A 57671-nucleotide genomic window follows, 5' to 3' on the forward strand; every position below is an offset into this window, starting at 1 on the left:
CCCAACCTTGCAAAGAATTTAATGGATGGTATCAGAGGCCGGACTTGAATCGTCACACCCTCGCTAGCAACGGATTTTGAATCCGATGTATTTACTACCGATAAAACATCAAGAACAAAAAAGCCCTCACATCTCTGCAAGGGCTTGAATGATGGTGCCTCGACCCGGGATCGAACCAGGGACACGCGGATTTTCAATGCAAATCACTAATTTAAGTCTTTGAAAATAAGTTACTTTTAATTTCTTTGCAAATTCTTTGCAAAAAGAACTCTTTTCTGTTTTACTGGCGCTATGGCAAAACAGACTGAAAGACACGACATAAACGATGAGCTGTATATCTTTAAACAAGATAACAGTGAACGCTGGTACGCGCGATTTATACTAACCAACCACAAAAAATGGCTCTGTAAATCAACTAAGAAGAAAGATAAAGACGAAGCTATCGCCATGGCACATCGAATCTTCTTAGACCACCAAATTAGACACGAAAATAACACACTAGTCCAAAGTAAGCGATTCAAAGACGTAGCTGACCGCGTCATCGAAAAGCTTGAAGAGCAACTAGAACACGGGGGCGGTAAACGCACCTATAAAGACTATATTCGAGCTTTAGAAAACTACCACATACCTTACTTTTCACGGACATTTATTACTTCAATTGACCAAGAAGAAATATCTAAATTTGATGAGTGGCGTAAAGGGCGGATGAAGAAGTCTCCAGCCTCCTCTACATTATTAACTCACAATGCTGCTCTTCAGCTCGTTTTTAAAGAAGCTATTGAGCAAAAATGGATGATCGCCGCTCAAGTACCTGTTCTTTCATCTAAAGGTGAAGCAGGCAAACGCCGCTCTGCATTTTCGGAAGAGGAATACGAAGCTGTATTGGACGCAATACTAGAAAGAGAATTTAATGCCCATAGTGAAAAAACTCGTCAGATCTGTGAGTTACTTTATGATTATTGTGAAATAACAATAAATACTGGTATTAGGCACGGAACGGAAATGGACGCCTTAACGTGGAAGGACATCGAAATAAAAACGCAAGGGTCTAAAGCTCAATTCTTCATTCACATCACCAAAGGTAAAACAACAAAATATACAGGCCCTCGTAAAGTAGTTTGTAAACGTGATGTGATTGGTGCTTTAACTAGACTCAGAGAACGTTTTCCACTGCGTACACCTAACCAAAAACTATTTTTGCTAGCAAATGGTGAACCCACAAAGCAATTAGGTAAGGCATTTGAGAAAGCTCTCCAAAGTTCGGGATTAAAAGAGTCACCCAGAGGACCGCGAACGCTATACTCTCTTCGACATACCTACATTACGTGGCAGCTTCTCAACGGAACCAGCATGGACGTAATTGCGCGCCAATGTGGAACCAGTACAGCAATGATCGAGCAGCACTATAGTCACGTAAAGCCGGAAATGTTTGCCGATGCTTTGTCTGGAGTAACATTTGACAAAGAAGAGCCCAAAGCATTGTCTAAGAAAACATTGAACAGACGTGCAAAGACCGCAGAGCGCGACGAAAAACGCTTTAAAGAATGGGCTGAGGAGTTGAGAAAGCGTGGGTGTATTTAGTGCAAAATATAGTGAGATAATATTATTAATAAGTTCCGCCTAACGATGAAGTGAAAAAAAACTGAGATAAAAACCGATTGCCGGTCGGTACTCTCTATGTATAATACCTATCGTTAATCGGTTTTTTAAAAGGGTGCGGCGAATATGAATCTTGGTGAACTTGAAAAGCTAGTTCTACATTATTTATGGAAGCACAAAGATGTTGATGTAAAGCAACTTTATTCGCATTTCATAAATGTGAGGGGAGGAAGCTTAAATACCTACCAGAGTACACTTGATCGCCTTTTCAAAAAGGGACTTCTAGCCAGAAAAAAAGAGGGGCATGCATATATCTATAACACAAAAGTCGAGAGATACGAGTTGATCGGACAGCTTATAAAGTCAGTTGCTAGTGACTTTATTGCTGGCGACGATAGCAGCCTTATCGCAGCTTTTTCTTCCATCTCAAGTGAATTTAGTGTCGACCAACTAACTAAACTAGAGCAACTTATAGAAGAGCAAAAAAAGCTCAAGTCAGTGAACAAGGATTAAGTAAAATAATGACAATATTCTTCAACCTGCTAGCAATTTTTACTATTGCATTCGCAATAACTAATTTGGTTGTGTCTATTGGCGTATCTTTACTAGGACAAAAGTTAACATCTGTTCAGTTAAAACCAAGGAAAGCTCTGCTTTGGTTTTGTGTTTCAATGCCATGGATAATGAGCATTTTAGTCTGTCTTTACTTACTTGATATATATGTCTACTCAAGCATATTTGAAACTAAACAATATGCTCATTGGCATCATATATCAGATTTCAACTGGTTTAGTTGGCATGCAGTTACAATAATACTCCTGCTCTCTTACATGATGTTTGTATTGACTTCAAAGACGAGACAGCTATGGCTTCATAGACAGGAGGTGAGCTTGCTAACTTGCCTCTCAAAAAACTTAAGCCGGGGGGTATATGAAGTTGAGATACCTAAATTTGCAGCGTTTACCTCTGGAATACGGAGCAAGAAATGCTTCATAACTACAGGGCTTTTGAATGAGGTTACTCCCGAAGAACTTGATGTCATTTTAAAGCACGAAAGAGCGCATGTTGTAAATAATGATCCCCTGAAAAAGTGGCTTTTTAGTATTTTGGTCTCATTTTATTTTGCACCAGTAGCAAGATTACTAACTCTACAGATGGTGTTGGCTATGGAACAAGATGCAGACAATGCTGTATTAGAAGAAGGAATTGACCGGATATTCGTTGCAAGCACTTTAATTAAAGTTGCAAAGCTGAATGCGCAAGAGGACATACTTAAATCAAGCGCGTTAGTTGTAAATTTCGGAGCAGATGTCCTTGAGCAACGCATCTATTTCCTCTTGGGTAGGTTGCAGTTGTCACCTATCAATAAGACTGTAGCGTTCTCTTTTGCCATTGCATTATTTTTTCTATGTATGACTTCTTTAGACGGTGTTCATCATCTTATTGAAACGGTGTTTAGCCATTAAAATTTATTCTAAAAACCGATCGGTGAACGGTTTTTATTTTCAAACTTAGTCGAAGGCTTTTAAAAAGCTTTCATAAGGATTTTATTTATGTTTTTTGGAAAAAAATTAAGCAAAAAACCGATCATCAATCGGTATTTTGTGAGTGGTATGCTTATAAGCATGTCCATCAGTGGGATGTCTGTTGGTGTTAATGCACAAGAAATACTCACATTGAATGATGCAATTAGTCTATCCCTGCAACAACATCCTGAATTACATGTATTCACACATAAATCAGAGGCTGCAAAAGCTCTTATTACTCAAGCTGAGGTTGGCACGCCTAAAGTAGTTAATGCGCAACTCGAGGATTTCTTGGGCTCTGGTAACAACTCAGGGGTATCTGGATTGCAAGCAACATTGAGCATTTCATGGTTACTTGAAAATGACATTATCGAGTCTAGGGTCAATCTGGCTTCATCGAAAGCTGACGCAACTACAATTGATCAAGAGGTTAGAGCCGTTGATATCGCAGCAAATACAGCACGATTGTATATAACCTTATTGGCTCAAAAAGAGAACTTAAAGTTAGCGAAGATTGCAGAAGACCAAGCGAAAGATCTCTTGGACAATGTAGAAGGTCGTGTAAAAGCAGCAAAAGCTAACGCTATCGATGAACTCCGCGCTCGCGCTTCGCTATCTTTGTACGAGCTAGAAGTAGAAGATCTTGTTCATGAGATTGCAGCAACAAAATCTGCATTAGCGGCGCAGTGGAAGGGCACTACAAACTTTTCAGTAACTGGAACACTTACAAATATTCCTTCAATTTCTGAGTTAGATGAAGTTTTGAAAAGATTGAAGGAAAACCCGAAAATCCAACGCTACATATTACAGCAACAAGAAATTGAATCTGAAATTGATTTGGCAGTAGTAGAGGAGTCGCCCGCTTGGGAAGTGTCGACAGGCATTAGACGAAACGAAGTAATTGACGACTTTGCATTTGTAGCTGGGATATCAATACCTATTGGAGGCGAAGGTCGTAATAAAGGATTAATCACGTCTTTGCGTGCAAAGCAGAGCCAAAGTGCTGCTGAATCTGATGCCTTACTTCAAAGTATTTCCACTGATGCTCTGTTGTTGACTCACAAATTAAAGCACAGCCTCCATGTAATCCAAAAATTATCAAACAGTTCCATTCCGATGTTAGAGCAAGCAAATGAGCAAGCTAGTCGAGCATACAACATCGGAAGTTACTCATATACGGACCTCTTTGCGGTCCAGAAAGAACTGTTAAATGCGCAGAAGAGCCTAATCGATGCCTATACCAACATTCAACTATTTAACATTGAATTAGAGAGATTAACGGGTACTTCGGTATCCAAGAATGAGAGAGCACTATGAAACTTCGCAAATTATTTACCTTAATAGCATTTGCCCATATTGGCATTAGCTTATCCGCAATCAGTAACCTAGCTGTTGCTGAGTCAGCTAAAGAAATTACTCAAGAAGAAGTAGAGAAAGGCCCTAATAATGGTCGAGTATTGAGACAGGGTGACCTTGCTATCGAGCTGGCGATTTATGAAACCGACACCCCTCCCGAATTTCGTGTATACGCTAGTTATGCAGGACAGCGAATATCAGCTGAAGACATTGAAGTGAACGTAAAACTCACGCGTTTGGGAGATGGCATCGATGACATAGATTTTTATGTTGAGGGCAATTATCTGCGCGGTGACATGGTTATCTATGAACCTCACTCTTTTTTAGTTTCACTTACTGCCAATTACCAAGGCAAAACATACGAATGGTCTTACGATAACTATGAAGGAAGGACAAAAATAGATGATTCACTAGCAAAGGCTATGGACATTAAAACCGATTTCGTATCGAGTAAAAAACTTAACGCGCGGTTGAAAGTATATGGCCAGTTAGTTTTACCCCCCAATGCAGTGAGGAATATATCTGCGCGTTATCCAGGCGAAATAACTTCTGTTGATGTCATTTTAGGTCAAGCAGTAAAGAAAGGGCAGACTCTTTTCACTATCCAATCAAGCGAAAGCTTGCAAAGTTATCAAGTTAAATCGCCGATTGATGGCCTAATTACATTTCAGGATATTGGTGTAGGCGAACAATCGGGAGACAAGAAACTAGTCGCTATTACTGATACCTCGCAATTAATAGCAGAGCTGAACGTATATCCAGAAGACCAAAACAAGAAATTGTTAGATGCTCCCGTCGATATACAAGTTCCGGGTCACGATAAGACGATAAGCACTAAAATTTTTGACAGCCTTTATGCCGTTAACGGCTCGCAAGCAAAAGTCTATCGCGCCATTGTAAATAATAATGACGGCTTTTACTCACCAGGACAGTTTATAACTGCCCAAATTCTCTTTGACTCATTCACCGTTGAAAGAGCTGTGAAAGAGGAATCCCTTCAGGCTTTTAGAGATTTCACGGTGGTCTATGGAAAGTTTGGTGATCAATACGAAGTTCGGATGCTTGAGCTCGGCCGAAAAGCAGAGGGATGGGTTGAAGTACTAAACGGCATTCCCTCTGGAACAGAATATGTCACTCTCAACAGCTACATAATAAAGGCTGATATTGAGAAGTCGGGCGCGTCTCACGACCACTAAGGAACTCCTTGAATGTTAGATGCTATTTTAAAATTTTCAATCGAGAGAAGTAAGCTAATTCTCGTTTTTGTTTTCGCGGTAGCGATGCTTGGCCTTTGGAACTTCCAAAAGCTGCCAATTGATGCTGTACCAGACATTACCAATGTGCAGGTTGTAATAAATACAGAGGCACTTGGGTATACCCCACTGGAGGTAGAGCAACGTATCACGTTTCCTCTTGAAACCGCATTGTCAGGAGTTCCAAACCTGTCTTATACGCGTTCTGTATCTCGCTATGGATTATCACAAGTAGTTGCGATCTTTAATGATGACACTGATATCTATTTTGCTAGGCAATTAGTCAATGAACGTATTAACGCTGCAAAATCTGAACTTCCCTCAGGACTGGAGCCTGAGTTGGGGCCAATTTCTACGGGACTTGGTGAAATATTCATGTTCACGGTTGACGCTAAGGAAGGGGCAACCAATGAAGATGGTCGTCCAATTTCCCCGACAGACTTAAGAACAGTTCATGATTGGGTAATTCGCCCACAATTGATGCAAGTAGAAGGCGTTGTTGAAGTCAACCCAATTGGAGGATTTGAGCGCGAGATTCTTATTGCACTGAACCCCGATAAATTATTGTTATTCGGTTTAACTCAGCAAGATGTCATAAATGCAGTAGGAAAGCATAATTCAAATAAAGGTGCAGGTTTTATTGAGAAAAATGGTGCTCAATGGTTAATTCGACTGCCTGGACAAGTGGAAACGCTTAAACAAATTTCTGAGATTCCTTTGCCTACAGACCTTGGCAAGATTGTTCGAGTAAAAGACGTCGCGGAAGTAAAAGAAGGTAAGGAGCTAAGATCTGGGGCTGCAACACAGAATGGTCGAGAGGTCGTGCTGAGTACAGTCTTTATGTTGATAGGCGAGAACAGCCAAAAGGTCGCGAGAGGTGTTGGTGAACGAATAAAGGAAATTAGCGCGTCACTTCCCGAAGGAATAGTCGTAAACGCTGTCTACGATCGAACAAAACTAGTCAATACAACATTAGATACGGTCAAAATGAACCTTACTGAAGGGGCTATTTTGGTCATTGTTGTTCTGTTCTTACTATTAGGCAACATAAGAGCCGCATTTTTGACAGCTTTAGTTATTCCTTTCGCCATGCTTATGACTGTAACGGGAATGATTCAAACACGAACAACAGCGAATCTGATGAGCTTAGGTGCACTCGATTTTGGATTGTTAGTCGACGGGGCTATCATTATCGTTGAGAATTGTTTGAGGAGACTTTCTCATGCCACTCAAAAAGGCGAGCTTAACGCCAAACAACGTTTATCCTTAGTTTACGATGCGACACGAGAGGTCATTCGACCTGCTTTATTCGGGGTTTTCATAATCACCGCAGTCTACTTACCTATATTTGCGCTATCAGGTGTTGAGGGAAAGATGTTTCACCCAATGGCAATAACGGTAGTAATAGCTCTTGTTAGCGCGATGGTACTTTCAATTACATTTATCCCTGCTGCTATTGCGCTAACTTTCAAAGGCAAGGTAACTGAGAAAGAAAACATCATTATCAATACCTCAGTATCACTTTATAGGCCTGCTCTGAAGGTTATTTTAAAGGCGAGATGGCTGGTCATTACAGTTGCATTTTCATTAGTTGTGCTGGCTTCATTTATGGGGATGCGGCTCGGCAGTGAGTTTGTGCCAAACCTTGATGAGGGCGACATCGCGATGCATGCGCTGAGAATTCCTGGTACTTCACTATCGCAATCTATTGCGATGCAGAAAGTACTTGAAGAGAGAATAAAAGCGTTACCCGAAGTAGAGCGCGTATTTGCAAAAATAGGTACCGCGAATGTAGCTACAGATGCAGTTCCTCCTAGCGTTGCTGATAATTTTATAATTATTAAGCCTAGAAGCGAATGGCCTAACCCTAATAAGACTAAAGAACAGCTAGTTGCTGAATTAGAAGAACTAGTTACACCTGTGCCAGGCAATAGGTATGAATTTCTCCAACCAATACAGATGCGATTTAATGAGTTGCTTGCTGGAGTTAGAGCAGAGCTTGCAATAAAAGTATTTGGTGATGATTTTGATACTTTGGCTGAACTCGGGAAAGAAATCGAAACGGCAATTCAGGATGTTGAAGGTATCCGTGATGTGCAGGTAGAGCAAACTAAAGGTCTTCCAGTACTCACTTTTCTACCGCACAGAGAAAAGCTCGCATTATACGGGCTTAGCCTTGAAGACTTTCAAACACAAGTAGCTGTGTCTATGGGGGGGCAAGTCGCAGGAAAATTTTACGAAGGCGATAAACGTTTCGATATTGTAGCGCGTCTTCCTGAGGAAAAGCGCCAAGATGTAAATTCGCTGTCTAATTTGCCTATCTCCTTACCAAATGGTGAGCATATACCTCTAAAAGAGCTTGCTGATATGGAAGTTATTTTAGGAGCTAATCAAGTCAACCGCGAAAACGGAAAGCGCAGAGTCGTTGTTACTGCCAACGTGCGTGGTCGAGATTTAGGTAGCTTTGTTCAAGATATACAGGCAGCGATTAAATCTAAAGTTAAATTACCTGCCAGTTACTGGATTGAATATGGTGGTACTTATCAAAAGCTACAGTCTGCGTCTGAGCGTTTAAGCATTGTGGTGCCAGTCACACTTGTTCTTATTGTTTTACTTTTATTCTTAGCACTAGGTTCGATAAAAGACTCGCTCATTATTTTTTCAGGGGTTCCATTAGCACTTACAGGGGGGATCTTTGCTCTGTACCTTCGAGGCATCCCTTTTTCAATATCTGCGGCAGTCGGCTTTATAGCGTTATCTGGTATAGCAATTCTGAACGGATTAGTGCTTGTTTCGTTTATTCGAGATTTAATTTCGAGGAACCAATTGCTCGAAAGTGCAATTATTGAAGGAGCAGTAACGAGATTAAGACCTGTTATCACTACAGCTCTCGTAGCTTCGCTAGGTTTTATTCCAATGGCATTAAACACAGGAATCGGCTCTGAAGTTCAAAGACCATTGGCAACCGTTGTAATAGGAGGTGTAATTTCTTCAACAATCTTAACGCTTTTCGTCTTACCCGCACTATTTCGAATTTTACATTCGAACGACAAGTCTGAAGAGCACAATTCTGGGAATTCATTAATGAAAAGCGAAGGGTAAATAAATGTTAGGTAAATTAAAGCTAACGCATTTGGTGTACCTTCTTCTATCTCTGTGTGCAATGGCTTCGTTTGAAGCCTTTGCACACGGTGTAGACGACAGTACACGTAACTTCTTAGAAAACAACACTGGTATCCAGATAATTCCCTTTCTGTATATCGGAGCTAAACATATGGTTACGGGTTATGACCATTTGCTGTTTCTAGTGGGAGTGCTGTTTTTTCTGAGAAATAGTAAAGACGTCTTGCTCTACGTAAGTATGTTCACGATAGGTCACAGTTTAACTCTAATGACTGGAGTCCTAGCTAATATCCAAGTTAATGCATACCTGATTGATGCAATTATCGGTTTATCAGTGGTTTATAAAGGGTTTGATAACCTCGGAGGATTCACCCACTTCTTTGGTAAACAACCCGACCCTAAGAAAGCTGTACTTATTTTTGGCTTGTTTCATGGCTTCGGATTAGCAACAAAGATCCAAGAGTTTCACTTACCTGAAGATGGACTAGCGCTAAATCTGCTCTCCTTTAATATTGGAGTAGAAATTGGTCAGTTTATGGCTCTTATTTTTATTCTTCTGTTAATTAATTTTTGGCGTCAATTCGAGAGTTTCGACCGTTTTTCTGCGGCAACGAACACAGCCTTGATGAGTGGTGGTTTTATGTTAGTTGGCATGCAACTAACAGGGTATTTTGTTAGCTAAATCTTATGAGAAATATATTTATGGAATCTAATCAAACAAATCGTGCACTGATAAAAGCGACTGTAATTGCATTGTCAGTAGCAGTAGTGTCTCTAGTGTTATTTATTTTACCTGCTGAGTATGACATTGACCCTACTGGTGTCGGAAAGAAGCTCGGTCTAACAGTATTTAATCAGGACGGAGAATCTCCTTCTGCTAAGACAAGTACAGACGGTGACCAAGATACAGTGGTCGTTACTGTTCCAGCAGGTAAAGGTATCGAGTATAAGCTCAGCATGATGGAGAGCCAGCAGGTCACTTATGAATGGCAAACAAGTAATGGCGAGCTATATGTCGATCTTCATGGTGAACCAGATGGTGATAATACTGGCTATTTTAAGTCATACACTGTCGCTACTGTTGAAAGTATGAAAGGGAGTTTTGTTGTTCCTTTTAACGGGTCACATGGCTGGTATTGGAAAAACAACACAGACAAAGATATTGATGTTCAACTAATTTTCAGCGGTGAATACATCGTTGAAGGTTTAAAGTAAAAATGAGGAATCACAGAATGAAACACATAAAAGTATTAACAATTGCATCTGCGCTTTTAGCTTCTTCTAATGCTTTCGCACATGGAGGAGCGCATGGCGAGGTAAGTGTTATGGAGGTCATCCAAGCTGCCCAGACAACGGCTAAAACACTTACTTTTAAAAATAATGGAATGTCTGTAGGGAAGCTGGACACATCATGGAATAAGGTCGCACAGGGAGATTTCGAATTAGTTGAAGCGACAGAGAGAGAATATATAGTTAAAGCGACAAACTCTGAGAACGGTGAAACTCTTTTCTTTAGCATTAGCAAAAAAGGAAAAGTCCTCAATGTTGAAAAGGCAACCTCATTTGACAAAGGTCATGGCCATTCTCATTAATCGAAGTTAATGAGAATTTAAGTTTCGAACAAGAGATTTTCAGAATCATAAAGTCAGCCCCAACCGTGCTTTTGGTTCTGAAACGCTTGCTTAGCCATACCCTCAATCTTCTTGGACAAAGAAGTAAAAAGCAATCTCTTGTTCGCTTTTTTTGTATCTAAGGATAGGTATTAAAGAAGGTGTAGATTTACGAGTAAAATTAAACTATTTGAATAGTTGGTAAGCATTACTTTAAAAAGTTAAATCAGACTGATACGCAAACTGTTAGAGTAACGTAACACTTGATATCAATCGACTAGATTATATTAGACAAATTTTCGTTTGAACTTTTTGCTTCTTATACGCTAATGGAAATACGTACACGCCTTCAAATAAAAAATATTGAAAAATCTATTATTAGATAATAGTAACGTTAATCTATATTAACGTTATCTATCTGGGTGGTGGTCAATAAGTTAACTTCCCTCTTTCAACCACAACATATGTTTTCAGCGAAAAATCTACCGTAGTAGTAAATGGTTAATAGCGTAAATAGTAATTTACACTACGTAAGAAATACTTAACCTTTTTACGACTCAAAATCATGGCGAACACTGGGGACAACATTCGCCAGAGACGATCTTTGTAACACTTCTGCATCAAGCTGCGACACTTGCATTCTTTCGGATTTCATTCAGCTTATCGTTCAGCAAGCAACCAAGTCCTTTTGCAAAGTTTCTATAGTGTGGGATATCACTCAAAATCGAATTAAATGTTGCAGCATTAGGTGACTTATTTTCGTGGATAAGTCCATTCCTCACTCCCGTAAGAGCATTAAATTTTTTTTCTACATCAATCGTGACTATCTCTGGCTCATCAGATAGCAAAGATTCAACTTCTGTCGTGACTACACAGGATTTAAAGACGTCGTTAATATCCAGCCTAGCAAATAATTTTTTAACTATACTACTGCCGTGCCGCCCGTAGCTAAACTTAGTGTCCACGTTAATTTCAGTAACCGGCTGATCACATTCAATAGTTTTTGCAATCATAACTATGTCTTGTTTACATTTGGGATTACCGCTTTTTATTTTTTTTATTAATTCATCTGTAAACTGATGTTGAACTGATGACAAAATGAGTTTCTCGGGAAGCTGCTCTCTCTTGAGTGACATTTGCTCAAGGCGATATATGTACTCTTCCGCAATACTTTCAAAGAAACATTCTAAATGAGTACCCAAAAAGAGTAATGCTGACCTCAGTATTAGTGACCTTTTATCGTGTTTGTTTAGTTTTTCGTAGCCAATGGCTAGACGAATAAGCGTCTCAACTTCATCTAGTGACTCATTAAAGTCCTGAATAGCATCAAATGACTGAAGTTCTTGCATCTTCTACAATTCCGAATTTTTTTAATCCAAGTTCCAAACGGGTCATGATGCGCTTCGAGTCGGCTGTACCATATGTTATAGCATCGAGAAAATTCTCGTCTTCACATAGTTCTACTATATTCTGTTGATAAACCTCCTTGTTTTCCTCACATTCCTGCATTGTTAAATGCGAAAAACACAGCATAATTACGTCAATTAATGACCTATTAATCCGAGTTTCATGATTTCCGTATTTATCTGGTCTTCTAAATGCTGTGTCGCCAAGAACACTGTATATATTATCCATGCAGCCGTTAAAAGCTGCACCAAATTCCGCCATTTTCTCTGTATCAATGTTTTGATACTTAGCCATGAACATATTTAGAAATGTCTTCATTCTACCGGGGTAGTTGAGCGTGTAGGTATTTAAGTCATAATTTTCTCTGATTGCCAAAAATCGCAGTACTAACTCAGCATCAACAAACCTCTTGTGAGTATCTTTGAGCTTCAAGCACGCCAAGAACTTTTCATTAAACCTACACTCTTTTAAAAAATCGTTAAATTTTCCCCTATACAAACAATTTCGTAACTCTTGTTCATTCAACCGAACTGAACCAGTATTTAGACGCATAAAGACGTCATATTTTATTTCTGGATGAGTTTCGGCTAGTAATACCACAACTCGAAACATACCGTTTCCCAACATACGTTTGGCTTTGGGCGGTAAGTTGTGGTAAGTCAGACCATTAAGTTCAGATAGAACTTCAAGACGTGAAAGTTTGAATTCATTCTTAAAAAATCTGTATAAGCTATTAAGTCGTTGAAGACCATCAATAACGTTCCACTGAGATTCTTCATTTTCTGCCACGTAAACCACAGGGATAGGAATATTCAGAAGAATAGATTCTATTAGGAGCGACGCTTTTTTGTTTTCCCAGAGGTAATTGCGCTGATAGTCTGGATCAAGATCTATATCTCCCTCATCAATCATAGCGACCAAGTCCCGTACACTTTTATCATATGATTGAGTACGTAAATGCCTAACTTCCTTGGGAATCTCGACGGGATCTAGCTCGTCTTCTCCTGTTTGGTCATCATAATCATTTACATCATCCAGATAACTTTCATTCATCGTTCAATTCCTTTGCACTGAGCATTATCGATAGTACAACATATATTTTTTAAGAAGAGGCGTCTATAGAAAGACTCACCTGATGAAAGAATATTAACTTGATTACCCAGCCTTATTAAAGGTGAAAAGAGTGTGGGATCTGTTTTTATACTATTTCTTACATAATTGAAGGGTTGTAAACCTCTGCCAAGACAGTTGGGTAACGACAACATGTTGGAGATATACAAGATGAAAGCTAAGCTGCCTCATATTGGTATTTTTTGGGTCTACAAGTCGACTGTACTTGCTAAAGTAATGCCTTTGAATAGTGCAGAGCCTGATAGCCTTTCACTCTATGACAGTGACTTTAGCCATTTAGTAGAGTGGGAAGAGCATAGAATATACCTTCCGTGTTTTCCTGAGCTCATTGCTGTTGAATATCAAGAAGTCAGCAGGGGTAGAGTAATCTACTGTGGAAACTCAAAGTTCTTTAAAATATATGCAGACAGAAAAGTGGTACAGAGCGTTGAGCTTCAAACCTTGGTATGTGATAAATTTAATCTAATACCGAGTCAATGCACTTGGAAGCTAGACAAGCATTACCGTATCTTTAGTTCATAAAAAGCTTACGAAAAAGTTAAAAAGTCGCTTTGTAAAGAATACGCAAGCAAATCATAAGGACATGACGTTGAATATATTTGAAGTAATAAACAATAGTATTTCTGACTTTGTAGAAAATCAAGAAAATAAAGCGCTCAAGAGAGGTACAGGCTCTTATTCGATACCGTTTAGAGGCTCTATCTTCGGGGAAATCGAGACAGCAAAAGTATTAAGCAAGCTCAATGCCGAATCAGTTGATGTAATTTGGTTAGGCTCAAATCCTAATGTTCCTGAATCTCTCGACGCTATTTTGTCTCCTTCCTCCCCTTCCCACTACGAGGGTTTTGTGCAACAAGCCATGAACGACAATTTCAGCGAAGCGTACAAAAATAGCGAAGGTGCGAATGTCCCATTGTGGGATCCTATTAACAAGCCAAACAACAAGTGGCAATTCTACTCAGAGATATTCAACAAGCGGTTTGGTGAACACAAAACGCTCATGGCTAACATAGTGCTGTGGGGAAGTAAGGATTTTAAAAGCTTCACTTCTCAGTTGGCTAAATACGATAAAGCGCTTTTAGAGAGAGCTATTCAGTTTTCTTACGAGCTGAACAATCAGATAATCGAGTACTTCAAGCCAAAAGTTGTTCTTGTTCCCAAGAGCTCTAATAGCCCATCATCAAAGAATTGGCTACTACACTCTTCAAACTTAACAGACATACAGCATCACGAAGTGAGAGGTAAAGTAACGTTCAAGTTTTCAGTAGGTAGACTGCAAAAAGACGATTTTAAAACAACTGTAATATCAGCCCCCCACCCTTCATACACACCAAGAATTGGTCGTGAATTTAGAGAGTCTGCGCAAAACGCTATCTTCACAGTATTACAAAATTGCTGATACTTATTAATCTACTTCATAAACAAAAACTAATTTTGCATTTGTTAGCATCTTTAGTTGATGAGTTTATCGCACGAGAGTTACATGATAGAACTTAAGATTTTGGGATCCTTTATTACCGCTAGTGCAACTATTTTAGTAGCCTTAGCAACATATATATGGAAAATTCAGAGAGAAAAAAAAGAAAGTAATCGAACAATAATTTATTTACTCCTTGAGTTACGCAATGTATTTATCAATTCAGTAATTAATACAGATCGCGCGATTGACGGTTACTTGAAGCTGTATTTAGAGAAATTGAATGACCAAGCATTCTCGCCTAAAGATAAATCAGCATTCGAAGCAGAGCTACGAATTGCCCTTGAGAAAGCATTTAATTCGTTAATCATTGATATGAAGGAAGAACTGCGAGTAGATTTCTCCTCTCAGTTTGACAGCGCTATTTTAGAGCTTTCAAAACATGACCCAATACTTGCTTACCGATTGCAGAAAAACATAAAAATTGAAAAAACTTTCGAGGTAATAGAGAATCATCTAACGAGGACCAAAGATTGGGTCGATAACACTAACGAAGAAAATTTGCCTTCTTTTGAGAGTATTTCGCGAAGGTTAGAATCTAAATTGGTTGAAAAACTAGCTGGAGATCTTGAACAAGATATTCTCACCGTTGCTAGTAGTGATTCATTTTTAACTAAATTAAAATGCAAAAGGATCATTAGCAATAAGAACATAAATAGCATTTACGATTTTAGCGAGATCGGTCCCTATTTGGATGAATCTTTAATTACGGTCTTCGAAAACAGTAGTCAGAATATTTAAGACAACAAGGACGTTTATGTGTGTGATTCATAGAGATCGTTTCAAAATAATACGACTCTAAGAACAAAGAAATTAGACAGCGACTCAAGTGGATTGAGCTTTACGAAGAAACTAAAAATGCAGGTCTGGTTTGCCGCAGGTGTGGTATATCCAGACCCACTCTTCGTAAATGGTTAAAACGATATAAAGAAAATGGTCTAGACGGTCTTCAGGACGTTTCTAAACGCCCTCATACCTCGCCAAATACTAAAATAAACCATCAGATAGAGGAATGGATTCTAAGCCTGAGAAAAGACAGGAAGCTTGGTGCGCGGAGAATCCAAAATGAACTTCTTCGCGAGCATAGTGTTCAATCATCGCTTGCTTCCATACATAAGGTGCTGACCAGACATGACGTTAAACCAATAGTATTTCAACGGAAGAAAAAAGACTTCATCCGTTACCAAAGACCCATTCCAGGTGATCGAGTGCAGATGGATACATGCAAAATCGCTCCTGGAATTTACCAATATACTGCTATTGATGACTGCTCTAGATATCGCGTACTGGATGTGTTTAACCGGAGGTCGGCAGCAAACACCCTTATTTTTATCGATAAGGTAATCGAGGAAATGCCATTTCCAATACAGCGAATACAAACCGACCGTGGTACAGAATTCTTCGCAGAGAAAGTTCAGCGAAAGCTGATGGATTATGGCATCAAATTTCGTCCTAACAAGCCTGGTTCTCCTCACCTGAATGGTAAGGTTGAAAGCAAAGAACCGACAAAGAAGAGTTTTATTCAACAGTAAACTTGAATCTAGACGAACTAAAAAACGAAACATTGCCCGAATGGCAGCATTACTACAACTGGCAACGGGCACATGGTTCGTTAAAGGGAAAAACGCCAATGGATATTGTCTGTGAAAGACTTGAACAAGCCCCACTTTGAGAAGAGGTTCACGAGGATTATATAACTGAGGACGAGCGCATTCAGCTATCAAATTATCAACGCGACCTGCAATTGAGAAAAGTGAAATGATGTCTATGAATCACACAACTCATGCCATATAAATCGACTTTCTAACACTCCAAACAATGGATAGTAACTCGCGATCACAACAGTGAGCGTTGGATAAAAACTTCGGTCTTTATCGAATTTATTTAACTTCGCCAATCCTATTATTAAAACAGCTACCAAAGCCCCTATTGAAGTACTCACTAACACTTTATTTACCCATGTGCCGGTAATAGAAAAATTGCCCCTTCCAGCGGCTAAAACTTGCCACGCTTCTATTCGTCTTTGCTTGAAGAAAACGCTTTTAATGCTTTTTCCAGTGAATATTTTGCGTTAGGCATAACGGAACCTGTGAATTCTTGTACCGCTTGATGGATTTCATGCTCAGCTGGGTTTCTTTCAATTATTCCCAAGTTAAGTAACTTAATTCTGTCCGCTTCGTTTTTACTATGTACCACTGTGTTGTCCTGTTTTTGTTTGTTATGGCTGTACGATCAGGCGTAACGTAAGTCTGATCGTTGCTATTGAAACAATTACTTTTTATGGGTTTGCCCAGGAGGAACACGGTGGCAACTCCAGGGTTTGTGTTTTGCATTTTCACGAATGTTTTCGTCAACGAATTGGTAATAGCCTTCTTTCATTTTTGTCCAAAAGTCGTCCGAAATGTCTGCCCCGTTGTCACGAATGATTGTCTCAATGCCATCTAAATTGCAGTGGGTTGCATCGTAGCCTATATGCAGGGTACTTTTGGCGTCCTCAAATGAAACTGCATCGATTCCAAAGGTCCCATCAATGCCAGCAACAATTGCTTCTATGTTATCTTCGGTAATACCAACCAACTTTAAATGCCGTACGACTAAATTCGCCTCTGATACACCGACTCTGTGATCTAGATCGCTCATCTTTTCCTCCTATAAATCGATTGTTAACTTGTTTATGTTCGTCATTTCTTTAATTATTTAAAACACTATTGGCACCGAGCTGCTGCTTCATTAACGATTGTAAAATTGACATTCTTTGTTCAAGATAAAACAAAAGTTCGTCTACCGAATTTCCCATGACTACAAAGTCGCCCCCTGCTAAACCGCTGTCGATAAGAACGAGACTTCGTTGAAGGCCATTTGTGTACGTTTCTTCCAGATGTGCTTTGTGTTGCAGGTCTGTTTCACTTTGGAGTCTCTTCTCAATATTCGTTAAATAAATTTCCATCATTTTCATATGCTCAACGATGAGAGTTTGCCTATCAGAGACGTCGTTGATCCGTTGTATGCGTTGCATTAGTGCATCCATGACAAGCTCATTACTTCGAAGCATATCATCCGCACTCATCGACGTTTGAGCAGCAGCAAATGTCGCGGGTAACACCCCTCCAACAAACAGTAATGACAGTAGTACTTTGTTCATTTTGTAATCCTTAATTAGTGCTTGAAACGTTTGAAATACCCATACGGGGAAACCAACCTGGCGTCGTTTGTTTATAGTGTCTGTAGCTATCACCAAACTCGGATTCAGCTTGCTGCTCTTCTCGCGTGGCGAGTCGAGCATAAACGACAATAAGAATTGGAAACATAAGTAAGGTTGGCAGTGTTGGCCATTGCAACAAAAAGCCAAACATGATCAGTATAAATGCAACATATTGAGGATGCCGGCAGCGAGCGTACCATCCAGTAGTGGCTAAACTATGCGATTTTTGCGCGTGGTGTAGGACACTCCAAGAAGCGGATAGTAAAAAGAAACCTAAAATGATGATGACATTACTTAAGATGTGTAAAATATCCCAGTGAGCATCGCCGGATAGCCCTAGCAAAGTATGCCACAAGTGACCATTTTCATGCGCTAAAAAGTCTACCCCTGGATAACTTTCCGCTAACCACCCTGACAAAAAATATATTGTCAGGGGGAAACCATACATTTCGGTAAATAAGGCCACGATAAAAGCGGAAAATACACCTAGGCTTCGCCAATCTGTTTTCGACTTCGGCTTGATAAAACTAAACGCAAAAAAGATAAAAATGGCTGAGTTTATAATGACTAGTGCCCAGAGCCCATAATCAGAATCACCGTGCATTATTATTCTCCGTTTTATGTTTTCCTTTACGGGCCTGCTCTAACCCTTCGATATAGCCTTTTCGATATTGCTCATTGTCCTCGGTTTGTTCTTTAAATGTTTTTTCGGTGTGCTCATGTGTTTCATGTCCTTTGCCATGACTGCCGTGCATAAAAATGTGCATGACAAGGCACAACAACAAGATCAAGTAAGGTAAATACGGAAACACATGCTCACCATGCTCAACCAGCAAGAAGTAGCTCGCGGCGGTAATAAGGCCTATGGCAGACCAACCACTGGGGGTGCGCCAAAAGGGGACTTTTTGTTTACTCATAATACACCTCGCTTTGGTATCTTTTACGTTAATAAAAAGCGTTTAATCACTTGATCACCAACGTGCCACGATACATTTGCATCTGACAATGAAATGGGTAAACGCCGGCACTGGAAGCAGGAATAGTGACCGTCACTCGCTTGTTAAGCGCTAATGTTTCATTAATATCCAACTCCGGGATCAATAACGTTTCTGCACAGGGCGTTGCATCTTCTCTGACGAACATAAGCTGAACGGACTGATGCGCCGGCACCGTGATATTGGCAGGCTGATACACGCCGTCTTTTACAAGGACTTTGATACTGCCGTCTTTTATCTGGGTTGATTGTGCTTTGTAAAGCCAAAACCACCAAACAATAAGCCCAATCAGGATAAGCCCTGCTAAATTAATCCATATCATCATTGTGTACTCCTAGTGCTCTTTCGCTTTAAATAGACGTAATCGGTTAGCATTGGTCACCACCGTTAGTGATGAGAATGCCATCGCTGCACCAGCAATGACTGGGTTAAGCAGTATCCCTAAGAATGGATAAAAGACGCCTGCCGCAAATGGTATTCCGGCGACATTATAAATAAATGCGCCAAAGAGGTTTTGCTTGATGTTACGCAGTGTTGCTTTGCTCACGGCAATTGCATCCGCTAACCCATGTAGGGAGCCGCGCATCAACGTTATATCCGCACTTTCTATCGCTACATCAGTCCCAGTCCCAATCGCAAAGCCGACGTTGGCATGAGCAAGGGCCGGTGCGTCATTTATGCCATCACCGGTCATACCCACAATTTCGCCTTCACGTTGAAGCTCAAGTATTTTGTTTGCCTTATCTTCCGGCATCACTTCGGCAACGTAATCTGCAATCCCCGCTTTTCGGGCGACGGCTTTTGCGGTCAGTCGATTATCCCCGGTTAACATCACAACTCGTATCCCGTTATGCTGTAGCCGCTTTATCGCATCTATTGAGTCAGATTTTATTGGGTCAGCGACGGCAATTACGGCAACTAATGTAGAATCAATAGCAAAATACATAGGGGTCTTTGCATCCGCTGCTAACCTCTGCGCTTTGTCGATGTAATGATGAAGCTCGATCCCTTGGTCTATCATCAATTTTTCATTTCCAAATAGCAGGCGTTGAGAATTTAGCATGGCTTCAACCCCCTTCCCCGCAATGGACTGAAAATCAGTAACGGAATGGATCGGCACACCTTGCTCCTTTGCAGATTCAACGATCGCCATGGCAAGTGGATGCTCAGAACCAGACTCAAGGCTAGCCGCCAAAGAAAGCACATCGTTGTGACTATGATCTGAAACTATAACGACATCTGTTACTTTAGGGGCCCCCTCAGTAATAGTGCCTGTTTTATCTAGAACCATAGTGGTTATTTTTGATGCAGATTGCAGCGCTTCGCCGTTTCGGATAAGAACCCCCGCTTCAGCCGCCTTTCCCACACCGACCATCACCGACATCGGTGTGGCCAAACCCAAGGCGCAAGGGCAGGCAATAATCAGTACTGTGGTCGCAGAAACGATTGCAAAAGCTACTTCAGGAGATGGGCCATAATTCAGCCAGGCCAGCGCACTGATCACGGCAATGATCATGACGACCGGTACAAAATAGGCGGAAATCATATCAGCTAATCGACCAATAGGCGGTTTAGAATTTTGTGCGCGTTTTACCATGTTAATAATTTGAGCAAGCGCGGTATCTTTTCCCACGCGCTCTGCTCGAAAGACGATAGTGCCTGATTTGTTTATCGTGCCGGCAACGACCTCATCGTCTTTTCGTTTTTCTATGGGCATGGGTTCACCCGTTAGCATTGATTCATCAATACTTGTCTGGCCCTCGACAACTAAGCCATCAACAGAGATGCGCTCCCCAGGGCGAACCCGGATAAGATCATTTAGCAGAACATCTTCAATCGGAATATCTATATCATGCCCATCACGAATGACGCGAGCTGTTTTGGCTTGTAAACCAATCAGTCGTTTAATTGCCTCGGACGTTTTACCGCGTGCTTTTATCTCAAGCGCTAAGCCTAAATTAATGAGACCAATTATCATGGCTGTTGCTTCAAAATAGACATGCCGCGCCATTTCAGGCACATATCCGGGGAAAAACACAACGACCATAGAGTACAACCAGGCTGTTCCTGTCCCCAATGCAATCAAAGTATCCATGTTCGCGGCGTGATTTTTAAAGGAGTTCCAAGCACCTACATAAAAATGCCGACCAGAAAACACCATAACACCCAATGTCATGATCCCTACAATCAACCACACGATCCGCTCAGTGGTCGTGTTGACGCTCATTTCCCCCGTCACCAAGCCATAAAGCATCAGTGGCACACCCAGAGATAATGCAATGACCATGTCTCGCATTAGTTTTTTATAATATGCCCAGTCCGCCTGTTCCTTTTCTTCAAGGGCAGCCTCATCTGAATCCGTATTCGCTAATGTTGCGTTATACCCAGCTTGCTCTACCGCCTTAATCAATGCGTGGGAGGATGAACTGCCCATCACCAACACCGAGCGTTCAGCAAAATTCATCTCAGCATTGGTGACACCCGAGACCTGTTTTAAGGCCGCTTCAATTTTAGTCACACAACTGGCGCAACTTGCACCTTGGATATTGAGTTGTAGCTCACCCGAAGACGCAGAGACTTGCTCAGTATGTGTTTCACTCTCGACCGCCTTACTAGCGGTTGATACTTTTTTGTCACCGCCACAACACGAATGAATTTTCGCATCGTCCGTTTTTGAATTCATGAGCCACTCCCTCTCTAAATAATGTTATGATTTAAGTGATGTGAAACCTTCAATCAAATGGCAAATCGTATCGGCCGTTGGATGCTGATCCGGTGTATTTTCCCATTCTGAGATTGCTTTTCGCATGCGCAGTCTTAGCTCATGCATGTCCTGATACCGCTGTTCAGTTTCTTTCAACCTTTGTTCAATAAGGCGCCGAACCGTCGGGCATGGCGCGTTGGTTTGTGATGACGTGAACAGAATTTCCTTAATATCATTGATAGAGAAACCTAATGAACGCGCGCTTAAAATAAACCGTAGTCGTGTCACATCAGCGGGCCTGTAATACTTGTAACCATTGTGCGATTTACTTGGCACCAAAAACCCAATGCGCGTGTAATACCGTACGCTGTCCGCGCTAATCTCTAGTGCATCTGCAATTTGTTTAACGCGCATTTTAACGCTCCTCTTTTATCAACATAGATATGCGGTTAAGCACGCCTTTAATCCTATGTTCTACTCTCACGTTACTAGGGTAAACCTATGTGTTGCTCACAGGTCAACACCTATTCTTTCAGCAGATCCTTGGAAGCGGCTCATCTTCGAGTTCATTCATGAAACGTCTTCCTCCCATTGGCGTAACAATGGTCACGCGCCCTTTTGATTCGGTGTTTTTTACTATTACACCAATGTGTTCGGCCTGCTCCCCGTTTCGAATGCTCCGCCAGTGTTCTAGCACCTTACCGCTTATGTCAGGGGCAACAACAGCAACAATGCGTCCCTCACACGCTAAAACAAACGGATCAAAGCCTAATATTTCACACACGCTTGCCACTTCAGGTCGCACCGGAATATTATTTTCAATTAACTCGATATCGAAGCCTGTTTCATTAGCAACGTCATGGAGTAATACTGACAACCCTCCACGAGTTGGGTCACGCACAAAACGAACACCTTCCAAATGCTTGATTGGATCAATAAGAGGAACAACGCTTCCACAATCAGACTTTAGCTGACCTTGCAAACCATAGTCCTCGCGAGCAAGCAGGACACACGCACCGTGATCACCTACAGAACCACTAACCAGTACATGATCGCCTGCCTTTATAAGACTGGTATCCCAAATCGGCGCATCTCGGCTGTCTCCAACACCCGTTGTATTGATAAAAACGCCGCCACCACTGCCTTTCGGGACAACTTTCGTATCACCTGTTACAATGGCGACCTTCGTTTCTTCGGCAGCTTGATGCATTCCATTAACGATTTGTTTCAATGTTGAAAGGGAAAAGCCTTCTTCAATAATAAATGCAGTACTGATGTACCGTGGTGTTGCCCCAACGACTGCTAAATCATTGACGGTACCGTAAACACTCAACGCGCCTACATTGCCGCCTGGAAATGTTGGGGGGGATACAACGAAGCTATCCGTTGTTATACTCAGATAAGGACCATCAAAAGTTACTGTGGCGGCATCATGAAGCAGATCTAGATCTTTGTTCGCTTTATTTTTAAAAACATGATCAATGAGTCTTTTTGTCAGTGTTCCGCCGTTCCCCTGAGCTAATTGAATAGATTCCGTGCCCAACGGCTCTGATGATGAATGATTATTGCCCTCTGCGCTTTTCATTATGACCTCCGTGAACAGTATTCGTGGATTTGCCCAACACTTATTGCGGCATCGTTTAATGGCAAACTACTTGGAATAACCACAGGAATGTCTGATTGTAAAAACCGTTGTGATATACCGTCACACAAAATGCGATTTTGGAAGACGCCTCCTGCCAATCCAATGTGGTCAAAATTAAACTTTTTACGGCAATGTAGGGTTACCTCCCATACCGTTTCAATTAACGAAGCGTGGAAATTTGCAGCACGAGTTTGAGGAGACACTTTGAAATCAAATAGTTCCGGTACCAGTGTTCGCCAATCCATTTGAATAAATTCGTCGTTTTTCTGGACCAACGTTAACGGCATAACCTTAGAGGGCGTCGACGCAACGCTTTCCAACATCATCGGCGCCTGCCCTTCATAAGAGACTTCGCTCTGTTCACAGCAGGCAAATGCCGCCGCGTCGAACAGTCTTCCCATTGAACTACTAACATGACAATTGAGTTCGTTTTGCCATGCGTTGTAGCTTAATTGTTGTGGATCAAATGGTTTAAAATCAATGCCGGTGAAATTAGTACCCCACACTAGTGATGCTGCACTTCGCCATGGTTGATTTGGAACCTTGTTGCCGCCTTGCAACTTCATAGGCGCTAATGAGGCAACACGTTTCCAATTGCCCGGCGTCCCACAAAAAACTTCCCCTCCCCACATCTCGCCATTCTCGCCTAATCCCGTCCCATCCCACACGAAAACCAAGCTTGGTGTCGATATTTCAGCAGCTAATGCCCACGCTGATGCATGAGCGTGGTGATGTAAAACTTTAGTAGTCGGTAGTTCACTGCCTTTGGCCCAACGGGAACTGATATAGCCAGGATGGCTATCGCAAAGAATACGCTGTGGATGAACATGATAGAGAGCTTGAAAGTCACTGATACATTTTTCAAAGTGCGCTTGCATTATCGGAGAATCGAGGTCGCCAATATGCGGTGTTACGATAAGTCGATTGTTCAAAGCTATTGCGACTGTATTTTTCTGATTCGCGCCAACAGCAAGCATTGGTTCCTGCACAGTATATGGCAATGATAATTCTATCGGACTTATACCCCGCCCCAGGCGAATTGGAATGGTGCCTGACTTAAGCGTTCGCAGCACAGAATCATCCAGTTTGTGAAAAATGTCTCGATTATGGTGCACGAAGATGTCTGCCAACATCGTAAGGTGTTGCTGTGCCGATGACGTCGATGTGACCATCGGTTCACCGTAAATATTTCCTGACGTAGCCACCATGGGGCGATTGAATTGCTGCATAATGAGTAAATGCAGTCCGCTGCACGGCAACATCACCCCCAAATCACGAAGCATGGGCGCTACGTTATCTGCAATGGGTACATTCGATTGCTTTTTTGCAAGTAAAATGGGTCGCACGGGGCTTAGTAAGAGCGCTCTTTGATGACTGTCTACAGCAACGCATTTATCTAACCAATCCTCACTTGTTTCGTCTGCACGAGGCTCTGGGAGCATGACCGCGAAAGGTTTATCTGGTCTATTTTTACGCTGGCGTAAAAGGTCTACCGCTTCAGTGCTTTGTGCGTCACAGAGCAAGTGATAACCGCCTATACTTTTTAACGCGACAATTTTGCCTTGATTCAAATATGCGACAACCGTTGCTACAACATCAACATCGCCTTGCGAGACCACGCGCCCGCCGACAGTTGAACAAAATACTTCAGGCCCGCATACGCGACAGCTTATTGGTTGAGCATGAAAGCGCCTATCAGTTGGCGATTGATATTCTTTACGACATAACTCACACATTGGAAATGCTGACATACTCATGTTCTTTCTGTCGTATGGCATTGCTCGCAGCATAGAAAATCGTGGACCACATTTACTGCAAGCGATAAAGCTATAGGTGCCACGTCGGTTAGTATTTGACAGTAACTCAGCTTTACACGCTCCACACAAATAGACATCTTTGGGGATTGATATCGCCCCGCACGCTATATCATGACCGCTTTCTTTTATCGTGAACGAGTCTACATTACTCAGTTTAACCTGCTTTTTTTCCAGCAAGGATATGGAAACTAGCGACCCATTGTTCAGTAAGTCGAATACAAATTGTTCAACGTCTAGCTCAGTGCCTTCAGCGTGTATTCGCACACATCCACAGTCGTTTTGTACCCAACCAACAATACTTTTTTCATACGCTAAGCAGTAAACTAACGGTCTGAACCCAACCCCCTGGATGACTCCAGTAATGTTCAACTCATAGGCGATAGTTTTACTCTTATTCGTATTGGCAACATATGTGCGGGCAGTTGTCATCACTTCATCTCCACCTTTAGCGTATTCCCCTTTTTGATAACATTTGTTATCGAGCGCTCACCAGAGCTATACCAAATTCGGCAAGCCCCCTCATCAGACACCATACATGCGCCTTTAGGGGATGCTGGTTTGCATTCCTGACCAAAAAACGGGCACGCATCAGGTGCCATTTTTCCGAGGATCACTTTTTCACAGGGCGATGTGGTTTCAGGAACGTTTTGCGCACATTGCGAAGGGAAATCGACTGGCGCATAATCGTTTGTGGCGTCTAGGTGCGATAGTCTCGAAGCAAAGGAAAATCCAGAACCAGGAATAACACCAATTCCTCGCCAATGTGCGTCAACGATAGTGAACGCTTTATTGATTATTGCTTTAGCTGCTGCATTGCCGTTTTGCTTTACCACTTCGGGATAGCGGTTACTCAGTGTGACGACTTTATTTGAACAATTACCGAGCAGCGTTTGGAGCGACAACAGCAAACTTTCTGGATGAAAACCAGCAACACTAACAGGCAAATTATGATGGTCGATTGCAAACTGCCATTCTTCACTACCCATAATTGTCGCAACGTGGCCTGGCGCAATCAGTGCATCAAAAGTATTCGGTTGACTCTCAAGCACATGGGCAACTGCTGGCCAAGTAAGTCGTCCAGACAATAAAACTTTAAAGTTATTGGGTAAATCATTAAGCAGTGTTGCTGCAATCGGTGCCATAGTCGTTTCAAAACCAACAGCAAAAAACACAATAACCTTACGAGGTTCTTCCAATGCTATAGATACCGCTTCTTGAGGAGAAGATATCGGACGGATATCGGCCCCTTGATTTTTTGCGTCTATCAATGAGCTACAGCCACCCATTTCGTGTTCGACTGGGACGCGGAGCATGTCACCAAAACTAACGATAACGACATTTTCGTTAATGGCTAAGTGTATCGCGTATGCAATATCCTCTTCGGGGCAAATACAAACGGGGCACCCTGGCCCAGGTATCAGATGAATATTGTGCTGAAACAACGTTCTAAATCCAGCGCGCGTAATCGCACGCTCATGGCCACCGCAAACATTAAGAATACGAAACGGTTTTGAAAGCGAGGTATTCTTAATGTCTCTTAGCAACGATTCAACACTGTACATAAGACTTTAGACTCCGCTATTTTGTAACGACTGAGACTGATGAGCTGTAATGGCGTGCGTAAAATAAGAAAACCAACGCTCTAGATGTTGACTTTTCAATGAAGACACTTCGAGAACGGGCGCATCGTTGCCCACTTTACGAAATGATTCAATCGCGCGAGGTACATTGAATTCATCGTGAAATTGCAAGTAATCGGTCTTAGAAATAAGCATGACGTCCGCGGCACGAAACATCACTGGGTACTTTTCAGGCTTATCATCACCTTCTGGTACGGACAGCAAAATAATGTTTAAGTGCTGTCCTAAATCAAAACACGCTGGACAAATCAAATTGCCAACATTCTCTATAAACAAAACGTCTAGTTTTTGTAAGCTAAATCTTCCAAGTACCTTTTGCACCATACTGGCGTCCAAGTGACACCCTTGGCCCGTGGCGATTTGCTCCGCCTGCACACCATGACGTCTAATTCTATTTGCGTCATTTTCAGTTTCGAGGTCGCCTTCAATCACCGCCATCGCGTATTGCGACTTAAGCGCACGTATCGTTTCTTCGAGTAGCCGGGTTTTTCCACTGCCTGGGGATGACATCAAATTAATCACTAGTACATTATGTGCGTCAAATAAAGCACGGTTTGCTATCGCTTGGCTGTCATTGTTGCTTTTTAAATTTGCGTGAACCTCAACGATATTTGCTGATGGCTTGTCAGTTTTCTCTGATTTTACTTGCGTTTCGCAACCACAGTTACCGCACATGTTTTCTCTCCTTTGATTCTGTAAAATTGTCAGGTGCGATAAACTCTATTCGTTGCAATATAAATTCATCGCCCTCAATGAGGTCGGTTTGCCAAGCACCGCAACTTGCACATAGGATACTATTCACCGAAACTCGGCTGAATTCGCCACACAATTTACAGCGTATCTTGATAGCGCTTGTGTCAATTCTAAGCGTTGCCTGATCGCCAATGGTGTGAGTTCTACACGCCAAGAACGCATGGTGCAGCAAGTCAGGCTCAACACCTGACAGTGGGCCGACTTTGACGTGAACCAGACTGACAGACTTATTCATGTTTGCTCGCTGGTGAACAGCGACTGTGTCAAGCAAGCTATAGCAAAGACTAATTTCATGCATCGTAAGCAATGACCTGATCGAGCATCTCCCATGTCACCTGCGCTTCATCATAGGTGATCACTTGGAGAGCATAACCAACATGTACCATCACATAGTCGCCAACTTTGACCTCTAGCCCTTGCACTAAATGTAAACTCACCTCGCGAGAGACACCTTTCGCTTCACACGTTGCGTTAAAGCCTTTAATTGCAATGACTTTCATGGGGATAGCGAGACACATTACTGTTTTACCCGTTGATAGGGCCTACTTGCTCTAGCTCGATAAATAAACAGCGCAACGGTGACAAGCACGATTGTTGACACCAGCGATCCCAAAAGTAGTGAATGATCGCCTTGATGACCCGGGTGCGCATAACTAACGGGTGAACCTACCACCAGATAAAAAAAGGCAATTAAAGAAGTAACTGACTTTCTAATACTATTTTTGATTTTCATAATATTCCTCAAGTAAGGTTAACGAACTTTTAGACGCAAACGCTCTTCCCCTGTTTCGTCCATTACGTGCACGGCACATGCTAAGCAGGGGTCAAAACTATGAAGTGTTCGCAAAATCTCTAAAGGTTGGTCAGGATCATGTAGCGTATGTTTATCTTGCAGAGCGGCTTCATAAGCACCTGCCTGTGAGTTGGGATCTCGAGGTCCAGCGTTCCATGTCGTAGGCACGACACATTGGTAATTCTCAATTTTGCCATTTTGCATGACCAACCAATGCCCCAACGCGCCACGAGGCGCTTCCATCACGCCTACCCCCTGGCCTTTAATTGGCCAATTGGTAGGGTCAAAATACAGAGGGTTAAACGTATCGGTATCGCCCTTTGCGATATTATCCAATAGTTGGTCATACCAAGATTGTAGCTGGTTAACCACAATTTTTGTTTCCACTGCTCTGGCGAGCGTCCTACCGAGTGTGGAGAAAAGTGCAGAGGTCTCTAAATCCAAGATAGAAAGAGATCGATTAACGATGTCTTGCGCAGCGGCATCTTTTTTAGCATACATCATTAGCACGCGAGCCAGCGGTCCCACCTCCATCGCATGGCCTTTCCAACGCGGACTTTTCAACCATGAATATTCAGCCCCTACATTTAGGTGCTTGTAAGGCGGTTTCGGACCAGTATACTCGAGTGTTGTTTGTCCATTAAAAGGGTGTAAACCACTTGCGTTCCCTCCACTATATCGATACCAGGAGGAAGAGACGAATTCTTGAATTTCAGAGGGATCATCTAGATCAAGGTCATGCACTTTACTCAAGTCTCGACCAAGTATTGCACCTCGTGGAAACAAGAAAGAATCAGGGTCATCCATTGATGTCATAGGTAAGTCTCCATAGGTAAGAAAGTTACCCAGCCCTTCCCCTCGTGTCCCCCACTCTTTGTAATAACCCGCAATCGCCACAATATCGGGGTAATACACCTGATCGACAAAGCTCTTCATTTGCGTGATAGCATCTTGTAGTTGCACTAATCGACTCGTGTTAATACCCGTTGACGCATTGAGATTAATCGGTGAAGGCACGCCGCCAACGACAAAATTAGGATGAGGGTTTTTCCCTCCAAATATGGTGTGAACTTTTACAACTTCACGCTGCCACGTTAGCGCATCTAAATAATGTGCTAATGCCATCAAGTTAACTTCAGGTGGCAGTTTATAGCCAGGATGCCCCCAATACGCGTTACTGAATATCCCTAGCTGCCCAGACTCAACCAGCGTTTTGACTTTTTGCTTCATATCTTTGAAATATCCCGGCGATGAACGAGGATAATCACTCAATTGACCGGCGAGCGCAGCGGTTCTCGTTGGATCTGCATCTAGTGCAGAAACAACGTCAACCCAATCTAGGGCATGCAAGTGATAAAAATGCATCACGTGATCATGCACATATTGGGTTGCAATCATGATGTTTCTTATCAGTTGTGCATTTTGAGGGATAGCCATTTCTGCTTCACTCAGTACGCCTATTGAAGTACGTGACTGTCGGTGCCCTTTTTTACCATGTTGCATCGGTCCTTTTGGCATAGATGTCATGGAGGGCTTTCCAATGGCAACCCCTAATTTTGCGTTTGACCGCCAAGCTTTTCTAATTGCATCTTCGACAGCACGCACCGATGCCATACCATGCACCAGCGTGCAGACGCCACAGATACGTTGCGCAAAAGCCCAAGCGTCACGCGGATCTCTGCCTTGTAAAATCAGTTCAATTCCCCGAACAGACGTGCCTGATGAGAACGCCTGTTTGATGGTATTCCCATCCATTTCAGCTTCTATTCGAAGATGCCCTTCAATTCGAGTGATAGGATCGACGACTAACCGGTTGTTACTTGCTGTATTTTCCATGAGCCTTGCCTATTATCTTATGAGTTTTTCCCAGCATGCTTCTGTGCACCTTTGCCGGGTTTGGATTTGTACCACTCCCATGGACCCAAGGCTTGGTAAAAGCTGCTTTTATCCCAGAAATCGGGCTCAGAGCAACCAAGACACGGATGGCCAGATTCGATAGGAAAACTCGTGCCTTGATTCCATTTAACCGTTGCACATGCGTTAAAGGTTTCGGGCCCTTTACAACCAAGTTCGAACAAACACCACCCATTTTTTGCCCCCTCATCATCAAACGATTTTGCAAATTTACGTTGTTCAAAAAATGGGCGTCGATAACATCTGTCATGGATGCTTTCACCAAAAAAAGCGAGTGGGCGTTGTAATTCGTCGAGATCAGGGAAACGCTTAAACGTCAGGTAATGAACCAACACAGCTGTAATCGCGATAGGCAGTGGCGGACAGCCTGAAATGTTTACGATTGGCTTGTCTGTAATAATGTCGCTTACTGCCACTGCCCCCGTCGGATTTGGGTTTGCTTTAGGGATCCCGCCAAAAGACGCGCAGGTACCAATGGCAATAATACCCGCAGCATCTTTTGCCGATTCTCTCAGCATATCGACATTACTCATGCCACTGATCGTTGAGTATCCTGGGTTACCCACCGGAACCGAACCATCAACCAACAACAAATATTGCCCTTTGTGCGCGTTCATCGCCGCACGCCTAGCGTCTTCAGCTTGCTCTCCCGCAGCAGCCATTATCGTATGCTGATAATCCAACGAAATATGATCGAAAATAAGGCTTTCCAATGTGGGAGCGTGAGAGCGCAATATTGCTTCGGTACACCCTGTGCACTCTTGAAAGGGCAACCAAATCACAGAGGGTCTTCTCGCATTGCCAAGGGCAGTCGCCAAATCGGCAACAGCGCTTTGCGGCAATGCCAGTAAAGACGCCGTTGTAGCGCAAAACTTAAGAAATGTGCGTCTTGAGATACCGGACGCTTGTAACTGCTTGTTTAATGTTGGTAGCGCCATTTCAATCCTCCTTAGCCGTTTCATCAGAAGATTGATGAGACAACGAATGGATGTCAGACACTATATTGCTGAGCGATAACACCATATCTTCTGGCTGAGATTTTATGATTGGTGGACAGGTACAGATATGAACGTATTTGCCCATGATCTCCACATCTTCGTTATAGTGAATTTCAAGCCAAACGCCTGCGTAGCGTGATTCGATTAGCACCGTATCACCCAGCGCCTGAATATCAGCTTTAACCTCTCCATGCCCAAGAAAAGCTTCTAACTGCGCTTCTTCGCTAGCGCTTAAAGGCAATCGTCGCAGATCAATCGTGGTTTGTTCTTGTCGTTCAATTAACTGAGACAACGCATGACGTATCTGATGCAAAAGCGGCATTACGTTGCCGGTTTTTTCAGCATTGGATGTCATAAAAATGAGTTCTTCGGTCATCGTGCCTCCTTTTGGGTTGCCGGTTTATAGGCCTGAATGTCGTCGCTTGATAAGCAAGCAAATGCGATATCGATGATCGATGATAACGCTGCATTTACCTTTGGACTCAAAGAGGTTCCCCACTCTATCGCCTCAGGCTCTACGCCAATTAACGTCACCGCAGAAGGTTTTGAATATAACGTTTGGCTGGTCAACAATGTATCGCGTAACGTGATCTGGTGAACGGAATGGGTCGTCGCTTGCTTAAACTGATCCGCAATTGCCTCGTCCTCAAACACTCTCACCGTACCAGGCGAACAGCGCATGTAGGCCGCGTCGATGACTATCGTATGATCGGAACTCGCGACCCACTCCAAAAGTTCATAGCTCAGTGTCCCAGCGTCAATGCAAGATACATTTGAATAAGACTTTAGCAGGGGTTGCAGAGCACGAACCGCGTGCACACCAACGCCATCATCTCGCTGCAGTAGATTTCCAACACCAATGATAGCGTAGCGCTTAGCCGCATTTTTAATTTGGTCAATTGTTGGTGTAGTTTCTAGTGATAGCATCGGTATTTTCCTTATTAGCTATGAGGTGCTGGAATTGACCAGCCAATCACAAAGAATAAACAGAGAACGATCACCGATAGACCAAGTAATTTTGTTGACCTAATGCGTTGACCTGTGCTTTGACGCATCACGAGTTTGATCACGATTATTGTTTGGATCAGGTAATAAAGTGCAAACCCTTTTGAAGCGAGATTAATAATTTCAAATACGTTAGATGACCAAACTAATATACCTGCGATGGCGATAACTAAAACGTAGTAAAATTGGGGGGAGATAGGTAAATGGAAAAGCTCTTTTAAGAGGCCTCCGCCACCGATAGTATCGGCTAATGCTGCACTTAACTGACTTGCCGTGGCGGCAACCAGTAATAAAATCGGCAATACCCATATTGCTTGCCCTAGGGTGTAGCTAATCGTTGTTTCGTTTAATTCCGTGATCGGAAAATCCAGGAAAATAGGACACGTTAGACCGATAAAAACAACATAGAGAAAAATAGCGATCCACTGAGCATAACGACTCGCTTTAATGCGCTGTTCTGGCGTATAGTTATTCCCCATAAAACGGGTTGTCTCGAACCCTTGCGTTACCATGAGCATCCCTGCGAGCATGCTAACAGTTTCAAAATGGCTCAATGCCTGTATCGCTTCATGTTGAAACCAAGCACTTTGTACTTGTATGTCGTAGGTTGCCAGCGCTGCGAGCACACCTACTATAATAGCCAACTTTATTGTCACGGCGAATAGCTCAATGGTCTCTAGCCCCCTAGCACCTCGAAGCCAAGCGACCACCATAATGATGACAAGCAACCCACTGGTAAACAGTTTGATGTACGTCGTATCAGAGATAGATAAACGATCAAAAACAAACGCTGCAAACAAACTAATATAAAACGCCACGGAAATGGCATATGCCGCACCAAGCGCCCATTGACTTGCTTTTTCAAGCGTCATAATACTGCTTTGTTGATTGCTAGCTAGCTCAGGTTCTGCGTGGCGTATATTGAAGCGAATAACCGACCCCAGCGCATATGCCAGAATGGACAACAACACTATTCCAAGCAGTGCCCATTTCCCCATTACCGAATGCAGCAGTGGTGCAATGATCAAAAAGCCACTACCAATAATGGAAGCCAACGGTGTGACTGTTGCTCGCCATTGGAAAGATTGTCGTAAGCGAGGCAGACACAATACTATTGCGATCAGCACCGAGGTTGCGAGCGCAATGGAATTTGTGATCACAGTTTGTACCCCTTAATGGTGTTTATACCACCCGGCACGCTTAATATCGTTCCAGGACGTAGATTGATGGCAGGCATAGCATTCCTCAACTTTAGCTTTAGGCTCGCCTGCCACTTTGGCGGAAATCATTTTAAAATGCTGCATATAGTGACTGGGCGGCGCTTCATGACATTGATTGCAATCACGTGATTGACTCGACGGGTGAATAAACTTTGGCAATGACCATTTGTCTGTGCTGTGACACTGCACGCAATCCTCTCCAAATAGACCTAAATGGCGATCATCGTTGCTGTGACATTGCGTACAATTTAATAAGGCTTCTTTATCACTGACCTCAGGGTGCACAAACAAGGGCTCAGGAGTTTGTTTATTCGCTAGTATGTTCTCCAAAAACGCCATGGTGGCAGCGCCCTCGTCAAACGGGACATTTGGGTTGGGGAGCATATTGAAACCAATGTCGACTAACGCTATATGGCTCATGAGCGAAATGTTGGCCGATTCACCTTTGTGCTCTACATGGCAACTTGCACATTCTTTGATGTCGGTATGAAATGCAGTGGGTTGACGCGCAACGATATGCGTATCATTTGCATGACACGCCACACATTTGTCACGCTCAACGCCCTTCACCGGTGTGTGACAACTCAAACAGTCATCCGCGAGAAAGGCATGTGCTTTATTGAGTGAACCGGGTTCAACCATTTTTTCCCATGGAATTTGTGCGCTATCTTCAGGCATATGAATGAAATGACTGACGCCAAAGCCAGCAGCAACTAAGCCAAGAACGATTATTATCCATTTCATCATAACCAGCGCAGTCCAAAGTAAACTTCACTGAAAATGTGAAAAAACAGGACTACATAAAGTGTCATTGAAATCACGATGTGAAATTTTAACCAACGAGCAAACCACACCTTCGCGGTGTCATGAATGAGAATGCTGTACTCAACATCGGAAATTGTATCAATGATGGAAAGAACCTGGCTTTCTTGTTTGAACAATTTACTTTGTGCTGAAGTAGGCACATTTAACGTGATGTAAGGAATATGTCGTGCGGATGTTTGGGCAAACGTCGAATATCTGTCATCACAGACTGCGTCTTTCAACGCCTGTTTTGCGTTAGAAAGCGCAACGTGGAGTTCATTTACTTGGCGCTTTTTCTCTTTCACATTCGATGAAATAAGACCGAGTACATATCGACCCACAAACCCACTGATCACAACGACCATCATAAAGATAACAAGCGAAACTCCGGTAGCACTATCAAAACGATGGGCGCTATGGATCAGCGCTAGAATAGGCCCCAGCACACCTGCATAGATATGTATACGCAGGAGCGTTGGCATAGCGATGTGCTTCGTCACGACTTTCTTAAGTGATTTGTTACGCTTAATGGTCATGTATACCAATGGGATAAGCATTAATACCGAAGCGCTTAAACCCACGCCAAATCCAATAAAACTGCCTGGGAATGCTGGGTCTCTATGCCATACAAAACCGAGCCATAGCAGGATCATTAGGACAACCAAGCTGCTTACAATTGTGCGCTCTTGAGAATTCATTAAGCCTCAACCTCCACATCAGATTTAGGGATAGCTTGGCACGCCAGAATATACCCACTGAACTTATCTTCAGGCTCCAGCCCATCATCAACCTCCATATCGACGTCACCACGTAGCAGTTTCACCTTACAACTCCCGCACGAACCCGCTCTGCATGAATTCTCTATATCTACATCGAGTCCATCAGCGACGTCTAATACGGTCTCATCCGGACCCGCGTGGGCTTCGACGTCTGAAAGACTAAACCGTACTTGTCTGTTGTTGCCTGCGTTGGTGTTAGTGGCTAATTGAGGTTTAACGGGAGCGGGCTCTGGTTTAGCAGCCCCAAACGCTTCGGTTTTAATATGCGTGTTAGGCATACCCAATTCGGCTAGCATTTTTTTCGTAGCATCCATCATTGCAGGAGGCCCACAAATATGCGCAGTTTTTGAGGCAATATCTGGCACAAATTCGTTTATCATTGCGGATGAAAAGCGGCCTTGGGGCCCCATCCAGGATGTACCCTCTGCTTGAGTCATACTGACCAGTACTTTTAACCGAGGATGACGTGCTTGCAGATATTTTAATTCCTGTTCAAAAATAAAGTCGTTGGACGTTCGCGTACAAAACAGAAAATAAATATCACCGTCCCAGCACGTCGTCGTCAAGTAGCGGACAGCGCTCATCATCGGTGTGATCCCCACTCCCCCAGAAATCAACACCACGCTGTTTGAACCATGACCATTGAAATAAAATTTACCGCCGGGGGCTTTAATTGAAAGCGTATTTCCTACCTCAACCGCGTCATGCATATAACGAGAAACCACACCGAACTCCTCTCGCTTTATCGTAACTTCAAAGTAATACTGTTCAGTGGGCGATGATGCAATGGTGTATGAGCGCTTAACTGGCTTTTCAAAACCATCGATGTTCAGTGTGAACGTGACAAATTGACCTGGTTCGAAATCAAATGGAATGGTTTGTCCATCTGGGCTGGCTAGACGTAACGTTTTAACATCATGGGTTTCATTAAAAATCGCGGTTACTACCATACCGCCACTAAACGTGCCCTTGCGCGATGAGGCAGTGGATGACAATGCTGGCTCGCTACTTTGCGCAGGTGCCGAAGCATGCTGCTGGGCAGCCGGATTAGATTCGACAACAGAGGAAACTTTTGTCGTTGGCGCAGATGTGCTTGCGGTGTCAGTAGACTTAAGCTCTTCGAGCAGCGCGGCAGCTCTGCGCATCTTAAATCCATACACATACACCATAACAATTGTAAATATGAGTAAAACGAGCATCACTGCGCTGTGAAACGGTGTCATACCAAATAGGGTTGAAGTACCTTTTTCCGGCGCACTGGGAAGCAAATTCATTTGTGACTTGAACCAGGTTAATGCCACTCTTCGTGGTTCTTGCCCGTCTTGTATGGCACGTTTCGCAGCAAGACCACTGTCAAAATGGGCTATACCCTCTTTAACTGTTTCAACAGCCATTTGCATTTGGGAATAGTCATCAGTGGCAGCTGCGCGGGCAAGCCAATCAAAACCTGTAGCAAGTTGCTCACTTCCTTGTTGCATTCTTGCGGTTGCTTTAATCAGAACAGTCTCTCTTTGTTCGGGTGTAGCTGAATGCATGCGCATTAGCGTGGGATAGAGATCTTTAGGTTTGGGTGCACCCATTTTCTCCATCATTTTATCCATGCCTTTTGCCATACCGGGTCCCATCATGGCGTCAGCATTGCCCAGCGGTCCTTTACCTTGTGTAGCAGTCGGCAAAACATCCGTATTAGCGTTGACAGTGGGATCATTGGTAGCTTCAGGATGGTGGCTCGCATGCTCACTATCCTCTGGCTGTTGCTGTGCGTAACTGCTCGTCGTTGCGAATAACAGCATAACGTTCAAAATGACGGCGTAACGCAGAAAAAATGATGTGTGTGGCCACCACATGCTCATAACTCACCTGTTTGTTCGGCCATCCACAGGCTATTTATCTTAGCGATCTGAGAGGGCGTTAATACTGATACCGCTTTCCCTACCGATGTAATAAACTGCAACCGCAAGGCGCTGTTTGTGGCTTCTATTTCAGCAATGGTGTCTTTGATATTGTCGTATTGAGGTAGCCCCTGAGCGGTCAATTCCCACAACGATGCTTCTAACGCACTTCGCTGCAGCGTAAAGCTTTGTTGAGTAGACTCCCATTCAGTTCGGATCGTGAGAAGCGTTTGGTACTGACCATCGGTCAATTCGAGTGTCTCTTTGTGGTTTAAGAAAAAAGCTTGCTCTCCAACGTGGTATAAATGCAGCGCTCCACTGACACCGGGTAAGCTTTCATTTAATGGAGAACCAGATATCTGTGTTTTATTTTGTTCAGGTGGTGTACCCATCATTGAGCTGTTTTTCATCATCATTTTGCACATCATTCCCATGCACGATTTCCCGCGCATTGGCATCATGCCTTTATTCTTACTCTTTCCCATTTTCATTGTGTTTGTTGCTGAAAGTGGCATTGATGATGTATTGAGTGAAACACTGGTATCACTCGGATTTACACTCTCATTGCTTTTTGGCTGGGTCGCTAATGAATTGTCTAACGAGCGCAAAGCGGTTTGGATTTTAGCGAAGTCATCAACGTTTAACTCAGGCTGAGTTTCTTTAGTTTCTGATGAATTGTTTTTTTTGTCTGGCTCAGTACTTTGTGGTACTGCTGAGCACGCGGTTGTGAATAAGACACTCACTAATACCAGCGTCACAATAACCGCTATACGGTAGGGTTGGTGATAAACTCTATTATTCACAACGGCATACTCCTAATTAAAATATTAATCAAAAACCACGGTCAAACTCGACCATGTCATAACGCGTAATTTCGCCATCCAGCACAATAGCTTCCGCGAAGTGCTTATCCTTAGTTTTTCCAAGACGAATTTTCCCAACGAACTCTCGTGAATAGCTGTTTTCACCTTCTGAGATTGCTGTAGGGTCGTAGACAGTTCTATAGACATTAAAAACTTGATGTTCCTTCAAACCATCCGTATCAGATACACATACCACTGCTTGCTTATCATCGACTGTAACAACTTGCCCACTCATGATGTAGTCGTGATAAACCTGGCTTGCGCATCCTCCGAGGAGTCCAACTGACAAGACTACAATTGAAAAAAACTTAATTAATTTATTCATGTAAAATTCCTGTGATTATTGAAATAAGCGAGACAGCAGGTCACCTCCTGCCTCGTAACGTGGTGATTAGCTCTATTTGTGTTTATGTATTGGTTTAGACTTTTCAGCGGTGTGCCCCATCATTTGGCTCATCATGTCTTCCATCATCGACATACGCTGTTCCATCATTTTCATTTTGTCTTCGGTGGACATATCAGTGTGTTTGTGTTTCATTCCTTTTCCCGCTTTCATCCCCATCGAGTCGCTTCCTTCCATCATGCCCATCATGTCTTGCATCTTTTGGGCATGCTCATGCAACATGGCTTCGCGCTTCTCCGGATCCGATTCACTCTTAACGGCATCCAATACTGCGCGCATTTCTTCCATATGCGTCTGCATCTTTTGCATCATCTGACCATCCATCATCGGCATATCAGATTTGTCAGTCTGTTGATATGCAAAAGAAGTCGCTATTGGCGCAACGACTAAAGCACTGGCCAGTAATAGTGAAGTAAGCTTTTTCATAAGATTGTTTCCTTTGATTATGCTCAGTTGAGCGTTTTAGGTTTAAAGTTTACGTCTTGTCACCTTAATCTAATGTCTTAGACTCAGGTCAATAGGCTATATGGACGATAAAAACTCAGCTAAAGCTTCAAGCTCATCATCTGTAATCGGCATTTGCGGCATTGCGGACGACGAGTTATTAAATTGAGGCTCCTTAACTTTGCGCAAAAAGAATGCCCTGCCTTTTTCGCTAATAACATTATCCAGCGATGGACCGAGTGTTCCGCCTGCGCCTTGCACTTGATGACACCCCTGACAACCATATCGAGTGAGTACGTCACGTGGATTGACTGTTAATGATTTAGCCAGAGTCACCTCTACCGGTTGAGCAGGACTAGAAGCTATTTCCATGAATTCAAGAATGGCTTATACTTCGCTGCCGGTTAAATGCGCTTTTTCGCGCATGTGTGGCATGATCACTCTCCACTCACTGATAGAAAACTCACGCACAGGCCTACTGTTATGACAACGCGCACAGTTGTTATTAATTAACTCTGCGCCAGAAAGTGTGGTTTCATCGTCTGCCAAGTTCGGTAACGAAATAAATGTGATTAGTGCACATATAATTAATTTCTTGTTCATGATATCCCCTAGAATCCATAGCTGAATTGCACAGCAAACCGTGTATCATCAGGGCCTTCAACTACGTCTGTATCTTCATAGCCCACCTTAATAACTGAACGAGGGTCCAACCAATAGTTGACACCTACCATCCAGCGCTCCGCTTCTTCAATTTTATTGGTTTCAGCATATTCAAGGACCAATTCAGTACTACCTAGGGATTGAAAAGCATGCCCAACGAAGAAAGTACCTTGTAAAAACCATCCATTGCGTGAAAATGAGTCAATAGTTTGCTCATGATCTCGCTCAACAAATGAGTCCGTTTCAGTTTTAATATACTCGCCTCTGATGATGGCGTGAGTACTAATAAAGTTGATATCAAACCCATTGGCTGTGATATCTAGTTGTCCTTGTTCGTCGTAGGCACCTTAATAAAATGTTTATGTATTTAATCGTAGTGATTTCATTTCAACTGTAGTTGATTCAGATCAAAGCATCACAACGAATCGATTACGGTTTGATTACATTTCTGTAATCAAATCATTAACTTTATTTATCCATTCAAGGACTTTACTTATGCTGAAGCTATCAAACATATAAGTGAGCTTTCACTCTTCTACGAAATAGGCTTTTAAGATGTTGTATCAACAGACAGCACTAATATCAGGCGCTAGCTCTGGTATAGGACTTGCGCTTACAAAAGAGCTTCTACTCTCCTACCCTTTTATCCAGATCGTAGCACTTTGTAGAAATCCAGAAACTTTACAACAGCTTAAAAGGTCTTATGGGGATAGGGTCAGAATCGAGTGTATCGATTTCACTAATAGGGATTGTATTAAAAGCCTTCAAAACGTTGTCAATCAGCATACTCACTTTAGCTACCTGATCCATTGCGCAGGTGTTGTCATGCCATTTGGAGATATTAGCAACGTCGCCCCTGATGAGTGGGAGGCAACCCAATGGATAAATGTCGAAGTACCTCGCCTTTTAACGCAGATATGCTTAAAAAAATTTAGTCATAGCCGCGTGATGTTTTTAACCAGTGATTTGCCAGTACAACCCGTTGCTGGCGCCTCAGCTTATTGTGTGAGCAAAGCATCATTAAATATGCTGTGCCAGTGTTTTCAACTTGAAGTCGATAACGATATTGCTGTTTTTACAACTGTGGCTCCTGGAAACGTCGACACCAAAATGCAGGAAACGATAAGGCAAGCTTCAAATCACGCGTTGCCTGCATCGGAGTTAATGCGCAGTATGTATTCAGCAAACAAGCTTTTACCTCCCCGATTAGTTGCACAATATCTGCGACAATTGCTGAGCGATATCACGCCAAACACTTTTGGTAGTCGAAGTTGGAATCTACTTGAGAGTATTGTTGAAGTTTCACCTGCAAAACAGACAAAAACAGATTCAATCACGCGGGCTACTGAAACAAGTTTGGTAGAACTGGCAAGTCTTGTTGACGGCGCATTCTGGTCACCGGGTAGTGCAGAATATGAAGAAAACAGGAAAGTATTCAATCAAGGTGTTTCGCGTTTTCCGTTAGTAATTATTCAACCTAAAACAAAGACCGATATTATACACATTGTCAGATGTGCAAAGCAGTTGCGCTTATCTATTACAATTAAGGGTCAAGGGCATGGTGTAAGTGGCATGTCGGTCCTTAACAATGCAATTGTAATTGATATGTCGATGTTTAAAACAACTGTACTGAATGTTGATAAGAGCTCAGTAAACGTCGGCGCAGGCGTCAAAAATAGTGAATTGGACCATTTTCTAGCGCAACACAACAAAGTAGTTCCTTTGGGTACCTGTCCCGATGTTGGTGTTGTCGGCGCAACATTGGGAGGGGGGATCGGTTTTTTGTCCAGAAAGCTTGGTTTGAGTTGCGACAATGTGCTCGCGTTTGGATTGATAACTGCTGACGGTAAAGTAAGACAAGTGACCGAATCCCAACATCCGGATTTGTTTTGGGCATTAAAAGGGTGTGGCCATGGTCAATTTGGCGTTGTGACCGATGTCACGTTTAAATTAAATGATGCCCCCCAAAATATTGATGGCCGAATACTCGAGTGGCCATTATGTCACGCACGATCTATTCTTAGGCAATATAGCAAAACAGTGCTCAGTGATAACAGATCGGTTTTTCTATATGCATATCTCTCGCGATCGATGCACGATAAAGCACGAATTTCGATAATGGGGTTTAGTGAGGACTGGGTGCACGGTTTGGATTCTGTAGCCAAATGGCAAGACGGTGCCACATTGTTAAGTAGGCGGTCGCAATACGTTGAATGCCAATCCAATGACTACGATAGTGATCTGAGTTTGTATTGGCGAAATGGCATAATTGAAGGCGAGCTATCAGACGAATTCATTGAAACACTTTTATCGTGTTACCGAGCTTGTCCGGTAAATTCAGGTGGATTTATGCTAGACCCGCTTTGTGGCGCTATTCAGGATGTAAACGCTGACGATTCGGCATTTATTCACCGCAACGCTTCTTTCGTCTGTAGTATCACAGGGATCACTCAAGCTGAATGTGACGATACTGAAGTTATCGATTGGGTGAATAAATCTTTCGATTTGCTATTACCGTTTTTTAATGGTCATTCTTACCAAAATTATGACATGGGGAATGGGTCGCCACTTGCTCTTTACTACGGCCAACACACAGCTCGTTTGAAATTATTAAAACAACAATACGATCCTACTGGTCTGTTTATGAGCTCTCTTCTGCGCCCTGACTAAAAGTTTTTTAGTCATTGCTGTGACGATTTCGATATTGTGAACGTATGTTCTACCCATATTGAATTGGCATTGTGGTTACTTGTAACAAGGAAATAATTTATGAAAAGATGGATATGTTTGTTTCTTGTGATGTCATCATCGCTCGCACATCCAAATGATCGTGAGCATGGCGATTTTTACAGAGGATTAACTGGTCTTAAAGCACAAATTGATGAAATTAATCGTGACTTGATTTTGCTGGAAAATGCCACCCTTTCGAGTTCAGAAGTCAACAGGCGACTGGCTCGGATTGAGCAACAAATTGATGACGCAAATAAGAAAATTTCAGAGGCTTCTGACGCAGAGTTACGTGAGTTGAGTGCTCAAGAGTTAGAGCAGGTAAAGCGGTCTTTGCAGGTTCTCAACATGTAAGACATTCGAATGCAATTGCAACCCCATTTAAATCAACTGCATAAATCGACTAAATCTGAAACACTACTCGCTTCTTGGATGAACCATGTTCAAAGTTCGCGAACGAAGGCAGTTAAAGATGAAGCTGAAAGCGACTTAGTTGCCTTGAGAGAAGCAACGGATCGTGAACTGATAGAACTACAAATGAACACGCAGCGGCAAATTAATTCACTGACTGAGAGGCACGAAAACGATATTGTTCGCCTCACTCAAGACCATAAGGAAGAAGTAAGGCGTCTTGAGCAATTAAATTTAGACAAGGTTCAATATGCAGAGACAGCATTTGAAAATCTAATGGGAGAAACAGAAACACAAAATGGGCTGATATTTAAAAACCTCGCGGTCTCCATATATCTTCGCCGGTTCTTAGTGGAAGATGGTTACGATGGTTTTTTAACGACTTAACGCTTACTTCAATTGATGAAACAGCAACGGTTCGGTGTGATCCAAGCATATTAAGAGAAGTGATTTCAATTCAAGAGCACGCAATTTTACGGTTTGAAAAAGTCAAAAACAAGCTAGAAGATGCTAAAATGCTGTATTACGAAGCATTACTAGATCTTGCATTTTATGAGGCTGAAATGTCGCGGTTTGGTATATTGAATGTCGATGCGACGCAACGGATCAATGAAAACCTTGTTGCTTTTGAGCAGAATTTACTCTTTTGGTTAAACGAAGCGAATACAAAACACCAGAGCGGTTACCGCGTTTCATTTTTCGCGTAATCTGCATGGTAGACAGCTTGGTTTTTATCAGGGGATGTTTGAGACTTCATGAAATTTTTGAATAACAACCCGCTAAAGCCGAAATGTTATCACAAGTGTCTGCATTGCTGGTAGAAAACGATATGGCTACTGTAAGACAAATAACTGACGTAATAGAGTCAAGAGAATGCAACTCTTTGTGGTCAAAATACACCAACTTCAAAGAAGAACGACCAAAACTGTTTGAGTATTAACGGTAGTCTGGGTTTGTTGGCACTAAAAGCACAATCTTCTCCGAATTAATCTTGCGTTGCTGTAAACACATTAGCGTTGATATCGAGAGTGTATCGACACACGCATTTGCGCGCAAGCGCATATGCGTTTATCAAGCATTACTCTGCTGCCTTGACTCTACCTTCCCTCATAATGTGCATATCTCATCGTAATTTTATGTCTGCGGCAGCATAGCGGATATTAATTACTGAAGGTGATTTATGGCAAAGTAAAAGGTGCATAGTTACACCGATGAGCTAAACCAATAGATAGTACCAAACAGCGCAAAAAAGATAGGTTGATGCAATATGTAAACCGCTAAACTATGCCGTCCGAGAAGAGTCAAGTTATTCGGGATATTCCATTTTGCAAACGGATCAAATCCGCTTTTCAAAACGTGCCCTATCGCAATACCAAACAATACAACACCTATCCATGGAAAAATCGCAACGTAATCGTTTGGAGAATGAGGTAGTGACAAACTGATCAGATTAAATGGCCATTTACTGGATACTAGGCCAATGTTAAACAACGTGACCGCAACAAAACCCAACAACAGCGACAATATGGGTTTTCTAATCAACGGAACACACAAAACACTCGCTACAGCAATAAAATGCAATACGCCAAAGAATATCCAGTTTGCATTAAAAAAATAATACGTAAAAAGCGATATTACCGCGGCCCAGAACGCTATGGAAAACAGCCGCAGTAAAAACATTTTTAGACTAAATTTTCGATAATTCCCGAGCACGAGCGACGCGCCTACACTCACGAAGAAGAGCGTCAATATTACATACCGAAACTCCCTCCACCCTTTTCCATTGGGGACATTCCAATCAACCCAACCAAAGAAACGAAGGTCGTAAGCAAAATGGAACACAACCATCAACACAATGGCTAACGTTCGTATTGCATCCAATGTGATATTGCGATTTTGCACGGAATTCAACGTTGTTAACGGTGCTTATGTGGCTTATTATCACGGGTAGATGAATGCGAATGAATGACCTTCCATCCTTCATCAGTTCGGCGAAACAAATAGGTTTGAAATCCTTTTTTATCAAAAACTGCGCCGGTTTTGCGTACTTCTCCTGAAACATTTACTGTCGTAACTGCCCAAGCGAAGTCTCCTTCAACGTTTGTTTCGATATCTAGAATATCAATGGTCAATCGTTTCAATACCTCTTTTTCCGGCTCTACATGATTTTTGACCAAATCCTCTAACCCTTTATTCTGACCGCCTGACTCAATGTAACGCGCACCTACCTGGCCAAGATAATGTTGATAGAACGGCATACCGTTACCAGACTCCCACCCCTTTTCAATATCTTGGATCATTTCTAGTATCTCGGTTTCGTCGTTCGTTTGCTCAGACGCATAAATGTATGGTGATGTGGCTAAAAAAATAACAACGCAGCTTGCATAGAAAAGTTTCATCGTTTTGACCTTTTTATTTTAATTTGGTGGGGAGTTAGTGAGACCAATGAATATGACTGATTTTCCACTGTCCATTGATCAGCGTTAAAAAGAGCGTTTCATTGCCTGTCCTATCAATATCTCGACCTTTATAGTTTCCAGAAGTGTGACTTCTTGAAATGGAGACAGCTGTATTACCATGCACACGAACATGATGCTCAATCGTCTTCGTGGTTACGGCAGATGAAAATTGCATGTCTGCTTGCAAATGATGTGCACGATATTCGTCGGCACTGCGCTCAATTCTGCCACCTTCCAAAATAAGGACATCATCGGCAAGTAAGCTCATGACTGTCTCTGCATTAGCCTCGGAGAGTGCTTTGTGGAATTGTTTTGCTATTATTCCTGCGTCGGAGTCTAGCCCTGAGAACATAGGACTATTACTGGTGTCGTTATGCGTTTTATCATGAGCATTAACACAGTTAGTTAACAGCAAAGGAAAGAGTATGATTGACAACAAGTAGATTTTTTTCATTTTGTGTTTCTTCAATAATTGGGGCCTACGGCGGTACTTAACACCACCGTCACCATTAAAATAGATATCCCTATACAAAGTTCGATTTGGATTGATTTTTGAAGCGTTCGAGGACTGGTTATGCCGGTTAAAAGCTGAGGAACCAATCGCAGTTTGTGTAACAACGCGATTAGAAAGATAGCACCAACAAACAACAGCTTAACAAGCAATACAAAGCCGTAGTTTGTGTCGAGCAAACTGCTAACAGAACGCACAAGTTGCCAAGCCAGTAGTAAACCAGCAATAATTAGCCCCCCAATGGGGTACATCGCCGATTTCCCAAATTTTGTCATGACATGGTGCAAATTGGGGGTAGAAAGCTCTACGCACGTCCTTGAAAGAGGCCAGAGTGAACCCACCCACGCGAGCGCAATAACGGCATGAGCAGCCAGGATAAATTTTAAACTAGGTTGTAACTGTTGAGTATGCCCAGTTAACGTAAATGTATACCCAAATCCTGCCAACGCAATAACAATGAAAATTCCAAGAGAGAGACTTGAAATAATGGCGGTTTTTCTAATTGAATGACCTAAATAGGTTAAATATAGTAGCGCACTTGCGAACAGCACTAGTCGACTTTTTGCAACATCTCCGAGCGTTGAATGCGCGACCATCTCTCGCATAATGGGGTCAAACATACCAGCGTATCCAGATTGAGCGAGCTGCCCAACCTGAAACAAAAAGTCAAAAGCACTAAAAATGATGCCAATGACCGCAAACAAACGCATGTGCCTTGTTACCGTTGTTTGTAAGCTTGCGGGTAGAGTAAATTTGGTGTCAGTATCAGTATTGGTAATGCACAAAATCCAACCACCACCAAGCAGCGCTGATACGCCGAGATAAACACCAAACTTTGAAATCAACAACCCCAACTGCCAAATGTCCATAGCGTCCTCTAATGGTTGCCGTGCGTGCTGTCGTGCTTTTTGTCGTTATGTTTCATCATTGAAGCATGCACCATAAAACTAAAAGCCCCTTCCATTTTGTGACCGTCCTGACCTAGCAACATCCAATTGACAGTGTATGTATCTACTGGTAATCCGGGTAATTCGTAACTAAAGGCACTAGCGAGTTCCGTACTTGGCTTAAACTCAAACGGAATGGTTTCCCCACTTTTCGATTGCAATGTGACTCTAGCCAACCTTACAGGCTTGGTAAAAACCAATGATAGTTCAGGTGGAGATGACATCAACATTGCATTATCCTTAGGCGTAGATGTCTTGAGTGTTGTGTGAGCAAAAGTTGAAAAACTTAAGGCTATCATGAGCATTGAAAAGATTAGTTTCATTTGAAGTCTCCTTAGACTTGATGGGTTATAGATGACACAAATGCTTCAATATTGATGGCATTTGGGTCAATGGTATTGTCGATCAGCAAGCCTGTGACGTCTTTCATCATCGCGCTGGGCCCAGGTAAAAAAATGTTCACCCTGAATGTAGTAGATATCAAACCAGACCATGTAAAGGCCGCTTAACGACCAAAACAACACCTGCCCGCCGACTAGCAGCATAAGCCAACGATGTGAACGGCGAACAGGTCCTTTCATTACGCAACGACAGCCAAGTATTTAAGCTGTTGTTTGCGCCATATTAAATAAATGGCAGGCAATATGAGTAGTGTCAGAATAATCGCACTAACCATTCCTCCCACCATCGGCGCGGCAATCCGACTCATGACTTCGGACCCCGTACCAGAGCCATATAAAACCGGCAGCAATCCAAAGATGATAGTGGCCGTTGTCATCATGACGGGACGAACACGCAATCCTGCACCGTGCAGTACTGCCTCGGTCAACATCTCGGCGCTCGGTAAGGTACCCCCTTCTTTGCATCTATCCATCAGTGCCTGATATTCATGATTGAGATATACAAGCATAATGACTCCTATTTCTACAGCGACACCGGCCAAGGCAATGAAACCTACGCCTACGGCCACGGAGAAATTAAAGCCTTCGATGTACATAAGCCATATGCTGCCAACCATCGACAATGGCAACGTCCCCATAATAATCGCCACTTCAATGAAGTTTCGGAAGTTGAGGTACAATAGAATAACGATTATAGCGAGCGTCAAAGGCACAACGTAAGTGAGCTTCTCCTTTGCCCTTAACATATACTCGTATTGGCCAGACCAATTAATTGAATAGCCGGCGGGTAAAACGAGTTGTTCAGCAACAACTTGCTGCGCGGTAGCCACATACGTGCCTATGTCTACACCATCGATGTCAACATACACCCATCCATTGAGCCGCGCGTTTTCACTCTTGATACCCGGTGGTCCGTCTTCGATGTAGACGTTAGCAACATCAGCTAAGGCTATACGTTTTCCTTGTGGTGTCACTACAGGTAACAAAGAAAGCGACTCTGGAGAGCTTCGGTATGACTGCGGATAACGAATATTTACTGGATAGCGCTCCAGCCCTTCTACACTCTGTGTTACGTTAACACCGCCAATTGCACTAGAGACAATTTGCTGAACATCAGCGATATTGAGCCCATATCGGGCGGCTTTTTCGCGATCAATGTCGACTTTCAAGTAGCGACCGCCAGCGACGCGTTCAGAATACACTGAAGCCGTGCCATCGACGTCAGTTAATATTGACTCAATTTGTTGGCCGATTTTTTGAATTTCCATTAGATCGGGACCACCAATTTTAATCCCAACAGGGGTTTTAATTCCTGTGGCAAGCATGTCAATTCGGGTTTTTATTGGCATCACCCATGCGTTGGTTAAGCCCGGTAAATTGACCACTGCATCAAACTCTTTAATAAGGTCCTGCGTGGTCATCCCTTCTCGCCATTGTTCTTTGGGTTTCAATTGAATGAATGTCTCAATCATGGTCAGTGGCGCGGGGTCCGTCGCCGTATCCGCCCGCCCTACTTTGCCAAATACCGTTTCTACTTCTGGCACGGTTTTTATTAATTTGTTGGTCTGTTGAAGAAGCTCTCGTGCCTTCCCGATTGATATGCCGGCATAGGTGGTTGGCATATACATCAAATCGCCTTCGTCAAGCGGGGGAATAAATTCACTACCAATTTTATCAATTGGCCAAAGCCCGATAGCCAAGACAATCAATGCTGCGACCATCGTTGACTTTGGAAAGCGCAAAACTGTCTTGAGCGTCGGTATGTATAAAAACGTTAAAAACTTGTTGACTGGGTTTTTGTGTTCAGGCAAAACCTTTCCACGTACAAAATACCCCATTAAGACTGGGACCAGTGTAATCGCAAGTGCCGCTGATGCAGCCATTGCATATGTTTTCGTATAAGCAAGAGGGGAAAACATCCTCCCTTCCTGGGCCTCAAGCGTAAAAACAGGTACAAAACTAACCGTAATGATCAACAAACTGAAAAATAACGCAGGTCCAACTTCGACCGCAGAATCGATAACAACCTGCCAGCGATTTTCCTTGGTAAGAGGCGTCTTTTCCATGTGTTTGTGCATATTTTCAATCATAACGATCGCACCATCACTCATGGCGCCAATGGCAATAGCAATGCCGCCCAACGACATGATATTGGCATTGATCCCTTGCATATACATAACGATTAGCGCGGTAATGATCCCGACAGGAATACTGATGATTGCGACGAGTGACGACCGAACATGAAAAAGAAAAGCGACACATACCAAAGCGACTACGATAAACTCTTCCACTAGTTTCGAAGCTAGGTTATCAACGGCTCTTTCAATTAATGCGGAACGATCATAAACAGTGACCACCTCAACGCCATCAGGTAGTCCTTTTTTTAAGTCCTCTAGTTTTGCTTTGACGCCATCTATCGTTTTTTGAGCATTCTCGCCAAAACGCATCACGACAATACCGCCGACTGTTTCCCCTTCGCCGTTTAGCTCTGCTATACCGCGGCGCATTTGTGGACCGATATCTACAGTGGCAATATCCCTTATTAAAAGCGGTGTGCCATTGTCATTGACGCCAAGAGGAATAGTTTCGATATCCTTCTTATCAGAAATATACCCCGTAGCACGAACCATGTACTCAGCTTCTGCAAGCTCCACTACAGAGGCCCCAACTTCTTGATTCCCTCGCTTTATTGCCATCTGAATATGAGAAAGCGGTATACCGTAAGCGCGGAGTTTTTCAGGATCTACTTTCACTTGATACTGTTTCACCATACCCCCTAGCGCCGAGACTTCGGACACGCCAGGCACAGTTTGGAGCTCAAATTTCAAGAACCAGTCTTGCAAACTGCGTAATTGAGAAATATCGTGTTGGCCGGTTCTGTCGACCAATGCATACAGATAAACCCAACCAACGCCTGTGGCATCTGGACCTAATTGCGGCCTGGCGTTTTCAGGTAGATTGGGGGCAACTTGCGATAAATATTCAAGCACCCTGCTTCTTGCCCAATATAAGTCGGTATCATCATCAAAAATGATATAAACGTAGGAGTCACCGAAAAACGAATAACCTCGAACCGTTTGTGCACCCGGTACGGAAAGCATGGCGGTCGTTAGCGGGTACGTTACCTGATCTTCTACAACTTGTGGCGCTTGACCAGGATAACTCGTTTTGATTATCACTTGGACATCGGATAAATCTGGGATCGCATCTACTGGCGTATTTTTCATTGTAACTAAACCGCCACCGACTATGATGATGGTTGCGAGTAAAACAAAGAAGCGGTTTGAGACCGACCAACGTATGACTGCTTCTATCATTCGTGCGCTCCTTCATGTTGGCTGTTATCCATCGTTCCTTTATCAGATGCTTGTATATGTACTGTGGTAATAACGTACGCACCGTCTTGGGTTTTGGTAATTTCGATGTGCAGTCGCATACCAGCGGTAATGTCAGATAAATCAACCTCATTAGCGACGTTAAAATCCATTGTCATTGCAGGCCAATCCCACGCCTCAATAGGGTCATGTTCAAGGCTTAACTGGTTGCTAGCACTCATCACTGCATTGACCGTTGCTTGAGTCCACACAGCGTCGACAGCGGTACTTGTTTCACTACTTGCCTCTTCAACAACATGAATGGTAGAAACAAGATATTCGCCACTTGAGGATTTTGAAATTTCAATATGCGCAAGCGTTCCAGAGGCCAAATCAGACAAGGTAATGTTATCTGCCACGTTAAAATCCATCGTCATCGCGGGCCAATCCCACTCTTTTATAGCGGGATGATCGACATTTATCATTCGATGCCCATCCATTACAGAATTAATCTTGACTTCAGTCCAAACGCTTTCAGACATAGTCGCCTGTGTACTTTGTGCTGAATCGATAATGTGCACGGTTGTCACCACATATTGACCATCAGTTTGCTTACTGATCTCGATATGTGCCGATGAACCACCTTTGACCGTTGCTAAATTGATATGCTCCGCTACCACAAAATCCATGGTCATCGGCGGCCAATCCCATTCTGGAATTGGACCATGTTTTGCAGTTATCATGTTGTGAGAAGGCATCACGTCTGTGATCATCACCTCTGTGAAGACCGATGTTGGACTTTCTTCAGGGGGTTCCATTCGCTTAAAGTCAGAGCTAATACTGCTCTCTGAATCAAGCATAAATTGAGCGGAGGTGACAATGCTGTCACCATCGATCAGTCCTTCAAGTACTTCTGTAAACTCGTCAACCACTCGCCCAATTTTGATTGCAACTGATTTAAATTTTCCATCTCCCAATGCCAATACAACGCGATTTTGATTGCCTGTTCGAATAACCGCTTCGGTTGGCACGATCAAGTTGGTCGAATCCATATCAGAGTGGATAGTCACTTGAGCGAACATGTTCGGCTTTAACGTATAATCTTGATTAGCAAAGCGAAGACGCACACGCAGTGTGCGGGTACTCTGTTCAAGGGTTGGGTAGACGTAGTCTACAACGCCTTGCCACGTCTTTCCGGGGAGGAAATCTAATTTCATAGTAACAGGCAGCCCTTCCACTATTTGGGCGGTTTGTCGCTCAAATACCTCTGCATCAACCCAAACCTCATCCAATGCACCAATCGACATGACTGTAACGCCAGGTTTTATAAAAAAACCTTCTCGAATGTTTAAATTATCTACGAATCCGGTTTGGGGTGCGGAAAAGGTAACGGTTTGCTGAACATTTTTTGTTTTTGTTAACGTCTCCACGACGTCTTCAGGCACTTGCAATGCATTTAAGCGAGAACGAGCAGCTACGATCAGATCTTTGTTGTTTCTGCGCATAGCAAGCAGCAATTCTTCTTGTGCATTCACTAACTCAGGCGAGTATAGAGAGTAAAGTGGTTCCCCTTTTTTAACATATTCTCCTGATGCTTTTACATGCAGTGTTTCTATCCAGCCTTCAACGCGAGGATGCACATGGATTAATGTTTCTTCGTTGTATTGAACGTACCCGACAGTTCTAATAGGGACATGCAGCGCGCGGCGCTGCACTTTCGCAGTTCGAACACCAAGGTTGTTCTCCACATTTGGCGCTATAGTAATTGTTCCTGAGCCCGCATCACCACTTGAACTTTCTTCGTAGACAGGAATGAGATCCATGCCCATCGGAGACTTTCCTGGTTCGTCTCTGCGGTAATTTGGGTCCATCGGCGCTACCCAATACAACGGTTGCTTCTCTTCGTTTTGCTCATTATTCGCGGTGGATGATGAAGATGGTATCAGAAACGTGAATGCCAACGCAGTCATAATACCGCCTGCTACCCCGCCTATGACGAGTGCTTTAATTGTGCTCATTGTTGTTCTCCGATTTGAGACAAAGGAATACCTGCGTTGGTATCAAAGTAATAGTTGAGTTGAATTTTTGTTTTGACCAAATCCACACTGATATCCAGTGCGTCAATTCTGGCATTAAGATCCGCAATACGAGCACGCACTACCTCAGCAAAGTCTCCTTCGTCGTTGGTATAAGCATTGAGCGATGCCTCAGCTTGCTCTTGCATTTGCTCTAACAATTCGAGTTCGTACAGCGCTTGTCGCTCCATTAATCGCTCATTTTCCGCATATAAAGACTGGATGTATGACATCATTTCTCTGAGGACTAAGCGCTTGTCGGTTTTAATGGCTTCAGATAGGCTTACGGCAGCCGAAACCTCTTGGTCTTGGCGGTTTTCTGTAAAAAGAGGTACATCGAAACTTACACCCATCGATAAAAAATCTGCTCGACTTGTACCGTCGGGCGTGTCGTCTCTGTAGGCGTAACTAGCGTTAACCCCCCATTGTGGCTTGTATTTTTCTTTGGCAAGGTCAATACCGGTTTGGCTGGCGCGAATTCTTTGCTCTATCGAGAGGATCAAAGGGTGTTGATTGAGAACCATTGCAAGCGATTGTTGATCTCTGCGCTCAAGTATTGTTCTCATATTCTGCCCCATGTTTTTGATCTCAGGTAGGGCATGCGGCAACGTTAATCGAGAAAAGGCATCAAATCCCGATTGACTTGGATAATTTTGATCTCTAACTAGCCACTCTAGAAGCTTCCCTGTGGCTCTTTCTTCTAATGCTCGTAGTTTAGTAAGTCGGTCTTCCAACCTTGTTAATTCCAACTTTGCACGAACGATATCTTGCTGATTTACGCGTCCAAAGGCAGTTGAATAATTTGCCTTTGCGATATCGCTGAGCTGTTCAAATAACGCTTTATCTTCATCAATTAGCTTTACACTTTGCTGCGCCCGATATATTTCTAACCATAAGTTTGATACTTGAACGCGTGCTTTGGCCACTCGGTCGGCTCTCATCAGGGGATGCTCTGCTGCTTGCTCCCGCAATTGACGAGACCTTATGGCTAACGAATCACCACGAGGAAACATCTGTGACACACCTACTTTTAGCTGAGTCATGGGCTCTTGATCAAACGCAAAACCATCAGTGGGTACATTTGCTAAACCGATGTTGACAACGGGGTCTGGTAGGCTCGAGGCGACGACACTACTGGACAATGTGGCACGTTCACGATGTGCACTGCTAACGAGCCATGGATCATTTTCTACCGCTATTTCTACTGCACGTTTGAGCGTTAATTTTTCATTCGCGATAGCGGGAGAGACCATCGAGAACGAGAACGCTCCCCAAATAGAAACAAAAAGACAAAACCGGTTCATTAGAATTGCTCCTCATAGGTGTTGACTTCAGCAAAGGTCGTAACTGAACCATCTACATTGAGTTGCAATACAAGGTAAGGTTGGAATCGTTCGTCAACTTCCATGCCCGGCGATCCAATTGGCATGGCTGGAACGCTCAACCCTAAAACCCCTTCAGGAGGGTTTTCTAAAAATTGTTGGATGTATTTTGCGGGTATGTGCCCCTCAAATACAAACCCGTCCTGAGAAAGAGCAGTATGGCAGGAGCGATACTGGGGTTCGATGCCATGTTTATCTTTAACTCTGGACATTAGCGCGACATTTGTCACATCTGTTTCAAAACCATGTTCTTCAATATGTCGTACCCATTTTTGACAACATCTACATGTTCTACTTTTGTAGACATCCAATGTAATTTTCGGGGCCTGTGTTGCAGACTTTGCATCATTATTTGCTTGCAGGACATCACTGCACGCCGTTAAAAAGAGGACTACAGAAACCAGAGCCCAAAACGGTATATTTTTTTTCATAAACAACTCTCACATATATTGAATTTCGCACGCTTCACGATGGAAACATCACGTGCAGTAACTGTTAGTCTTTACATCGACTAACCTGATTACACGAGAGAGTATTTTGGGGGGCGTAAATGTATAGCGATAAAGACTTTATGCAGCCTTGCTTGTCTGGTTAGGACTGGGGTGTTCAACAGTTTTGATGTTTCGAGATTCGCCCCAGCCAACATGCCGAGCTGAAAGGCAGCCATGGGACAACAGCAATCTTGATTGCAACAATTCTCTGATACATCATGTGTTGAGTGGGCCATGTGATGACCGATTCTGTTATCTATTTCATGCACCATATCGCTTGCACATGGCGTAGCTACACTCGCGAAAGACCCGCTTACTTGCACGCTCAACAAAGCGATAACAACGAGGTATTTGACGAATGAAAGTTTCACTTAAACCTGACTCCTTTAATGAAACGCGTTTTCACGGATTAGCTACGGCAATGAGAATATCAAATGGCCCTGACAGACAGATTACCTTGACATTACAATTTTGTAATCATGAGCGATATTGATAGCGAAAGTGTATTTTTAGTTGAATATTTGCGACTTCGAGCTACGATGTGGTGCGCTCATTAGTATATTGAATACTCTGTTGGTTGCTGGCATACGTTTTATTATTAGTATACTAACAGCATTTTACGATTGCGGTGTATTCAACAGGCTTACTCCATTGAATTAAAGCTATGCAGCAGGTTAATCACATACCATGAAAATACTTGTAGTCGAAGACGAAGTAAAAACGGGCGATTACATCAAACAAGGGCTAATTGAATCCGGCTTTGTTGTAGAATTAGTAAGGACTGGCCTGGATGGTCACCACAAATCGATGATTGGTGATTATGAATTAATCGTACTCGATGTAATGCTGCCCGACATAGAAGGTTGGAAAATCCTGTCTTCATTGAGAGAGACTGGTAAATTTACACCCGTTCTTTTTTTAACCGCTCGCGATCACGTTAATGACAGAGTCAAAGGACTTGAGTTAGGCGCAGACGATTATTTGGTTAAACCGTTTGCTTTCGCGGAACTCCTCGCAAGAGTGCGCACCTTGATCAGGAGAGGGACTTCTGTCCCTAACAACACGTTACACATTGCAGATTTGGAGCTTGATATCCCTTCTCGCGTTGCGAAGCGCGGTGGCAAAGTAATCAATCTGACGACTAAAGAGTTTACATTGCTTGAACTAATGGTCAGACGTCAAGGTGAAGTATTGCCCCGTTCTTTGATCGCCTCTCAGGTATGGGACATGAATTTTGACAGTGACACGAATGTCATTGATGTCGCTATCCGAAGATTGCGTGCAAAAATTGATGATGACTTTCCTGTAAAGCTAATTCAAACTGTCAGGGGGATGGGCTATAAAATGAGTGTAGATGATAGTAACGAATAAACTAAAACGGCCAAACTCTCTTGCGTTTAGAGTCACTATACTTGTTGGCATTACCGTATTTGTGTGCCTTACAATAATCAGCTTAATCGTTCAACAATCAATTGCAACGCATTTTGCTGAACAGGATGCTGATGAATTAAATGAGGTATTCCATGCTGTAAAACGAAAGCTTAGCGAAGCATACACTGAAAAGGTGGCACCTTCGAGTATCCTCGTTGAAGCAGTGTCTGGTCATCATGGAGTCTATTACCTTGTGCAAAATGAAGATGGAGAATCCGTATTTTCGAGTAAAGGCGTTGACTTGCACAAATACCCCGGTCAATTGTTTGACAACGATCTCATAACGCCTGATATGTTGACACTTTTTTTTGATGGATCCCATATGTTGCGAGCAACTGAAGCTCTCGTGACCGTCAGCACTGGTCAGAATAAGTCTACATACCGTGTTGTGGTAGCCTCCAACATGGAATTTCACATGAATTACATGGAAGACTTTGAAAAGACGTTATGGGGCATTATTTTCGTGTCTGGTTTGATCACGATAATAGTGGCACGTTTTGCTGTGTATCGAGGCCACTCGCCGCTACGAAAACTGAGTAGAAAAATAGGTTCTATTACTGCTGACAAGCTCGATATCCGACTAAATCCTTTAGAGGTACCGGTCGAGCTCGCAGGATTAGTGGGGTCGTTTAATGCTATGATTGAACGACTCGAAGCTGGCTTTGAGCAACTTTCATATTTTTCTGCGGACATTGCGCATGAATTGAGAACACCGGTCACAAATCTGACAACTCAAACGCAGGTTATTCTGAATCAACCGCGCACTGAAAGTGAATATGTTGAAATTTTATATTCTAATTTGGAAGAATACGAACGTATGACCAAGATGGTCAGTGACATGTTACTTCTAGCCAAAACGGAACATGGACTCGTCAAGCCACAGTTAGAGCGACTAAATTGCCGGGCAGAGCTTCAAGAATTAGTTGAGTATTTTGAACTACTGGCAGAAGAAAGACAAATTCAAATTCGCATCCGAGGGGCCGATGCCACAATTGATTGCGATAGGTTCATGTTTCGACAAGCTATGAGTAATCTATTGTCAAACGCAATTCGATATTCCTTCGAAAACGCGATTGTTAAGGTAGCAGTATCTACCAACGATGAACATACAAAAATTACCGTTTCAAATCCAGGCCCGAAAATCTCTGATGACCATCTTCAGAGACTTTTTGATCGCTTTTTTAGAGCAGACCCTTCACGAAAAAATCATGGTCAAGGCGTTGGTTTAGGATTGACTATCGCTCGTTCATTGCTTCACATGAACGGAGCTAAACTAACGGTTAGCTCAGATGACAACTTAACCGTATTTGTTGTATCATTCCACAAATAATCAATCAAACTTCGTCCTGGACTCTAAACAGGTGGTCACTTTCTGAAGCTGATGTATCGGCCACTTCCCCTCATTTGTCATGTTTGCACTTTCCAACACCTTCTTCATAAAACTGGACATTTCATCATTAATCTTAATACAGTTGCTGGTATAGGCTTAACTTGTGTGTATCAACGATTGATCTAACAGTTCGGAATAAGTTGATTAATACCTTCGGAAAAAACCAAGCCTAGAGCCTCACTACCAAATTGGGAAACTCATTTTTCAGTTCCTCAATTATTGGATAAAGAATGATAACCTGCTCACTGTGAAAAACACCTGGAGCCAGATGGAAAACGCACATCTGTCGTGTTGTTTCAGCTGCTATAATAGTCGTCATCATTGACTCATTGTGGCCAATCACACTTAGGACTATTTCATTCGCATCGTTTGAAATTTTCCCACACGCTCGGACGGTGACGCCACAAATATCAGTGCCATTGTGTATGTTTATAAAAAGCCAAAATGCTATTTTTCGAAAAACGGATTGCGCAGGAGTCTACCAAGATCTATCCTGGAAAAAGCAGCTAACAACTATGTCACTAAACTGCTATCAAAACGAACCCAAGTTGATACTGTTGGAGTGTCAAGAGTTTGCCCAATAAAATGTTGTTCAGAAAAATCAAACCGATTAGCAGGGTGTTTACTATCGCAGCTAGGTGACCCGATATTAGTGCTGTCACTGAAGCTTTTTACCAATCGGCTACGTCAATTAACCATTATCTTGTAGGCTGCGTCTAAATTGTTATACATCCATTCTAGAGCAGCCTTTCCATGGTGGTCACAGAGACCGAACTCCAAGAGAACATCTATCTGACGTAGATTTTCCATCAGTTTCTTAGCTTGAGAAACAAGAAAATTTGTAAGCCCAAGTGCAAGCACAACACTAAGTACAACCGCAGCGTTGTTAAGTTTTGCAAGCCCATCTAATAACTCTACCTGGCAGATAAACTTAAAGTCAGAACTAATATCTACATAGTACCCCTCGGTACTATACCAAAGGGCTTTTGATAGCAAGAGGATGGTGGTCTACGAAAACTCAGCAATTCTATACATAAGACTATCAAATCCGCCCCCATTTGCCTCACTGTAATGCTTTTGAAGAATTCAGCTGGGGTTTCCCTTATGAGCCCACCG

At 42.9% G+C, this 57671-nt stretch carries 58 protein-coding genes and 1 pseudogene; 19 read left to right on the plus strand and 40 right to left on the minus strand.

What is annotated here, in order from left to right; translation table 11 throughout:
• The first annotated feature begins 291 nt into the window (after positions 1 to 291).
• The 9 genes from QVA83_RS02720 to QVA83_RS02760 all read left to right on the plus strand — a co-directional run bounded on the left by QVA83_RS02720 (position 292) and on the right by QVA83_RS02760 (position 10449).
• Positions 292 to 1581, plus strand: a complete 1290-nt coding sequence (locus QVA83_RS02720; RefSeq protein WP_012516826.1) for a tyrosine-type recombinase/integrase — start codon at positions 292 to 294, stop codon at positions 1579 to 1581.
• 144 nt (positions 1582 to 1725) lie between these two features.
• Entirely contained in the window at positions 1726 to 2112 is a 387-nt protein-coding gene (locus QVA83_RS02725; RefSeq protein WP_012516825.1) for a BlaI/MecI/CopY family transcriptional regulator, read from the plus strand.
• Between the two features lie 8 nt (positions 2113 to 2120).
• The gene (locus tag QVA83_RS02730) at positions 2121 to 3065 is read left to right on the plus strand and encodes a M56 family metallopeptidase (RefSeq protein ID WP_012516824.1); all 945 of its coding nucleotides are present in this window, start codon (positions 2121 to 2123) and stop codon (positions 3063 to 3065) included.
• Positions 3066 to 3152: 87 nt separating this feature from the next.
• Positions 3153 to 4442, plus strand: coding sequence for a TolC family protein (locus QVA83_RS02735; protein ID WP_081333947.1), 1290 nt, complete (start codon positions 3153 to 3155; stop codon positions 4440 to 4442).
• Positions 4439 to 5677 carry an efflux RND transporter periplasmic adaptor subunit gene (locus tag QVA83_RS02740; RefSeq protein WP_012516822.1) on the plus strand — a complete coding sequence of 413 codons (1239 nt, stop codon included), beginning with the start codon at positions 4439 to 4441 and terminating at the stop codon, positions 5675 to 5677. The genes QVA83_RS02735 and QVA83_RS02740 overlap by 4 nt, the downstream gene beginning before the upstream one ends.
• A 12-nt stretch (positions 5678 to 5689) precedes the next feature.
• The gene (locus QVA83_RS02745; protein ID WP_061439146.1) at positions 5690 to 8836 is read left to right on the plus strand and encodes an efflux RND transporter permease subunit; all 3147 of its coding nucleotides are present in this window, start codon (positions 5690 to 5692) and stop codon (positions 8834 to 8836) included.
• 4 nt (positions 8837 to 8840) lie between these two features.
• Complete coding sequence (locus tag QVA83_RS02750) at positions 8841 to 9539, plus strand: HupE/UreJ family protein (RefSeq protein ID WP_012516820.1); 699 nt, start codon at positions 8841 to 8843, stop codon at positions 9537 to 9539.
• 20 nt (positions 9540 to 9559) lie between these two features.
• Positions 9560 to 10072: a hypothetical protein gene (locus QVA83_RS02755; protein WP_061486897.1), complete on the plus strand. Its 513-nt coding sequence runs from the start codon at positions 9560 to 9562 to the stop codon at positions 10070 to 10072.
• A 17-nt stretch (positions 10073 to 10089) separates the two neighbouring features.
• Positions 10090 to 10449 (plus strand): DUF6488 family protein, encoded by a 360-nt coding sequence (locus QVA83_RS02760; RefSeq protein ID WP_020742705.1) that lies wholly within the window; start codon positions 10090 to 10092, stop codon positions 10447 to 10449.
• Positions 10450 to 11087: 638 nt separating this feature from the next.
• Here the strand turns inward: QVA83_RS02760 and QVA83_RS02765 are convergent.
• A complete protein-coding gene (locus QVA83_RS02765) occupies positions 11088 to 11816 on the minus strand; it encodes an MAE_28990/MAE_18760 family HEPN-like nuclease (RefSeq protein ID WP_156077777.1) in 729 nt (242 codons plus the stop codon).
• On the minus strand, positions 11794 to 12927 hold the full coding sequence (locus tag QVA83_RS02770) for a DUF262 domain-containing protein (RefSeq protein ID WP_156077776.1): 1134 nt from the start codon (positions 12925 to 12927) through the stop codon (positions 11794 to 11796). Before QVA83_RS02770 ends, QVA83_RS02765 begins: the two co-directional genes overlap by 23 nt.
• Before the next feature lie 228 nt (positions 12928 to 13155).
• Here QVA83_RS02770 and QVA83_RS02775 point away from each other — a divergent pair, with 228 nt between their 5' ends.
• The 4 genes and pseudogenes from QVA83_RS02775 (at position 13156) to QVA83_RS02790 (ending at position 16244) form a co-directional block, all read left to right on the plus strand.
• Positions 13156 to 13527 (plus strand): hypothetical protein, encoded by a 372-nt coding sequence (locus QVA83_RS02775; protein ID WP_287498118.1) that lies wholly within the window; start codon positions 13156 to 13158, stop codon positions 13525 to 13527.
• A gap of 61 nt (positions 13528 to 13588) precedes the next feature.
• On the plus strand, positions 13589 to 14404 hold the full coding sequence (locus QVA83_RS02780) for a hypothetical protein (RefSeq protein WP_287498119.1): 816 nt from the start codon (positions 13589 to 13591) through the stop codon (positions 14402 to 14404).
• An 84-nt stretch (positions 14405 to 14488) separates the two neighbouring features.
• On the plus strand, positions 14489 to 15223 hold the full coding sequence (locus tag QVA83_RS02785; protein ID WP_012516879.1) for a hypothetical protein: 735 nt from the start codon (positions 14489 to 14491) through the stop codon (positions 15221 to 15223).
• A 71-nt stretch (positions 15224 to 15294) separates the two neighbouring features.
• A pseudogene (locus tag QVA83_RS02790) lies at positions 15295 to 16244 on the plus strand (IS481 family transposase).
• Between the two features lie 251 nt (positions 16245 to 16495).
• Here the strand turns inward: QVA83_RS02790 and QVA83_RS02795 are convergent.
• The 29 genes from QVA83_RS02795 to QVA83_RS02935 form a co-directional block, all read right to left on the minus strand.
• A complete protein-coding gene (locus tag QVA83_RS02795) occupies positions 16496 to 16678 on the minus strand; it encodes a hypothetical protein (RefSeq protein WP_012516877.1) in 183 nt (60 codons plus the stop codon).
• Between the two features lie 75 nt (positions 16679 to 16753).
• The gene (locus tag QVA83_RS02800) at positions 16754 to 17122 is read right to left on the minus strand and encodes a cation transporter (RefSeq protein WP_156079169.1); all 369 of its coding nucleotides are present in this window, start codon (positions 17120 to 17122) and stop codon (positions 16754 to 16756) included.
• 49 nt (positions 17123 to 17171) lie between these two features.
• Entirely contained in the window at positions 17172 to 17624 is a 453-nt protein-coding gene (locus QVA83_RS02805) for a hypothetical protein (protein WP_015066023.1), read from the minus strand.
• 10 nt (positions 17625 to 17634) lie between these two features.
• The gene (locus QVA83_RS02810) at positions 17635 to 18288 is read right to left on the minus strand and encodes a methyltransferase family protein (protein WP_014997006.1); all 654 of its coding nucleotides are present in this window, start codon (positions 18286 to 18288) and stop codon (positions 17635 to 17637) included.
• A complete protein-coding gene (locus QVA83_RS02815) occupies positions 18278 to 18601 on the minus strand; it encodes a DUF2933 domain-containing protein (protein ID WP_014997005.1) in 324 nt (107 codons plus the stop codon). Before QVA83_RS02815 ends, QVA83_RS02810 begins: the two co-directional genes overlap by 11 nt.
• A gap of 46 nt (positions 18602 to 18647) precedes the next feature.
• Positions 18648 to 19004, minus strand: coding sequence for a cupredoxin domain-containing protein (locus QVA83_RS02820; protein WP_012516868.1), 357 nt, complete (start codon positions 19002 to 19004; stop codon positions 18648 to 18650).
• 9 nt (positions 19005 to 19013) lie between these two features.
• Complete coding sequence (locus tag QVA83_RS02825; RefSeq protein WP_197040368.1) at positions 19014 to 21362, minus strand: heavy metal translocating P-type ATPase; 2349 nt, start codon at positions 21360 to 21362, stop codon at positions 19014 to 19016.
• 24 nt (positions 21363 to 21386) lie between these two features.
• Positions 21387 to 21797, minus strand: a complete 411-nt coding sequence (locus QVA83_RS02830; RefSeq protein ID WP_012516866.1) for a MerR family transcriptional regulator — start codon at positions 21795 to 21797, stop codon at positions 21387 to 21389.
• 118 nt (positions 21798 to 21915) lie between these two features.
• Positions 21916 to 22968 carry a hydrogenase expression/formation protein HypE gene (hypE, locus tag QVA83_RS02835; protein WP_012516865.1) on the minus strand — a complete coding sequence of 351 codons (1053 nt, stop codon included), beginning with the start codon at positions 22966 to 22968 and terminating at the stop codon, positions 21916 to 21918.
• Entirely contained in the window at positions 22968 to 25274 is a 2307-nt protein-coding gene (gene hypF / locus QVA83_RS02840; RefSeq protein ID WP_015066019.1) for a carbamoyltransferase HypF, read from the minus strand. The genes hypE and hypF overlap by 1 nt, the downstream gene beginning before the upstream one ends.
• A complete protein-coding gene (gene hypD, locus QVA83_RS02845; protein ID WP_156079168.1) occupies positions 25274 to 26407 on the minus strand; it encodes a hydrogenase formation protein HypD in 1134 nt (377 codons plus the stop codon). The genes hypF and hypD overlap by 1 nt, the downstream gene beginning before the upstream one ends.
• A 6-nt stretch (positions 26408 to 26413) precedes the next feature.
• Positions 26414 to 27160 (minus strand): hydrogenase nickel incorporation protein HypB, encoded by a 747-nt coding sequence (gene hypB, locus QVA83_RS02850; RefSeq protein ID WP_020742696.1) that lies wholly within the window; start codon positions 27158 to 27160, stop codon positions 26414 to 26416.
• Positions 27150 to 27536 carry a hydrogenase maturation nickel metallochaperone HypA/HybF gene (locus QVA83_RS02855; RefSeq protein WP_012516861.1) on the minus strand — a complete coding sequence of 129 codons (387 nt, stop codon included), beginning with the start codon at positions 27534 to 27536 and terminating at the stop codon, positions 27150 to 27152. Before QVA83_RS02855 ends, hypB begins: the two co-directional genes overlap by 11 nt.
• Entirely contained in the window at positions 27529 to 27756 is a 228-nt protein-coding gene (locus QVA83_RS02860; RefSeq protein WP_012516860.1) for a HypC/HybG/HupF family hydrogenase formation chaperone, read from the minus strand. The genes QVA83_RS02855 and QVA83_RS02860 overlap by 8 nt, the downstream gene beginning before the upstream one ends.
• Positions 27756 to 27971, minus strand: a complete 216-nt coding sequence (locus QVA83_RS02865; protein ID WP_012516859.1) for a hypothetical protein — start codon at positions 27969 to 27971, stop codon at positions 27756 to 27758. Before QVA83_RS02865 ends, QVA83_RS02860 begins: the two co-directional genes overlap by 1 nt.
• An 18-nt stretch (positions 27972 to 27989) precedes the next feature.
• On the minus strand, positions 27990 to 29867 hold the full coding sequence (locus QVA83_RS02870) for a nickel-dependent hydrogenase large subunit (RefSeq protein ID WP_044055662.1): 1878 nt from the start codon (positions 29865 to 29867) through the stop codon (positions 27990 to 27992).
• Between the two features lie 17 nt (positions 29868 to 29884).
• Entirely contained in the window at positions 29885 to 30883 is a 999-nt protein-coding gene (locus tag QVA83_RS02875; protein ID WP_012516857.1) for a hydrogenase small subunit, read from the minus strand.
• 1 nt (position 30884) lies between these two features.
• Complete coding sequence (locus QVA83_RS02880) at positions 30885 to 31319, minus strand: hydrogenase expression/formation C-terminal domain-containing protein (RefSeq protein ID WP_006991848.1); 435 nt, start codon at positions 31317 to 31319, stop codon at positions 30885 to 30887.
• Positions 31316 to 31870 carry a HyaD/HybD family hydrogenase maturation endopeptidase gene (locus QVA83_RS02885; protein ID WP_020742695.1) on the minus strand — a complete coding sequence of 185 codons (555 nt, stop codon included), beginning with the start codon at positions 31868 to 31870 and terminating at the stop codon, positions 31316 to 31318. The genes QVA83_RS02880 and QVA83_RS02885 overlap by 4 nt, the downstream gene beginning before the upstream one ends.
• A gap of 14 nt (positions 31871 to 31884) precedes the next feature.
• Positions 31885 to 33108 (minus strand): Aq_097 family APC-type transporter, encoded by a 1224-nt coding sequence (locus QVA83_RS02890; RefSeq protein ID WP_156079167.1) that lies wholly within the window; start codon positions 33106 to 33108, stop codon positions 31885 to 31887.
• A 12-nt stretch (positions 33109 to 33120) separates the two neighbouring features.
• The gene (locus tag QVA83_RS02895; protein WP_014997000.1) at positions 33121 to 33915 is read right to left on the minus strand and encodes a cytochrome c3 family protein; all 795 of its coding nucleotides are present in this window, start codon (positions 33913 to 33915) and stop codon (positions 33121 to 33123) included.
• Positions 33912 to 34670 carry a hypothetical protein gene (locus QVA83_RS02900; RefSeq protein WP_156079166.1) on the minus strand — a complete coding sequence of 253 codons (759 nt, stop codon included), beginning with the start codon at positions 34668 to 34670 and terminating at the stop codon, positions 33912 to 33914. The genes QVA83_RS02895 and QVA83_RS02900 overlap by 4 nt, the downstream gene beginning before the upstream one ends.
• Positions 34670 to 36604: a 2Fe-2S iron-sulfur cluster-binding protein gene (locus tag QVA83_RS02905; protein ID WP_156079165.1), complete on the minus strand. Its 1935-nt coding sequence runs from the start codon at positions 36602 to 36604 to the stop codon at positions 34670 to 34672. The genes QVA83_RS02900 and QVA83_RS02905 overlap by 1 nt, the downstream gene beginning before the upstream one ends.
• Positions 36601 to 37446: a hypothetical protein gene (locus tag QVA83_RS02910; protein WP_020742694.1), complete on the minus strand. Its 846-nt coding sequence runs from the start codon at positions 37444 to 37446 to the stop codon at positions 36601 to 36603. Before QVA83_RS02910 ends, QVA83_RS02905 begins: the two co-directional genes overlap by 4 nt.
• A 28-nt stretch (positions 37447 to 37474) precedes the next feature.
• Positions 37475 to 37831: a hypothetical protein gene (locus QVA83_RS02915; RefSeq protein WP_012516849.1), complete on the minus strand. Its 357-nt coding sequence runs from the start codon at positions 37829 to 37831 to the stop codon at positions 37475 to 37477.
• A gap of 72 nt (positions 37832 to 37903) precedes the next feature.
• Positions 37904 to 38335, minus strand: coding sequence for a hypothetical protein (locus tag QVA83_RS02920; RefSeq protein ID WP_012516848.1), 432 nt, complete (start codon positions 38333 to 38335; stop codon positions 37904 to 37906).
• 96 nt (positions 38336 to 38431) lie between these two features.
• Complete coding sequence (locus tag QVA83_RS02925) at positions 38432 to 38725, minus strand: c-type cytochrome (RefSeq protein ID WP_226434253.1); 294 nt, start codon at positions 38723 to 38725, stop codon at positions 38432 to 38434.
• Between the two features lie 15 nt (positions 38726 to 38740).
• Positions 38741 to 38956 (minus strand): hypothetical protein, encoded by a 216-nt coding sequence (locus QVA83_RS02930; RefSeq protein WP_012516846.1) that lies wholly within the window; start codon positions 38954 to 38956, stop codon positions 38741 to 38743.
• A gap of 8 nt (positions 38957 to 38964) precedes the next feature.
• Entirely contained in the window at positions 38965 to 39138 is a 174-nt protein-coding gene (locus QVA83_RS02935) for a hypothetical protein (RefSeq protein ID WP_012516845.1), read from the minus strand.
• 433 nt (positions 39139 to 39571) lie between these two features.
• On the opposite strand from QVA83_RS02935, the gene QVA83_RS02940 reads away from it, so the two are divergent.
• The 4 genes from QVA83_RS02940 to QVA83_RS02955 all read left to right on the plus strand — a co-directional run bounded on the left by QVA83_RS02940 (position 39572) and on the right by QVA83_RS02955 (position 42861).
• Positions 39572 to 41686: an SDR family NAD(P)-dependent oxidoreductase gene (locus tag QVA83_RS02940; protein ID WP_043959776.1), complete on the plus strand. Its 2115-nt coding sequence runs from the start codon at positions 39572 to 39574 to the stop codon at positions 41684 to 41686.
• A 99-nt stretch (positions 41687 to 41785) separates the two neighbouring features.
• Positions 41786 to 42097 (plus strand): hypothetical protein, encoded by a 312-nt coding sequence (locus tag QVA83_RS02945; RefSeq protein ID WP_012516843.1) that lies wholly within the window; start codon positions 41786 to 41788, stop codon positions 42095 to 42097.
• 9 nt (positions 42098 to 42106) lie between these two features.
• Positions 42107 to 42541, plus strand: coding sequence for a hypothetical protein (locus tag QVA83_RS02950; protein WP_231513152.1), 435 nt, complete (start codon positions 42107 to 42109; stop codon positions 42539 to 42541).
• A 59-nt stretch (positions 42542 to 42600) separates the two neighbouring features.
• Positions 42601 to 42861, plus strand: a complete 261-nt coding sequence (locus QVA83_RS02955; RefSeq protein WP_231513151.1) for a hypothetical protein — start codon at positions 42601 to 42603, stop codon at positions 42859 to 42861.
• Positions 42862 to 43357: 496 nt separating this feature from the next.
• Here the strand turns inward: QVA83_RS02955 and QVA83_RS02960 are convergent, their stop codons facing one another.
• The 9 genes from QVA83_RS02960 to QVA83_RS03000 all read right to left on the minus strand — a co-directional run bounded on the left by QVA83_RS02960 (position 43358) and on the right by QVA83_RS03000 (position 53674).
• The gene (locus QVA83_RS02960) at positions 43358 to 44056 is read right to left on the minus strand and encodes a heparan-alpha-glucosaminide N-acetyltransferase (RefSeq protein WP_014996994.1); all 699 of its coding nucleotides are present in this window, start codon (positions 44054 to 44056) and stop codon (positions 43358 to 43360) included.
• 14 nt (positions 44057 to 44070) lie between these two features.
• Positions 44071 to 44553: a YybH family protein gene (locus QVA83_RS02965; RefSeq protein WP_012516840.1), complete on the minus strand. Its 483-nt coding sequence runs from the start codon at positions 44551 to 44553 to the stop codon at positions 44071 to 44073.
• 34 nt (positions 44554 to 44587) lie between these two features.
• Complete coding sequence (locus tag QVA83_RS02970; protein ID WP_041912803.1) at positions 44588 to 45067, minus strand: YybH family protein; 480 nt, start codon at positions 45065 to 45067, stop codon at positions 44588 to 44590.
• An 11-nt stretch (positions 45068 to 45078) separates the two neighbouring features.
• Positions 45079 to 45993: a CopD family protein gene (locus QVA83_RS02975; protein ID WP_156079164.1), complete on the minus strand. Its 915-nt coding sequence runs from the start codon at positions 45991 to 45993 to the stop codon at positions 45079 to 45081.
• An 8-nt stretch (positions 45994 to 46001) separates the two neighbouring features.
• Positions 46002 to 46394, minus strand: coding sequence for a copper resistance CopC family protein (locus tag QVA83_RS02980; RefSeq protein WP_156079163.1), 393 nt, complete (start codon positions 46392 to 46394; stop codon positions 46002 to 46004).
• A gap of 257 nt (positions 46395 to 46651) precedes the next feature.
• Positions 46652 to 49789 (minus strand): efflux RND transporter permease subunit, encoded by a 3138-nt coding sequence (locus tag QVA83_RS02985; protein ID WP_156079162.1) that lies wholly within the window; start codon positions 49787 to 49789, stop codon positions 46652 to 46654.
• A complete protein-coding gene (locus QVA83_RS02990; RefSeq protein WP_156079161.1) occupies positions 49786 to 51804 on the minus strand; it encodes an efflux RND transporter periplasmic adaptor subunit in 2019 nt (672 codons plus the stop codon). Before QVA83_RS02990 ends, QVA83_RS02985 begins: the two co-directional genes overlap by 4 nt.
• Positions 51801 to 53165, minus strand: a complete 1365-nt coding sequence (locus QVA83_RS02995) for a TolC family protein (RefSeq protein WP_014996986.1) — start codon at positions 53163 to 53165, stop codon at positions 51801 to 51803. Before QVA83_RS02995 ends, QVA83_RS02990 begins: the two co-directional genes overlap by 4 nt.
• A complete protein-coding gene (locus tag QVA83_RS03000) occupies positions 53165 to 53674 on the minus strand; it encodes a DUF411 domain-containing protein (RefSeq protein WP_049587499.1) in 510 nt (169 codons plus the stop codon). Before QVA83_RS03000 ends, QVA83_RS02995 begins: the two co-directional genes overlap by 1 nt.
• Positions 53675 to 54421: 747 nt before the next feature.
• Here QVA83_RS03000 and QVA83_RS03005 point away from each other — a divergent pair.
• Together QVA83_RS03005 and QVA83_RS03010 are read left to right on the plus strand one after the other, a co-directional pair.
• Positions 54422 to 55105, plus strand: coding sequence for a heavy metal response regulator transcription factor (locus QVA83_RS03005; RefSeq protein ID WP_020742690.1), 684 nt, complete (start codon positions 54422 to 54424; stop codon positions 55103 to 55105).
• Positions 55089 to 56495 (plus strand): heavy metal sensor histidine kinase, encoded by a 1407-nt coding sequence (locus tag QVA83_RS03010; RefSeq protein WP_156079160.1) that lies wholly within the window; start codon positions 55089 to 55091, stop codon positions 56493 to 56495. The genes QVA83_RS03005 and QVA83_RS03010 overlap by 17 nt, the downstream gene beginning before the upstream one ends.
• Positions 56496 to 57671: the final 1176 nt, after the last annotated feature.

The sequence above is a fragment of the Alteromonas sp. AO-Serp genome (assembly GCF_017849675.1).
GTDB classification, from domain to species: Bacteria; Pseudomonadota; Gammaproteobacteria; order Enterobacterales; family Alteromonadaceae; genus Alteromonas; species Alteromonas macleodii.

Bases quoted from the DNA above. Each gene is read 5' to 3' on its own strand.
- QVA83_RS02720 (WP_012516826.1), top strand. From the start codon at position 292: ATGGCAAAACAGACTGAAAGACACGACATAAACGATGAGCTGTATATC.
- QVA83_RS02725 (WP_012516825.1), top strand. From the start codon at position 1,726: ATGAATCTTGGTGAACTTGAAAAGCTAGTTCTACATTATTTATGGAAG.
- QVA83_RS02730 (WP_012516824.1), top strand. From the start codon at position 2,121: ATGACAATATTCTTCAACCTGCTAGCAATTTTTACTATTGCATTCGCA.
- QVA83_RS02735 (WP_081333947.1), top strand. From the start codon at position 3,153: ATGTTTTTTGGAAAAAAATTAAGCAAAAAACCGATCATCAATCGGTAT.
- QVA83_RS02740 (WP_012516822.1), top strand. From the start codon at position 4,439: ATGAAACTTCGCAAATTATTTACCTTAATAGCATTTGCCCATATTGGC.
- QVA83_RS02745 (WP_061439146.1), top strand. From the start codon at position 5,690: ATGTTAGATGCTATTTTAAAATTTTCAATCGAGAGAAGTAAGCTAATT.
- QVA83_RS02750 (WP_012516820.1), top strand. From the start codon at position 8,841: ATGTTAGGTAAATTAAAGCTAACGCATTTGGTGTACCTTCTTCTATCT.
- QVA83_RS02755 (WP_061486897.1), top strand. From the start codon at position 9,560: ATGGAATCTAATCAAACAAATCGTGCACTGATAAAAGCGACTGTAATT.
- QVA83_RS02760 (WP_020742705.1), top strand. From the start codon at position 10,090: ATGAAACACATAAAAGTATTAACAATTGCATCTGCGCTTTTAGCTTCT.
- QVA83_RS02765 (WP_156077777.1), bottom strand. From the start codon at position 11,816: ATGCAAGAACTTCAGTCATTTGATGCTATTCAGGACTTTAATGAGTCA.
- QVA83_RS02770 (WP_156077776.1), bottom strand. From the start codon at position 12,927: ATGAATGAAAGTTATCTGGATGATGTAAATGATTATGATGACCAAACA.
- QVA83_RS02775 (WP_287498118.1), top strand. From the start codon at position 13,156: ATGAAAGCTAAGCTGCCTCATATTGGTATTTTTTGGGTCTACAAGTCG.
- QVA83_RS02780 (WP_287498119.1), top strand. From the start codon at position 13,589: ATGACGTTGAATATATTTGAAGTAATAAACAATAGTATTTCTGACTTT.
- QVA83_RS02785 (WP_012516879.1), top strand. From the start codon at position 14,489: ATGATAGAACTTAAGATTTTGGGATCCTTTATTACCGCTAGTGCAACT.
- QVA83_RS02800 (WP_156079169.1), bottom strand. From the start codon at position 17,122: ATGAGCGATCTAGATCACAGAGTCGGTGTATCAGAGGCGAATTTAGTC.
- QVA83_RS02805 (WP_015066023.1), bottom strand. From the start codon at position 17,624: ATGAACAAAGTACTACTGTCATTACTGTTTGTTGGAGGGGTGTTACCC.
- QVA83_RS02810 (WP_014997006.1), bottom strand. From the start codon at position 18,288: ATGCACGGTGATTCTGATTATGGGCTCTGGGCACTAGTCATTATAAAC.
- QVA83_RS02815 (WP_014997005.1), bottom strand. From the start codon at position 18,601: ATGAGTAAACAAAAAGTCCCCTTTTGGCGCACCCCCAGTGGTTGGTCT.
- QVA83_RS02820 (WP_012516868.1), bottom strand. From the start codon at position 19,004: ATGATGATATGGATTAATTTAGCAGGGCTTATCCTGATTGGGCTTATT.
- QVA83_RS02825 (WP_197040368.1), bottom strand. From the start codon at position 21,362: ATGAATTCAAAAACGGACGATGCGAAAATTCATTCGTGTTGTGGCGGT.
- QVA83_RS02830 (WP_012516866.1), bottom strand. From the start codon at position 21,797: ATGCGCGTTAAACAAATTGCAGATGCACTAGAGATTAGCGCGGACAGC.
- hypE (WP_012516865.1), bottom strand. From the start codon at position 22,968: ATGAAAAGCGCAGAGGGCAATAATCATTCATCATCAGAGCCGTTGGGC.
- hypF (WP_015066019.1), bottom strand. From the start codon at position 25,274: ATGACAACTGCCCGCACATATGTTGCCAATACGAATAAGAGTAAAACT.
- hypD (WP_156079168.1), bottom strand. From the start codon at position 26,407: ATGTACAGTGTTGAATCGTTGCTAAGAGACATTAAGAATACCTCGCTT.
- hypB (WP_020742696.1), bottom strand. From the start codon at position 27,160: ATGTGCGGTAACTGTGGTTGCGAAACGCAAGTAAAATCAGAGAAAACT.
- QVA83_RS02855 (WP_012516861.1), bottom strand. From the start codon at position 27,536: ATGCATGAAATTAGTCTTTGCTATAGCTTGCTTGACACAGTCGCTGTT.
- QVA83_RS02860 (WP_012516860.1), bottom strand. From the start codon at position 27,756: ATGTGTCTCGCTATCCCCATGAAAGTCATTGCAATTAAAGGCTTTAAC.
- QVA83_RS02865 (WP_012516859.1), bottom strand. From the start codon at position 27,971: ATGAAAATCAAAAATAGTATTAGAAAGTCAGTTACTTCTTTAATTGCC.
- QVA83_RS02870 (WP_044055662.1), bottom strand. From the start codon at position 29,867: ATGGAAAATACAGCAAGTAACAACCGGTTAGTCGTCGATCCTATCACT.
- QVA83_RS02875 (WP_012516857.1), bottom strand. From the start codon at position 30,883: ATGGCGCTACCAACATTAAACAAGCAGTTACAAGCGTCCGGTATCTCA.
- QVA83_RS02880 (WP_006991848.1), bottom strand. From the start codon at position 31,319: ATGACCGAAGAACTCATTTTTATGACATCCAATGCTGAAAAAACCGGC.
- QVA83_RS02885 (WP_020742695.1), bottom strand. From the start codon at position 31,870: ATGCTATCACTAGAAACTACACCAACAATTGACCAAATTAAAAATGCG.
- QVA83_RS02895 (WP_014997000.1), bottom strand. From the start codon at position 33,915: ATGATGAAATGGATAATAATCGTTCTTGGCTTAGTTGCTGCTGGCTTT.
- QVA83_RS02900 (WP_156079166.1), bottom strand. From the start codon at position 34,670: ATGAATTCTCAAGAGCGCACAATTGTAAGCAGCTTGGTTGTCCTAATG.
- QVA83_RS02905 (WP_156079165.1), bottom strand. From the start codon at position 36,604: ATGAGCATGTGGTGGCCACACACATCATTTTTTCTGCGTTACGCCGTC.
- QVA83_RS02915 (WP_012516849.1), bottom strand. From the start codon at position 37,831: ATGAATAAATTAATTAAGTTTTTTTCAATTGTAGTCTTGTCAGTTGGA.
- QVA83_RS02920 (WP_012516848.1), bottom strand. From the start codon at position 38,335: ATGAAAAAGCTTACTTCACTATTACTGGCCAGTGCTTTAGTCGTTGCG.
- QVA83_RS02925 (WP_226434253.1), bottom strand. From the start codon at position 38,725: ATGGAAATAGCTTCTAGTCCTGCTCAACCGGTAGAGGTGACTCTGGCT.
- QVA83_RS02930 (WP_012516846.1), bottom strand. From the start codon at position 38,956: ATGAACAAGAAATTAATTATATGTGCACTAATCACATTTATTTCGTTA.
- QVA83_RS02940 (WP_043959776.1), top strand. From the start codon at position 39,572: ATGTTGTATCAACAGACAGCACTAATATCAGGCGCTAGCTCTGGTATA.
- QVA83_RS02945 (WP_012516843.1), top strand. From the start codon at position 41,786: ATGAAAAGATGGATATGTTTGTTTCTTGTGATGTCATCATCGCTCGCA.
- QVA83_RS02950 (WP_231513152.1), top strand. From the start codon at position 42,107: ATGCAATTGCAACCCCATTTAAATCAACTGCATAAATCGACTAAATCT.
- QVA83_RS02965 (WP_012516840.1), bottom strand. From the start codon at position 44,553: ATGAAACTTTTCTATGCAAGCTGCGTTGTTATTTTTTTAGCCACATCA.
- QVA83_RS02970 (WP_041912803.1), bottom strand. From the start codon at position 45,067: ATGAAAAAAATCTACTTGTTGTCAATCATACTCTTTCCTTTGCTGTTA.
- QVA83_RS02975 (WP_156079164.1), bottom strand. From the start codon at position 45,993: ATGGACATTTGGCAGTTGGGGTTGTTGATTTCAAAGTTTGGTGTTTAT.
- QVA83_RS02980 (WP_156079163.1), bottom strand. From the start codon at position 46,394: ATGAAACTAATCTTTTCAATGCTCATGATAGCCTTAAGTTTTTCAACT.
- QVA83_RS02985 (WP_156079162.1), bottom strand. From the start codon at position 49,789: ATGATAGAAGCAGTCATACGTTGGTCGGTCTCAAACCGCTTCTTTGTT.
- QVA83_RS02990 (WP_156079161.1), bottom strand. From the start codon at position 51,804: ATGAGCACAATTAAAGCACTCGTCATAGGCGGGGTAGCAGGCGGTATT.
- QVA83_RS02995 (WP_014996986.1), bottom strand. From the start codon at position 53,165: ATGAACCGGTTTTGTCTTTTTGTTTCTATTTGGGGAGCGTTCTCGTTC.
- QVA83_RS03000 (WP_049587499.1), bottom strand. From the start codon at position 53,674: ATGAAAAAAAATATACCGTTTTGGGCTCTGGTTTCTGTAGTCCTCTTT.
- QVA83_RS03005 (WP_020742690.1), top strand. From the start codon at position 54,422: ATGAAAATACTTGTAGTCGAAGACGAAGTAAAAACGGGCGATTACATC.
- QVA83_RS03010 (WP_156079160.1), top strand. From the start codon at position 55,089: ATGATAGTAACGAATAAACTAAAACGGCCAAACTCTCTTGCGTTTAGA.